Source organism: Marinovum sp. 2_MG-2023 (assembly GCF_030548265.1).
Taxonomy (GTDB): Bacteria; Pseudomonadota; Alphaproteobacteria; order Rhodobacterales; family Rhodobacteraceae; genus Marinovum.
The window spans coordinates 282,718-338,128 of the sequence record NZ_JAUOSD010000001.1 but is presented as its reverse complement, the minus strand read 5'-3'; the positions used below and the strand labels follow the sequence as shown (position 1 = coordinate 338,128).

Annotated in this window: 59 protein-coding genes (2 of these 59 running past the window's edge); 34 read left to right on the top strand and 25 right to left on the bottom strand. The window is 60.2% G+C overall.

The features are described 5' to 3' along the window. On the top strand, nt 1-359 hold the 3' portion of the coding sequence (locus Q4577_RS01715) for an NAD-dependent deacylase (protein ID WP_303466834.1). Its footprint begins 358 nt before the window's first position; only the last 359 of its 717 coding nucleotides appear in the window; its start codon lies beyond the left edge, outside the window; its stop codon occupies nt 357-359. Here the strand turns inward: Q4577_RS01715 and Q4577_RS01710 are convergent. Both Q4577_RS01710 and Q4577_RS01705 read right to left on the bottom strand, forming a co-directional pair. Beyond that, entirely contained in the window at nt 356-829 is a 474-nt protein-coding gene (locus tag Q4577_RS01710) for a copper chaperone PCu(A)C (protein ID WP_303466835.1), read from the bottom strand. The two genes, Q4577_RS01715 and Q4577_RS01710, sit on opposite strands and share 4 nt — an antisense overlap. Before the next feature lie 45 nt (nt 830-874). Next, a complete protein-coding gene (locus Q4577_RS01705; RefSeq protein ID WP_303466836.1) occupies nt 875-1,225 on the bottom strand; it encodes a hypothetical protein in 351 nt (116 codons plus the stop codon). A 139-nt stretch (nt 1,226-1,364) separates the two neighbouring features. Between Q4577_RS01705 and Q4577_RS01700 the strand changes: the two genes are divergently transcribed. Beyond that, nucleotides 1,365-1,814, top strand: coding sequence for a YHS domain-containing (seleno)protein (locus Q4577_RS01700; RefSeq protein WP_303466838.1), 450 nt, complete (start codon nt 1,365-1,367; stop codon nt 1,812-1,814). 21 nt (nt 1,815-1,835) lie between these two features. Here the strand turns inward: Q4577_RS01700 and Q4577_RS01695 are convergent, their stop codons facing one another. The 3 genes from Q4577_RS01695 to thyX form a co-directional block, all read right to left on the bottom strand. Further along, nucleotides 1,836-2,093 carry a hypothetical protein gene (locus tag Q4577_RS01695; protein ID WP_244686125.1) on the bottom strand — a complete coding sequence of 86 codons (258 nt, stop codon included), beginning with the start codon at nt 2,091-2,093 and terminating at the stop codon, nt 1,836-1,838. 320 nt (nt 2,094-2,413) lie between these two features. Further along, nucleotides 2,414-2,599: a hypothetical protein gene (locus Q4577_RS01690; protein ID WP_244686123.1), complete on the bottom strand. Its 186-nt coding sequence runs from the start codon at nt 2,597-2,599 to the stop codon at nt 2,414-2,416. A 458-nt stretch (nt 2,600-3,057) separates the two neighbouring features. Beyond that, nucleotides 3,058-3,963: an FAD-dependent thymidylate synthase gene (gene thyX / locus Q4577_RS01685; RefSeq protein ID WP_303466842.1), complete on the bottom strand. Its 906-nt coding sequence runs from the start codon at nt 3,961-3,963 to the stop codon at nt 3,058-3,060. A gap of 196 nt (nt 3,964-4,159) precedes the next feature. Here thyX and Q4577_RS01680 point away from each other — a divergent pair, with 196 nt between their 5' ends. From Q4577_RS01680 to Q4577_RS01665, 4 genes are all read left to right on the top strand, one after another. Further along, a complete protein-coding gene (locus Q4577_RS01680) occupies nt 4,160-5,104 on the top strand; it encodes a hypothetical protein (protein WP_303466843.1) in 945 nt (314 codons plus the stop codon). Nucleotides 5,105-5,109: 5 nt separating this feature from the next. Further along, nucleotides 5,110-6,558 (top strand): surface lipoprotein assembly modifier, encoded by a 1,449-nt coding sequence (locus Q4577_RS01675; RefSeq protein ID WP_303466844.1) that lies wholly within the window; start codon nt 5,110-5,112, stop codon nt 6,556-6,558. A 68-nt stretch (nt 6,559-6,626) separates the two neighbouring features. After that, nucleotides 6,627-7,055 carry a VOC family protein gene (locus tag Q4577_RS01670; protein ID WP_303466845.1) on the top strand — a complete coding sequence of 143 codons (429 nt, stop codon included), beginning with the start codon at nt 6,627-6,629 and terminating at the stop codon, nt 7,053-7,055. A 107-nt stretch (nt 7,056-7,162) separates the two neighbouring features. Next, complete coding sequence (locus tag Q4577_RS01665; RefSeq protein ID WP_244686110.1) at nt 7,163-7,864, top strand: DUF1194 domain-containing protein; 702 nt, start codon at nt 7,163-7,165, stop codon at nt 7,862-7,864. A 22-nt stretch (nt 7,865-7,886) separates the two neighbouring features. Here Q4577_RS01665 and Q4577_RS01660 read toward each other — a convergent pair whose 3' ends face one another. Next, nucleotides 7,887-8,534, bottom strand: coding sequence for a TIGR02453 family protein (locus Q4577_RS01660; protein ID WP_303466847.1), 648 nt, complete (start codon nt 8,532-8,534; stop codon nt 7,887-7,889). A 93-nt stretch (nt 8,535-8,627) separates the two neighbouring features. Between Q4577_RS01660 and Q4577_RS01655 the strand changes: the two genes are divergently transcribed. Then, entirely contained in the window at nt 8,628-10,007 is a 1,380-nt protein-coding gene (locus tag Q4577_RS01655) for an MATE family efflux transporter (protein WP_303466849.1), read from the top strand. A gap of 155 nt (nt 10,008-10,162) precedes the next feature. Here Q4577_RS01655 and Q4577_RS01650 read toward each other — a convergent pair whose 3' ends face one another. Beyond that, complete coding sequence (locus Q4577_RS01650; protein ID WP_303466850.1) at nt 10,163-10,564, bottom strand: hypothetical protein; 402 nt, start codon at nt 10,562-10,564, stop codon at nt 10,163-10,165. Between the two features lie 4 nt (nt 10,565-10,568). Next, complete coding sequence (locus Q4577_RS01645; RefSeq protein ID WP_303466851.1) at nt 10,569-11,771, bottom strand: pyridoxal phosphate-dependent aminotransferase; 1,203 nt, start codon at nt 11,769-11,771, stop codon at nt 10,569-10,571. Nucleotides 11,772-11,862: 91 nt separating this feature from the next. Here Q4577_RS01645 and Q4577_RS01640 point away from each other — a divergent pair, with 91 nt between their 5' ends. The 4 genes from Q4577_RS01640 to Q4577_RS01625 all read left to right on the top strand — a co-directional run bounded on the left by Q4577_RS01640 (nt 11,863) and on the right by Q4577_RS01625 (nt 14,428). Further along, nucleotides 11,863-12,261 (top strand): helix-turn-helix transcriptional regulator, encoded by a 399-nt coding sequence (locus tag Q4577_RS01640; protein WP_303466853.1) that lies wholly within the window; start codon nt 11,863-11,865, stop codon nt 12,259-12,261. Beyond that, a complete protein-coding gene (locus Q4577_RS01635; RefSeq protein ID WP_303466855.1) occupies nt 12,258-12,548 on the top strand; it encodes a succinate dehydrogenase assembly factor 2 in 291 nt (96 codons plus the stop codon). Before Q4577_RS01640 ends, Q4577_RS01635 begins: the two co-directional genes overlap by 4 nt. Nucleotides 12,549-12,632: 84 nt before the next feature. Beyond that, nucleotides 12,633-13,127 carry a MarR family winged helix-turn-helix transcriptional regulator gene (locus Q4577_RS01630; protein ID WP_303466857.1) on the top strand — a complete coding sequence of 165 codons (495 nt, stop codon included), beginning with the start codon at nt 12,633-12,635 and terminating at the stop codon, nt 13,125-13,127. Between the two features lie 275 nt (nt 13,128-13,402). Continuing rightward, a complete protein-coding gene (locus tag Q4577_RS01625) occupies nt 13,403-14,428 on the top strand; it encodes a hypothetical protein (RefSeq protein WP_303466859.1) in 1,026 nt (341 codons plus the stop codon). 1 nt (nt 14,429) lies between these two features. Here the strand turns inward: Q4577_RS01625 and Q4577_RS01620 are convergent, their stop codons facing one another. The 6 genes from Q4577_RS01620 to Q4577_RS01595 all read right to left on the bottom strand — a co-directional run bounded on the left by Q4577_RS01620 (nt 14,430) and on the right by Q4577_RS01595 (nt 20,324). Further along, nucleotides 14,430-15,722 (bottom strand): SPOR domain-containing protein, encoded by a 1,293-nt coding sequence (locus Q4577_RS01620; RefSeq protein ID WP_303466860.1) that lies wholly within the window; start codon nt 15,720-15,722, stop codon nt 14,430-14,432. Between the two features lie 64 nt (nt 15,723-15,786). Then, nucleotides 15,787-16,419, bottom strand: a complete 633-nt coding sequence (gene upp, locus Q4577_RS01615) for a uracil phosphoribosyltransferase (protein ID WP_244686089.1) — start codon at nt 16,417-16,419, stop codon at nt 15,787-15,789. Continuing rightward, nucleotides 16,416-17,402: an adenosine deaminase gene (locus Q4577_RS01610; RefSeq protein WP_303466863.1), complete on the bottom strand. Its 987-nt coding sequence runs from the start codon at nt 17,400-17,402 to the stop codon at nt 16,416-16,418. Before Q4577_RS01610 ends, upp begins: the two co-directional genes overlap by 4 nt. Continuing rightward, the gene (locus Q4577_RS01605; protein WP_303466865.1) at nt 17,399-18,619 is read right to left on the bottom strand and encodes a phosphopentomutase; all 1,221 of its coding nucleotides are present in this window, start codon (nt 18,617-18,619) and stop codon (nt 17,399-17,401) included. Before Q4577_RS01605 ends, Q4577_RS01610 begins: the two co-directional genes overlap by 4 nt. After that, nucleotides 18,616-19,926: a thymidine phosphorylase gene (locus Q4577_RS01600; protein WP_303466868.1), complete on the bottom strand. Its 1,311-nt coding sequence runs from the start codon at nt 19,924-19,926 to the stop codon at nt 18,616-18,618. Before Q4577_RS01600 ends, Q4577_RS01605 begins: the two co-directional genes overlap by 4 nt. After that, on the bottom strand, nt 19,923-20,324 hold the full coding sequence (locus Q4577_RS01595) for a cytidine deaminase (RefSeq protein ID WP_303466871.1): 402 nt from the start codon (nt 20,322-20,324) through the stop codon (nt 19,923-19,925). Before Q4577_RS01595 ends, Q4577_RS01600 begins: the two co-directional genes overlap by 4 nt. Nucleotides 20,325-20,576: 252 nt before the next feature. On the opposite strand from Q4577_RS01595, the gene Q4577_RS01590 reads away from it, so the two are divergent. The 4 genes from Q4577_RS01590 (at nt 20,577) to Q4577_RS01575 (ending at nt 27,860) form a co-directional block, all read left to right on the top strand. Beyond that, nucleotides 20,577-22,871 (top strand): NADP-dependent malic enzyme, encoded by a 2,295-nt coding sequence (locus tag Q4577_RS01590; RefSeq protein ID WP_303466873.1) that lies wholly within the window; start codon nt 20,577-20,579, stop codon nt 22,869-22,871. Nucleotides 22,872-22,945: 74 nt separating this feature from the next. Next, complete coding sequence (locus tag Q4577_RS01585; protein ID WP_303466876.1) at nt 22,946-24,475, top strand: methyl-accepting chemotaxis protein; 1,530 nt, start codon at nt 22,946-22,948, stop codon at nt 24,473-24,475. 237 nt (nt 24,476-24,712) lie between these two features. Continuing rightward, entirely contained in the window at nt 24,713-26,602 is a 1,890-nt protein-coding gene (prpE, locus tag Q4577_RS01580; RefSeq protein WP_303466877.1) for a propionate-CoA ligase PrpE, read from the top strand. 568 nt (nt 26,603-27,170) lie between these two features. Beyond that, on the top strand, nt 27,171-27,860 hold the full coding sequence (locus tag Q4577_RS01575) for a Crp/Fnr family transcriptional regulator (protein ID WP_244686082.1): 690 nt from the start codon (nt 27,171-27,173) through the stop codon (nt 27,858-27,860). Between the two features lie 34 nt (nt 27,861-27,894). Here Q4577_RS01575 and Q4577_RS01570 read toward each other — a convergent pair whose 3' ends face one another. Beyond that, on the bottom strand, nt 27,895-28,656 hold the full coding sequence (locus Q4577_RS01570) for an NAD kinase (RefSeq protein WP_303466880.1): 762 nt from the start codon (nt 28,654-28,656) through the stop codon (nt 27,895-27,897). A 166-nt stretch (nt 28,657-28,822) separates the two neighbouring features. Between Q4577_RS01570 and glyA the strand changes: the two genes are divergently transcribed. Then, nucleotides 28,823-30,118, top strand: coding sequence for a serine hydroxymethyltransferase (gene glyA / locus Q4577_RS01565; protein WP_303466883.1), 1,296 nt, complete (start codon nt 28,823-28,825; stop codon nt 30,116-30,118). 240 nt (nt 30,119-30,358) lie between these two features. Further along, entirely contained in the window at nt 30,359-30,499 is a 141-nt protein-coding gene (locus Q4577_RS01560) for a hypothetical protein (RefSeq protein WP_303466886.1), read from the top strand. A 7-nt stretch (nt 30,500-30,506) separates the two neighbouring features. On the opposite strand, the gene Q4577_RS01555 is transcribed toward Q4577_RS01560, so the two are convergent. Continuing rightward, nucleotides 30,507-30,881 carry a hypothetical protein gene (locus Q4577_RS01555; RefSeq protein WP_244686076.1) on the bottom strand — a complete coding sequence of 125 codons (375 nt, stop codon included), beginning with the start codon at nt 30,879-30,881 and terminating at the stop codon, nt 30,507-30,509. A gap of 123 nt (nt 30,882-31,004) precedes the next feature. Here Q4577_RS01555 and Q4577_RS01550 point away from each other — a divergent pair, with 123 nt between their 5' ends. Further along, entirely contained in the window at nt 31,005-31,772 is a 768-nt protein-coding gene (locus Q4577_RS01550) for an alpha/beta fold hydrolase (RefSeq protein ID WP_303466893.1), read from the top strand. Between the two features lie 229 nt (nt 31,773-32,001). Here Q4577_RS01550 and Q4577_RS01545 read toward each other — a convergent pair whose 3' ends face one another. Then, nucleotides 32,002-32,958, bottom strand: coding sequence for a LysR family transcriptional regulator (locus Q4577_RS01545; protein ID WP_244686072.1), 957 nt, complete (start codon nt 32,956-32,958; stop codon nt 32,002-32,004). A 75-nt stretch (nt 32,959-33,033) separates the two neighbouring features. Here Q4577_RS01545 and hisD point away from each other — a divergent pair, with 75 nt between their 5' ends. Continuing rightward, a complete protein-coding gene (gene hisD / locus Q4577_RS01540) occupies nt 33,034-34,329 on the top strand; it encodes a histidinol dehydrogenase (protein ID WP_303466894.1) in 1,296 nt (431 codons plus the stop codon). A gap of 60 nt (nt 34,330-34,389) precedes the next feature. Here hisD and Q4577_RS01535 read toward each other — a convergent pair whose 3' ends face one another. The 3 genes from Q4577_RS01535 to Q4577_RS01525 all read right to left on the bottom strand — a co-directional run bounded on the left by Q4577_RS01535 (nt 34,390) and on the right by Q4577_RS01525 (nt 36,129). Continuing rightward, a complete protein-coding gene (locus Q4577_RS01535; protein WP_244686362.1) occupies nt 34,390-34,710 on the bottom strand; it encodes a hypothetical protein in 321 nt (106 codons plus the stop codon). Between the two features lie 119 nt (nt 34,711-34,829). Then, a complete protein-coding gene (locus Q4577_RS01530) occupies nt 34,830-35,585 on the bottom strand; it encodes an EcsC family protein (protein WP_244686070.1) in 756 nt (251 codons plus the stop codon). 49 nt (nt 35,586-35,634) lie between these two features. Continuing rightward, entirely contained in the window at nt 35,635-36,129 is a 495-nt protein-coding gene (locus Q4577_RS01525; RefSeq protein WP_303466895.1) for a GNAT family N-acetyltransferase, read from the bottom strand. Nucleotides 36,130-36,208: 79 nt separating this feature from the next. On the opposite strand from Q4577_RS01525, the gene Q4577_RS01520 reads away from it, so the two are divergent. Then, on the top strand, nt 36,209-36,814 hold the full coding sequence (locus Q4577_RS01520; RefSeq protein WP_244686065.1) for a flavin reductase family protein: 606 nt from the start codon (nt 36,209-36,211) through the stop codon (nt 36,812-36,814). Nucleotides 36,815-36,951: 137 nt separating this feature from the next. On the opposite strand, the gene Q4577_RS01515 is transcribed toward Q4577_RS01520, so the two are convergent. Beyond that, a complete protein-coding gene (locus Q4577_RS01515; protein ID WP_303466897.1) occupies nt 36,952-38,046 on the bottom strand; it encodes an anhydro-N-acetylmuramic acid kinase in 1,095 nt (364 codons plus the stop codon). 61 nt (nt 38,047-38,107) lie between these two features. Between Q4577_RS01515 and tyrS the strand changes: the two genes are divergently transcribed. Beyond that, on the top strand, nt 38,108-39,394 hold the full coding sequence (gene tyrS / locus Q4577_RS01510; RefSeq protein ID WP_303466900.1) for a tyrosine--tRNA ligase: 1,287 nt from the start codon (nt 38,108-38,110) through the stop codon (nt 39,392-39,394). 79 nt (nt 39,395-39,473) lie between these two features. Here the strand turns inward: tyrS and Q4577_RS01505 are convergent, their stop codons facing one another. Next, nucleotides 39,474-39,608 (bottom strand): hypothetical protein, encoded by a 135-nt coding sequence (locus Q4577_RS01505; RefSeq protein ID WP_303466901.1) that lies wholly within the window; start codon nt 39,606-39,608, stop codon nt 39,474-39,476. A gap of 187 nt (nt 39,609-39,795) precedes the next feature. On the opposite strand from Q4577_RS01505, the gene Q4577_RS01500 reads away from it, so the two are divergent. After that, complete coding sequence (locus tag Q4577_RS01500) at nt 39,796-40,515, top strand: GNAT family N-acetyltransferase (RefSeq protein ID WP_303567584.1); 720 nt, start codon at nt 39,796-39,798, stop codon at nt 40,513-40,515. A 61-nt stretch (nt 40,516-40,576) separates the two neighbouring features. Here Q4577_RS01500 and Q4577_RS01495 read toward each other — a convergent pair whose 3' ends face one another. Then, nucleotides 40,577-42,211 carry a SulP family inorganic anion transporter gene (locus Q4577_RS01495; RefSeq protein WP_303466905.1) on the bottom strand — a complete coding sequence of 545 codons (1,635 nt, stop codon included), beginning with the start codon at nt 42,209-42,211 and terminating at the stop codon, nt 40,577-40,579. A 237-nt stretch (nt 42,212-42,448) separates the two neighbouring features. Here Q4577_RS01495 and Q4577_RS01490 point away from each other — a divergent pair, with 237 nt between their 5' ends. Genes Q4577_RS01490 through Q4577_RS01480 form a run of 3 tightly spaced genes read left to right on the top strand, consistent with a single transcriptional unit; the run spans nt 42,449 to nt 44,366 of the window. Further along, entirely contained in the window at nt 42,449-43,321 is an 873-nt protein-coding gene (locus Q4577_RS01490) for an S-methyl-5'-thioadenosine phosphorylase (protein WP_303466907.1), read from the top strand. After that, the gene (locus Q4577_RS01485) at nt 43,318-43,728 is read left to right on the top strand and encodes a hypothetical protein (RefSeq protein WP_303466910.1); all 411 of its coding nucleotides are present in this window, start codon (nt 43,318-43,320) and stop codon (nt 43,726-43,728) included. The genes Q4577_RS01490 and Q4577_RS01485 overlap by 4 nt, the downstream gene beginning before the upstream one ends. An 8-nt stretch (nt 43,729-43,736) precedes the next feature. After that, nucleotides 43,737-44,366 carry a LysE family translocator gene (locus Q4577_RS01480; RefSeq protein ID WP_303467466.1) on the top strand — a complete coding sequence of 210 codons (630 nt, stop codon included), beginning with the start codon at nt 43,737-43,739 and terminating at the stop codon, nt 44,364-44,366. 25 nt (nt 44,367-44,391) lie between these two features. On the opposite strand, the gene Q4577_RS01475 is transcribed toward Q4577_RS01480, so the two are convergent. Next, a complete protein-coding gene (locus Q4577_RS01475) occupies nt 44,392-44,571 on the bottom strand; it encodes a hypothetical protein (protein ID WP_303466913.1) in 180 nt (59 codons plus the stop codon). 103 nt (nt 44,572-44,674) lie between these two features. On the opposite strand from Q4577_RS01475, the gene Q4577_RS01470 reads away from it, so the two are divergent. Next, nucleotides 44,675-44,797 carry a hypothetical protein gene (locus tag Q4577_RS01470; RefSeq protein WP_280520455.1) on the top strand — a complete coding sequence of 41 codons (123 nt, stop codon included), beginning with the start codon at nt 44,675-44,677 and terminating at the stop codon, nt 44,795-44,797. A gap of 40 nt (nt 44,798-44,837) precedes the next feature. Here Q4577_RS01470 and Q4577_RS01465 read toward each other — a convergent pair whose 3' ends face one another. After that, nucleotides 44,838-45,482, bottom strand: coding sequence for a sulfotransferase family 2 domain-containing protein (locus Q4577_RS01465; RefSeq protein ID WP_303466917.1), 645 nt, complete (start codon nt 45,480-45,482; stop codon nt 44,838-44,840). Nucleotides 45,483-45,659: 177 nt separating this feature from the next. Between Q4577_RS01465 and Q4577_RS01460 the strand changes: the two genes are divergently transcribed. The 8 genes from Q4577_RS01460 to Q4577_RS01425 form a co-directional block, all read left to right on the top strand. Continuing rightward, entirely contained in the window at nt 45,660-47,291 is a 1,632-nt protein-coding gene (locus Q4577_RS01460) for an AMP-binding protein (RefSeq protein WP_303466919.1), read from the top strand. Nucleotides 47,292-47,303: 12 nt separating this feature from the next. Beyond that, on the top strand, nt 47,304-48,560 hold the full coding sequence (locus tag Q4577_RS01455) for a 3-deoxy-D-manno-octulosonic acid transferase (RefSeq protein WP_303467469.1): 1,257 nt from the start codon (nt 47,304-47,306) through the stop codon (nt 48,558-48,560). A gap of 109 nt (nt 48,561-48,669) precedes the next feature. Next, a complete protein-coding gene (locus Q4577_RS01450; RefSeq protein ID WP_303466921.1) occupies nt 48,670-49,146 on the top strand; it encodes an NUDIX hydrolase in 477 nt (158 codons plus the stop codon). 99 nt (nt 49,147-49,245) lie between these two features. Next, a complete protein-coding gene (locus tag Q4577_RS01445; protein ID WP_303466922.1) occupies nt 49,246-49,731 on the top strand; it encodes a DUF1178 family protein in 486 nt (161 codons plus the stop codon). 135 nt (nt 49,732-49,866) lie between these two features. Beyond that, entirely contained in the window at nt 49,867-51,105 is a 1,239-nt protein-coding gene (locus Q4577_RS01440; protein ID WP_303466923.1) for an aspartate kinase, read from the top strand. Nucleotides 51,106-51,256: 151 nt separating this feature from the next. Further along, nucleotides 51,257-53,503, top strand: coding sequence for a phosphoenolpyruvate--protein phosphotransferase (gene ptsP, locus Q4577_RS01435; protein WP_303466925.1), 2,247 nt, complete (start codon nt 51,257-51,259; stop codon nt 53,501-53,503). 50 nt (nt 53,504-53,553) lie between these two features. Further along, on the top strand, nt 53,554-54,726 hold the full coding sequence (locus Q4577_RS01430) for a MalY/PatB family protein (RefSeq protein ID WP_303466926.1): 1,173 nt from the start codon (nt 53,554-53,556) through the stop codon (nt 54,724-54,726). Between the two features lie 259 nt (nt 54,727-54,985). Next, nucleotides 54,986-55,411: the 5' end (the start) of a glutathione S-transferase family protein gene (locus Q4577_RS01425; protein ID WP_303466928.1), read on the top strand. 570 nt of this gene lie beyond the right edge of the window; 426 of the gene's 996 nt are visible here — the first part of the coding sequence; it begins with the start codon at nt 54,986-54,988; its stop codon lies beyond the right edge, outside the window.

The following is a 55,411-nucleotide window of genomic DNA, read 5'->3' as shown; positions in this document are numbered from 1 at the left end:
CATGTGGGCTCCGCTGGCCTGCCCCGATCGTGATGACGCCCGACACCCCCTGTCCTGATTGCAGCCAACCGGCGGCGCGCCCGGATGTGGTGTGGTTTGGCGAATTCCCGCATCATATGGCCGAAATCGGCGATCATCTGGCGGGGTGCGATCTCTTTGCCGCCATTGGCACATCCGGTCAGGTTTATCCGGCGGCATCCTTTGTCGAAGAGGCCCGCAATGTCGGCGCGGAAACCGTGGAACTCAGCCTTGAACCAACCGCCGTGTCGCATCTGTTCAATCACTGCCATTCCGGCCCCGCAACCGAGACCGTCCCGCGCTGGGTGGCCTCGGTTCTGGGATATGGCGCTCTGGCTTAATGGCCGGCGTGGGCGTCCTTGGCCGGTTGACGCTCCAGATCCACCGGAATGTCCACCACCACATCGCCGGCCTGTTCAAAGGTCAGCGTGACCGACACAACAGCGCCCTGTTCAAACGGCGCGGTCAGCCCCATGAACATCACATGGTCGCCGCCCCGCGCCAGCCCATGCATGCCCCCGGCCGGAATGGCAAAGCCGTCTTCGACTTCCATCATTTTGAACACGCCATCCCCGATTTCCTTGTGGGTGTGCAGTTCCACCCGTGCCGCCGCATCAGAGCTGACAGACACAAGCCGGTCATCAACCGTGCCCTGATTGTGGATCATCATAAAGGCCGCGCCGGCGCGGGTGTTTGACGCGCGGGCATAGGCGTCGTCGATCACGATGCCATCGGCCAGCGCCGCTGTGGTCAGGGTGACGGTACAGATTGCAGAAGCGGCAAGCGCCGCGAATTTACGGGTCAGGGTCATATCAGACTCCAGTCATCAGGTTTTCTTTTCAGACGGATCGAAGGGTCAAACCCGCGCCGGGGGGCCCCGCGCCTGCGGCTGGGGGGCTGAATGGCCCGCCCTGTCGACAGCACCTGATACAACCAGATTGATACGCACCCAATATCGCCGGGGCAGCGGCGCAGTGATGGCCGCACCGACCTGAAACACCGACAACGTGAACTCTGGACAGATATGCGCAGGCCCGGTCGGATTGCCGTTTTCGTCCACCGCCATCATCACCGGGCCATTGCCGGTGCAGAGAATTATTTCATCTACCGGCTGTGACATGCCCCGCGCCACTGCCATCGACTGGGCAGTGAACCCCAGGATCAGGGCAAGAAACAGGCCGGTAAAAGGGCGTAAAAACCGTTGCATAGGGGGCATTTACGCGATTCAGATTTCGGGGCCAAGGGTCCGTGTCAATGGGTCACGCGGCTTCACACCTTGGCGAGCGGGGTTTTGCCGAAACCGGATCGGGGGCATCTTGGGGGCAGATGATTTGGGGAGTACCGAAATGAGCATGAACAGACGCGCCGTATTGGCGTCCCTTGTGGCGCTGCCACTGGTGCCACGCCTTGCCCTCGCGGGGGAACCGATGGTGTTTCAGACCAACGGCGTTGCCATCAATGGCGCCGATCCCGTGGCCTATTTCAAGGCCGCCAAGGCCGACACCACCGGCAATAGCCATCGCGTCGTGTGGCATGGGGCGGAATGGCATTTTGACAGCAAGGCGACAATGACCGCCTTTGAGGGCGATCCAGAACGGTTTGCGCCAAAGTTTGGTGGCTATTGTGCCTATGCGGCGTCGCAGGGTTACCTTGCGCCAACAATCCCAGAGGCCTGGACCGTTTACGAAGGGCGGTTGTACCTCAACGCGTCATTGCGCGCCCAGGAGCTTTGGCGTCAGGATATTCCCGGTAACATTGCCAAAGCCAATGCCAATTGGCCGAAAATTCTGGGCTGATCGCGGCCCAGGATCAGGGCCCTAGCCCGGGCTGACCATGTCAAGATCTTCGCCCATGGCAACAATACAAGAGTTGCCGGTGGCATAGGTCAGCACCAGGGTCCAATCGCCGGTTTGCGGTGCCTCCCAGAGCTCCATGATCTGGTCAGGCCCGCGCATTCCGGTGCCGCGCCGCTGTGACATCAACCGCTGTTCCAACCGGCTGTGCATCTGTTTTGTGGGTTCGCAAATGACCTCGGCAATCGGGGACGACGCCACAAGCGGCAGGGGCGCAAACATGGGCGCGATCGCCAATGCCAGGCCCCATGCACAGGTCTGAGAATTCGGGCGCACAGCTGTCCTCCCTCTGTTTGATCAATGGGGCCGCGTTGCCCTCAATGTAACAGATTTACGACATCAGGCCAGATAAATGTATAGACAAGTGATGCACAATGTATCCCAAGCCGCCATGGGGCAAACCAAAGCGGAGGGCGACATTAACCTTAAAGCCCAGCTCTGCGATCAAAGGCCCGGCTGTCGTTCAGGGAAATCAGGACAACAAACGGCCACAGGTCGGCGTTGCGCAATGCGCCGCCGCAGGAAAAGCACGTTTACCTTGTTTAAAAGGCGCCAAGATGCAGGATATCCCGCGCCACGATCCGGGCCGATACCGGGATAACCACCATGCAAGCCAATGAAACGGCAACATAAATCCAGAATGCCAGGGCAAAGGACATCCCCAGCCCCAAGGATACAAAAGCCGCCCCGACCCCGGCCAAAGCCCCGAATATTACAAATGCCAACATCATAGATTCACCGTATCACGCTGAACACTACACTCTACTTATTGGCGAAGAATGCAAATGCAATTTTAAGCTGTGTGGATTGTCGCCGATCCCATACGGCGGAATGCGCGTAACCTTGCCGGCGGGAAATTGCCCCCGAACGCAGGCTTTGCGCTACGCACGCGCCAGCCGCCGGTGCACGCCCGAACTGGCCCGCCGATGCCCAAAATCCTGCCTTTTGCGGCGGAAAACCGAACAAAAACCGGCTTGGCATTAACGGGCGCGCATTTCGGGGCGTTTGGTCTGGCCGCAATTCCAAATGCCTTTTCGGTGCAAAACTGCTCTGGCATGTCCAACCAGAACCGCGGGAAGTCGTGCCAACTTAAACCTATTTTTACGGAAATTTGCTGGCGGCAGGGCGGCGGCATTTGTCCTGTGTCAGGTCATTGCCCCGCCCGGCCATCACATCGCGCAGCGTGTCAGCCCAACACGCCCTGAAACTCGCGCCATTCGCCTTTGGACATGCCGGATGTTTCCTGCGTGACCTCTTCGCCCTTGATCATCCGGCGCACACAGTCGAGCGCAGACGACGACAGGGTTGCGCCGCCCATGCGGTAATCTTCGAAGGCTTTGAACGCAAATGGCACCCAATCGGCCACCATTTTGCACACCGCATCGGCATAGACCCGGATTTCATATTGCGCATGGGCGTCGGCCCGCAGCCGCAGGAAATGCAGCAGGTTGTGCAGATCCACCTTCCAATACCATTGGGTATAGATATTCGCCGGCAGGTTCATCCGCGCCAATTCCCGCGCCAGACCCTGTTGGCCTTCGTTGGAAATCATTTCCTCGTAATGGTCATAGGCCCGCATCGCATCATCCCGCAGATAGCGCAGCACGCGGTCAGCTTCTTCCCCGGTCAGCGCCTCGCCCCGGCCCTGATTGTTGACCACGGATTGCGCATTCAGCGCATCACGTTCGGGGATATAGAATTCCCGGTCCAGGATCGAATAACGGGCAGAGTATTCGTTGACGTTGGCGGTCCGGTGACGAATCCACTGGCGGGCGACAAACACCGGCAGTTTCACATGCAGCTTGATTTCGCACATCTCAAACGGTGTCGAATGCCAGTGCCGCATGAGATAGCGGATCAGACCCTCGTCATTGGTCACCGATTTGGTGCCCTTGCCATAGCTCACACGCGCCGCCTGACAGATCGCGGCATCGTCGCCCATATAGTCAATGACGCGGACAAATCCGTGATCCAGCACCGGAATGGCCTTGTAGAGATGCGCCTCGATCCCCGGCGCGGTGGCGCGCAGGGTGCTATGGGTTTCAGCCCGAAGAGCGTTGATTTCGGCGGCCTGTTCGGGCGTGACGGACATGGGCGAATCCTTTCTACAAGATGAATCAGACCCTCACTATATCTGGTACGGCGGGCAAACTTAAAGCGTATATAAGGTATGCCTTTTGCGCCGCACTACATGAGGTTTCTCTTTCATGCCGCTTTTATCATTGACTTTTTCCAGTTCAAATCAGAGCTTGTGGACAAAATAATCGGGCAAGAACCGGGGCAGTTTCATGAAACGTTATTTTCTTCCGCTCATCGCAGCGGCATCCCTTGCGGCGTGCACAGGCACCACCGGCAAGGACAATCCCTATCAGGATGATCCAGAAGAGGGCGAGGCCGCAACACCGGCGACACGTGACAGCGAACTGGTGTCCGTAGTCGACGCCAGTTCCAACAACGTCACATCTGCAACCGCACCGGGCGGCGACACGATTTCGGTCCGGGTCTATGCGCTGGACGGGACGCCTCTTGCCAATGAATTCACCCGGAACGAGGATCTGGACGTGCCCGGGTTCATGGCCTATTCGGCACAGGAAGACGCGCTTGACCGGATGTTTGTCGCAATGTCAGCACAAAGTGCCGACCAATCGGCTTTTGCCACCGCGGTCAGCGACGGGGGCCAGTTCGGCCAATTTTCCACCGGCACATTTTATCAAGGCAACGGTGTCTTTTCCGCCCCTGCAATCGGGCCCGGTCCCGGCGAAGGTCAGGTGTCTTATGCCGGGGCTTATGGCGGCCTGTCCGGGCCTGGATTGTCCTCGACCGACGGCGCGGGCTTGATTGCACCGGATAACGGCACCGATCCGGCCCTGCTCCCCGGAGAGCCCTATCGCGTGTCCGGCACGGTGTTCATCAACGCCAACTTCTCTGACAACGCTGTGGGTGGGACGATTTATGATCGTGAACTGATCAATCCGGCCAATGGCAAAACCATCGACATGGAAGACATCGACCTGCACGTCAGCACCATCGGGGCGAATGGGGCCTTTGGCGGCGAAGCCGTTGAAGACACCAACACAGTTGGCAGCTATGAGGGCATTTTTGTCGGTGACGGCGCCCCCTATGTCGCTGGTGCCGTCACGCTTTATGATGGCCAGGAGGTGGGTGTTTTTGTCCTGACACAATGTGGGATGGATGGCGATTCCGGGGTCTGTGACCAGGTTGCACCAAACTGACCGCCATGAAACGGCTGTGCATCACGTTGGTCGGCTGTCTGTTTGCCAGTGTTCCGGCTTGGCCGGAAACTGGCAAGCTGGCGACTGGTACATTGGCGGCCGGTTCGCGCGCCGCTGACGCACCTGCGTCGGCGCCTTCTGCGCCAACGATGCAATTGACCCAAACACAGCTCCAGTTTCGCACGGTTCACGCCATTGAACGGAACCAGCTGGATCAGGCGCTTCACCTTGCGCTTGCGATACTTGAGGCCGACCCGGAAGACAGCTTTGGTCACATGGCCATGGCCACCGTCCTGTTGCGCGGCGGAAATCCCGATCAGGCCCGATTGGCGGCGCGCAAGGCGTATCAAACCGCCGGCAGCCCGCGACAGAAACACGAAGCGGCGCGCGTTGCGGCCCTTGCCAACGCCCGCCAGGACCGGTTTCTGCCCGCCCAGGTCTGGATGCGGCGCGCGCATCAAAGCGCCCCTGACGAAGTCACCCGCCAAAGATCGGCGCAGGAATTTCGCACGGTGCGCAACCGGGCGCAGCTGAACTTTCAACTGTCGGGGGCGCTTTCGCCCTCTTCCAATGTGAACAACGGCGCCGCCGATCGGTTCAACGTGGTGGACGGTCTGCCGGTGGTTGGCATCCTGCCGCCGTCATCGCTGGCCCTGTCTGGTTTGGTGGGCACGTTTGGCGGCCAGCTAAGCTATCGTTTGCACGAAACGACAACCACGCAAACCCGGCTGACGGCGGGGGGCCAGATCAAACGTGTCTGGCTCAGCCGCGAGGCGCGCGACGACGCCCCCGATGCCGAAAACAGCGACTTTGGCTCGACCTACGGCGAGGTTGGCCTGCTGCATTTTCACAATCTTCCGCAGAAATCCGGCACGATCAGCCTTGGCGCAACCCTTGGTCAGGCCTGGAACGGCGGGGAACGGTCCTATAACGTCGGCGGCGCCAGGATCGGCTATCATGTCGGGCTGTCCGCCACCACCAGCCTGTCCGTGAACGGCTATTACCAACGCCGCTTTGAGGATGCCCAGGATCTGCCCGATGTCGAAACCTTTGGCGGCAAGCTGACGCTGGGCCATGCGCTTGGCAATGGCGATCATCTGGCGTTGTCTCTGTCGCACACGGCCGCACAATCCAAGAACCCGCAATCGCGATCTCTGGCGCGTGGTGTCGAAGTCTCTTATCGGCGCGCCAAACCAATTGGCCCGGTCTCCTTGTCGGTATCCGCCGGGATCAGTGAAACCCATTACCCCGATTACAGCATCCTGTCCTTCCCGGTGGAAGGCGGGCGCAATGACACCCGACAAACCGCCCGGATCAACCTGAAGGTCGATCAAATGACCTATATGGGGTTCACCCCGGTGGTCACATTGGCGTCGGAAAAAACCCAGTCCAATGTCAGCCGGTTCGAGACAGACGAGCTGTCGTTGTCCATCGGCATTCGTTCCAGTTTCTAGGCGGATCACATCTGGACATCCCTGCCCCGCCCCCTAGTGTCCGCCTCATACACATAGAGGAGGCCAATATGGCACTGCGGTATTTGCACACAATGGTCCGGGTCAAGGATCTGGAAAAATCCATGGCGTTCTACGAATTGCTGGGCTTGCAGGAAACCCGTCGCATCGACAATGAAAACGCCCGGTTTTCGTTGATTTTCATGGCGGCACCGGGACAAGAGGAATGCCCTGTTGAACTGACATACAATTGGGATGGCGACGAAGGCCTGCCCAGCGATGGCCGCCACTTCGGGCATCTCGCCTATCGTTGCGACAACATCTATGAGCTGTGCCAGACGCTTATGGATGCAGGTGTGACCATCAATCGCCCGCCGCGCGATGGCCATATGGCCTTTGTCCGTTCGCCCGACAATGTGTCGATCGAATTGCTGCAAGAAGGTGACAGCCTGCCACCGCAGGAACCCTGGGCCAGCATGGAAAACACCGGTCATTGGTAAGGAACAGACCACAGGCAAGACACTGGCCACCGGCACGACACTGGCCATCGGCAATGTTGGTCCGGGCATTTCGGTGCCTGGCACCAAGGCGCGCCCCGGCACTGTGGTTGCCCTGGCGGCTGCCCCGGTGGCTGCCGCTATGGCTGGCCCTGGCCGGGACCGCCGCAGCATCGGAACAGGATTGTCGTCTTGCTCTGGTGCTTGCGGTGGATGTGTCTTCCTCGGTGGATGCAAGCGAACATAGCTTGCAACGCCGCGGGCTGGCCGCCGCCCTGACCGACCCGGATGTGGCCCATGCGATGCTGGACGGCGGGGGGCCGGTCGCCTTGACCATTTTCGAATGGAGCGGCCGCCACCAGCAAAACATCCTCCAGGACTGGACCCTGCTCACCAACCGGGCTGATCTGGCGGCGGTGGCCGACCGGATGCTGACCCTGCCCCGCTCTTTTACGGGTGAGCCTACGGCCATTGGCGATGCCTTGAACTTTACCGCCCGGCTTTTGCAACGCGCGCCGATCTGTGCGCGCCAGGTGGTCGATGTGTCGGGGGATGGCATCACCAATCAGGGTCCGCGCCCACAAATGGTCTATCGTCAACCTGCCTTTGCCGGGGTGACCGTTAATGGCTTGACCGTCACCGGCGACGACCCCCGTGTTGTCCCCTATTACCAACAAGAGGTCCTGCATGGACCGCTGGCCTTTCTCGAACGTGCCTCCGGTTACGAAGAGTTTCAGGCCGCGATGATCCGCAAGCTGTACCGCGAAACCCGTGCCCTGGTGATCGGATCACTGCCACAACGCCACCCTTGATTGGCCGCCCAGGGCCTGTCCGCTAGGTATTCTGGCGCAGCCACGCGGCGACGGGGTGCATCTCCCGGAACACCTGTTCCAGCGCGGTTGGCAGATCGCCGCAAAGCCGCCCCTCTATCCCGTCCCACCACACAGTGAGCGATTTACGCCGCAGCAAATCAGCCCGCGCATGATCCTTGGCAAAGCCCGACGGCAACCGTTTCAATTCCGGCGCATCCAATCGAAATCCGCCCTTGGCCAAAATCCTGGCCAGCTCTGCCCCGGCGCGCCCCGCCACCGCATCGCGATAGGCCGTGATCTGATCCCCGGAAAACGCCATGATACCGGCCCCGGCGGTGACGTAATCCGGCGATATGCCAAAGAACCACCCCACTGCCGGAACGTGACCGGCCGGCGGCATCCACGCCAGATGCAGGTGAGTGTGATAGGGGGTTTTGTCCTTGGAAAACCGCAGGTCACGTTGCGGCCGGAACAGCTTGCCCTTGACGGTACCGCCCGACAGCGCGGCCAAGCGCCCCTCCAGCGCCGTCAGCAAATGCCCCGCAGGCACCTTCAATTCGCGGTCGTAACGCGGCTTTTGCCCGACAAACCAATCGCGCGTGTTGTGGCCCGCCAATTCGGTCAAAAACTGTTGGCTGTCCTTCACAAAACTCTCAAACCCATCGGCCATAACGCACCTCCAGAACCCAGTATAATCGCGCCACGCGGCGATTCCAGCATGGTTCGGACTTGCCGCGCGGCGCAAAACTGCTAGAGCGGAACCATGTCCGAAACACTCTCTCATTCCCAGCACATGCGTGCCATCGCCCGCATTGGCCTGCCCCTGATCGGCGGGCATTTGGCGCAATTCCTGATCGGTCTGACCGATACGGTGATGATGGGCTGGTACGGGGTGGCCTCGCTGGCGGCTCTGGTGCTTGGCACAACGATGTTCTTTGTCATCTTCCTCATGGGGTCGGGATTTGCCTGGGCGGTGATGCCGCTTGTCGCCTCGGCTGTGGCCAGCGGGGATGACACCGGTTTGCGCCGCGTGACACGCATGGGGCTTTGGCTGTCGGTCATCTATGGCCTGGTCTCATTGCCGCTGTTCTGGTTTTCGGCCCCCCTGCTCGAGGCATTGGGACAGGCCCCGGATCTGGCGGCCGAGGCCCAGACATATCTGCGGATTACCGGTGTCGCGATCCTGCCCGCGCTGTTGGTCATGGTGATCAAAAGCTACCTCGCCGCGCTGGAACGCACCGGTGTGGTGTTTTGGATCACGATCCTTGCGGCCTGTGTCAATGTCGTGGCCAATTACATGCTGATCTTCGGCAATTGGGGCGCACCAGAGATGGGCGTCGCCGGGGCGGCATGGGCGTCCATGCTGGTACAGGTCATTTCGCTGATCGGGGTGATCCTCTATGCCCGCATCGCCCTGCCCGAGCATGAATTGTTTCACCGCATCTGGCGCCCCGATTTCGCGGCCATGGGCCGTGTGCTGCGCCTTGGGGTGCCGATCGGTCTGACCAACCTGGCAGAGGTCGGCCTGTTCGCGGCCTCGTCCATCATGATGGGATGGCTGGGCACGGTGCCGCTGGCGGCGCATGGTATTGCCCTGCAATTGGCGACGGCGGCCTTCATGATCCACCTCGGCCTGTCAAATGCCGCCACCGTGCGGGCCGGCGCCGCATTCGGTCGCCGCGACGCGCGCGGGCTGAAACGTGGCGCGATCAGCGTCATTGTGCTCTCTGCGATTACGGCGGCCATCTCGATCACGGTCTTCCTGACATTGCCAGAGCCGTTGATCAGCCTGTTTCTGTCCGCTGATGACCCCGACCGGGACGCCATCCTGCATATCGGCACCAACCTGTTGATCATGGCGGCGCTGTTCCAATTGACCGATGGCGCCCAGGTGCTGGCGCTGGGGCTGTTGCGCGGGATTCAGGACACAACCGTACCGATGATCATGGCCGCTATAAGCTATTGGGGCCTCGGGCTCAGCGCCGCCTATCTTCTTGGCTTCACCTTTGGCTTTGGCGGGCCTGGGGTCTGGGCCGGCCTTGTCGCCGGGCTTGCCGCCGCCGGCGTCATGATGATGACCCGGTTCTGGCGCCGCGCTGACCGCATTGCCGCACCAACCGATGGCGTTGCGCACAATAGCTAAAGGGCGAAACGCAGTCTTCGGGTCTTCTTCTGTTCAAAAATATCCCAGGGGGGCAAGGGGGACAGCGTCCCCCAATCGTCCCGATCACCGGGCGACACCCTGACGGGGGCCGCACAGGTGCCAGCAACAACAGACCCGAACAAGACGCGCGCGCCCTAGTCCTTCAACAAACGATCCGCCTTCTTGCGCACCAATACCGTGCGCAGATCATGCATCGCCAGAAGCAAGGCATCCGTCACTTCGTCCAACTCTTCGGCTGTCGCCTTGGAATGCGCCCATTGGGTGGTCAGGTTCATGTGATCCACCGTGCGCAGAATGTCGTCGATATCGCGTGCCGCAAGGGTGGCGCGGCGTGCCTTCATCCAGCGGTCAATCTCGGATTTATCCGCATCGCTCAGGTCGCGCCCGCCATGCGGCTTGACCTCGCCATTGCGGATATTGATGACCGCGATTTGTTCCATCTCGATCCGGCGCTGGCGGTTGCCGGACTCGAGCCGGAACACCAACGCCCCATTTTCGCGCACCCGGAAATAATAGTCCGGCAAATCATCACTCATAAAGTTACCTCAGGTCGCGACAGAAATCCTGAATGCGGCGACAGGCTTCGGTCAATTGTGCATCCGACGTCGCATAGCTGACGCGAAAATTCGGGCTCAACCCAAACGCCGCCCCAAAAACCACCGCAACCCCGGTATCCTCCAGCAGCGCCGTGGCAAAGGTTTCATCGTCGGTGATCTGCACGCCGGATTTCGTCGTCTTGCCAATAAGCCCGGCAATCGAAGGATAGACGTAAAACGCCCCTTCCGGCACCGGACAGGTAATGCCGTCGATCTCGCTCAGCATGCGCACCACCAAATCGCGGCGGCGGGTGAACAATTTGACATTGTCGGCCAGGAATTCCTGCGGTCCATTCAATGCCTCGACCGCCGCCCATTGCGAAATCGAACAGGGGTTCGAGGTCGATTGCGACTGAACCTTGCGCATGGCGGCAATCAACGGTTTTGGTCCCGCCGCATAGCCAATCCGCCAGCCGGTCATCGCATAGGCCTTGGACACGCCATTACAGGTCAATGTCCGCTCATAAAGCCCCGGCTCGACCTCTGCCGGGGTGCAGAATTCGAAATCATCATAGGCAAGATGTTCATACATGTCGTCGGTCATCACATAGACATGCGGATGGCGCATCAACACATCGGTCAGCGGCTTCAACTCTTCCCGCGAATAACCGGCCCCCGACGGGTTGGAGGGGGAATTGAAAATCAGCCATTTTGTCTTGGGCGTGATCGCAGCCTCAAGCTGATCAGCGGTCAGTTTGAAACCGTTTTCCAGCGTGGCCTCGACCGCAACCGGCGTGCCCCCCGCCAACAGCACCATATCCGGGTAGCTGACCCAGTAGGGCGCAGGGATCACCACCTCGTCACCGGGGTTCAGCGTCGCCATCAACGCATTGTACAGGATCTGCTTGCCACCAGAGGCCACACTGACCTGATCCGGCGCATAGCTCAGGCCGTTTTCCCGCTGAAACTTGGCGCAGATCGCCTGTTTCAACTCCGGAATTCCATCCGGTGCGGTATACTTTGTCTTGCCCGCAGTGATCGCCGCGATCCCGGCCTGTTTGATATTCTCAGGCGTGTCAAAATCCGGCTCACCCGCACCGAGACCAATCACATCCTGCCCCGCGGCCTTCAGCTCAGCAGCTTTGGTGGTGACGGCGATGGTGGGCGACGGTTTGACACGGTTCAATGTGTCGGAAAGCAAGGACATGGGGTCGGGCCTGTGGTTTAAACTCTGCATGGTTTGTCTTAGATTGCGCCCGAGGGCCAATCAAGCAGGATCGGCCCAAAGGAGTAGAACAATGCACGACAAAGCGGTGGATTGGTACGGCCCCGAGGCCGCGACATTTGGCGATCGCCTGGCAGCCGCACGCGAGCAGGCCGGAATGAGCCAGGCCGATTTGGCCAAACGGCTGGGAATCAAGCTCAGCACCTTGAAAAAGTGGGAAGATGACCTGCTGGAACCGCGCGCCAACCGGTTGTCGATGATCGCCGGCATTTTGAACGTGACGTTCATGTGGCTGTTGAACGGCGAAGGCGAAGGCGTGGCGCATCCTGATGATGACGACGGCATGACCCCGGACGTCAACGATGTGCTGATCGAAATCCGCGAAATGAAGGCCACCATGATGGCCAATGCGGAAAAACTGGGCCGGCTGGAAAAAAAGCTGCGCCAGAAACTGGCGGAGGCAGGCACATGACGAATGTTTCGGACAATGAAGCCCGGTTGAAACGGGCGCGCATGCGGTCGATGCGGCGCGGGATCAAGGAAATGGACCTGATCCTTGTGGCCTATTGCGAGGCACGTCTGACCACGATGGACCCGGCGACATTGACGCAATATGAATCTCTTTTGAACGAAAACGATCAAGACCTCTATCAATGGGTCTCGGGCCAGGCAGAAGCCCCTGAAACTCTTCAAACAATGGTGGCCGACATCCGATCTGTGGCGCTTTTGGCGACCGGTGGCGTGGGGCTACGGGGATAGGCCCGGAAAATCCAAACGGTTTTTAACGCTTTTTTCGGTTTTTTGCCGCAACTTCCGCCAATAGAGATAAAGGCGGAGTCCCGAATGAGCATCCATTCCCCCCCGCCCGCTGGCAATGCGGGCTTTATGGCCAACTATCTGGAGGCGCTTGCTCTGGTGGAACGCCTGCACAGATTGCTGTTGGACGTGATCAAAGATGAATTCGAACGTGTCGGCGTGTTGGAAATCAATGCGGTACAGGCGCTGTTGCTGTTCAACATCGGCGAGAACGAGGTCACAGCAGGCGAATTGAAAAGCCGCGGATACTACCAGGGCAGCAACGTCAGCTATAACCTGAAAAAGCTGGTCGAAGCCGGGTATATGCACCATCAGCGCTGTGAAATCGACCGTCGATCCGTGCGGGTCAAACTGACCCCCAAGGGACGTGAAATCCGCGATGTGGTGGCGCAATTGTTCTCTCGCCATGCCGAGGGGCTGGAATCCCGTGGTGTGTTGGGGCCTGAAGGAATCGACGACATTACCGTGTCCCTGCGGCGGGTCGAACGGTACTGGACCGACCAGATCCGATATATCTATTAACAGATATCGGCGCTTGCCTTTGCGCCCCGCCATGTCACGCGCCGGTCCATGTCGCGCAGCGCTATGTTACGCCGGGCGACGCTACGCCGGGCCATGTTAAGCGGGTCGATGTTACGGCTGGGAAAATCGGGGCAAGCGGGATTTTCCGGCATTGATTTGCCTGATATGCTTGGCCCCGGCAACAGGCGTGCAGCCGACGCGGGGTCAGGCCCGATGGACGCGACCGCCCCCGTCATGTAAGATTGCTGCAAACAGAGGCGGAGCAGGCCCAATAGATGACAGCGTTGACGCAATTTCAGCGGTTGGAGGCAGGCGGTCTCTGGCGCGCAGCGCCTGGAGTACAGCGGCGCGATGTCGTCGTATCCTTGGGCAAAGCGACGCTCATCCTGTCCGATACCAACGACCAGGCCCTGACCCATTGGTCGCTGACCGCGATTGAACGCGCCAACCCCGGCCAGATCCCGGCCCGTTACCACCCCGACGGCGACCCCGGCGAAGAGTTGGAGCTGGACGAAGACGCGCGCGAAATGATCGACGCCATCGAACGCCTGCGCCGTGAAATCGACCGCCGTCGTCCGCGCGAAGGTCGTCTGCGCTGGGTCTTGGGGGCGGCGGCGATCACCACCTTCCTTGCGGGCGCGCTGTTCTGGCTGCCCGAGGCGCTGCTGTCGCACACGATGCGGGTGGTCCCCGCGGTGAAACGCGATGCAATTGGTCTGACCTTGCTGGACACGCTCAGCCGGGTGACCGGCCCGCCCTGCCGGGCCGAGGCATCGGCGCCGTCGCTGCGCATGTTGGGCCGCCGGATTCTGGGGCCCGAGCGGGCCAGCGATTTGATTGTCCTGCGCACCGCCAACCGCGACACCGCCCATTTGCCGGGCGGCTTCATCCTGTTGAACAGATCGGTGCTGGAAGATCACGAAGACCCCGAGGCCGCCGCCGGCTACGTGCTGGCGGAAAATCTGCGCGCGGCACAGGCCGATCCGCTGGAGGCCCTTTTGCGCCAGGCTGGCATGTTCGCCACCGCGCAGCTTCTGACCACGGGCCAATTGCCAGAAGAGGCGTTGGATACCTATGCGGAATCCTTGATGATCACCCAGCCCGCACCAGTGGCAACAGATGACCTGCTGGCGGGTTTTGCCGCGGCGCAACTGGGCTCGACACCCTATGCCTATGCCCGCGATGCGACCGGCGAATCCACGTTGCGATTGATCGAAGCCGACCCAATGAACGGCAAACAGGCGGAGCCGGTCATGTCAGACAACGACTGGCTCCGCCTGCAAGTGATTTGCGAACAATAGGTTAGTTGCGCAGGGACGCGCTGCGATAGCCGATCCGGTTGCGCACCACATCCAAAGCCGCGCGCAAACGGTCCTGCCGTTGGAACGGCCCAACCAGAACCATCCGGTAGTGTGTGCCTGACCGGGTGAATTCATTGATCCGCACCGGCAGCCCGGAGGATTGCAAATTCCGGATCGCCGCCTGGGCCTTTTGCTGGCTGGAGAAGCTGCCAACCTCGATAAAACGATGGCTGGCCGCCTGATGTGGGACCGGTGCCCGCGCTGGTGCCGGTGCGGCCTTGCGGACCTTTTGCGGGGCCGCCTTGGGAATTTCGCCACGCGATGACACGATGCCCGCCGCCTGCTGCTGGCGCATCGAGGTATAAGGGTATTGCAGTTTCGGGAAATAGACGCTGACTTCGTCGCCGGTGTATTTGTCAATCAACCGGCGCGGCACCGTATTGGTCCAGATCAACAGCATCTTGCGACGCCCATCCAGGGTCTGATGCGCCCGCGTGGTGCTCAGACGCCCATCCTTGAAGGCCGGCTGATAGCCTTTTGGGATCGGCACCCGATGCGACGCGCCACGTTCAAAGGCCGCCTTCGGCGCGACCACCGATTTTCCGGTGACATATCCTGTGCCGCTGCTGCCGGCATAAACACGCACGCCGTCGTCGGTTGTTTGCACCACGCGGCGATCCTTGTTCACGACCACAACCGGACCGGACACCTTGCCACAATTGGTTGTCCGCGTTGTGGAACAGGACACATCATACCGACGCACGGTATTGGGCGGCAGGACCCCGGCGCGGCGCACAACAACCGGTGCGGCAGGTGCCGGCGCCGGTGGGCGCACAACAACGCGCGTGGCGGGTACAACGGTTGGCGGCGCACGACGCACGGTCACAGGACGCGGTTTGGCCACAGGTGCGGGCGCAACCGCCGCTTCGCGGACAACCCGGCGCGGCGCGGGCGCGGCCACCGGCGTAGCCGCCGGTGCCTCTGGCACGATACTGACCGGTTCCGGCTGTTTCTTTGGCGCTTCGGCAACCCGGCTGCCGCCACCCGCGGCCTGCTGACCACAGATCACCTTGCGGTTGCGATCGACACGCGGCACCCAAGTGACCGAACCGTCGATCCCGGCGCGGATATAGATACAGCCCCGGCTGTCGACATATTGTCGCCCGCTGTAAGAATCCGACGGCACCTCTGCCGGTGCCGCCAAATCATCCCGGATCTGTGCCGACACCGCCGACGTGACAAATGACATTCCCATTGCGGCCGCAAACGCCGCAAAACCATTCAGTTTTTTCATAACCAGTCCCCACAGGTTTAGGGCAGCATCGCAAATGGTTGTGCCTTAGTAAAGCCGTGTCAGGTTATTTGGTGCCGAACATGCGATCTCCGGCATCTCCGAGCCCTGGAACGATATATCCCTTTTCATTCAGGTGGCTATCCAGCGAGGCCGTGACAATCGGAACATCGGGGTGGGTCTCTTTCATCCGCGCGACACCTTCGGGCGACGCAAGCAGACACAGGAACCGGATATTGGTGGCCCCCGCCTCTTTCAAAAGATCAATGGCCGCCGCCGATGAATTGCCAGTGGCCAACATCGGATCAACCGCAATCACCAGCCGATCATCCAGGCCATCCGGAACCTTGAAGTAGTATTGCACCGGCTCCAGCGTTTCCTCGTCACGATACAGACCGACAAAGCCGACCCGCGCCGACGGAATCAGCTCCAGCACACCATCCAACAGCCCGTTGCCAGCCCGCAGAATAGAGATCAACGCCAGCTTCTTGCCATCCAGAACCGGCGCATCCATCGGTTCCATCGGGGTTTCGATACGCTGGGTCGTCATCGGCAGGCTGCGGGTGATTTCATAGGCCAGAAGCTGGCTGATTTCGCGCAACAGCCGCCGGAACCCCGCGGTCGAGGTCTCCTTGTCGCGCATCAGGCTCAGCTTGTGTTGCACCAGGGGGTGATCAACAACGGTCAAATGGTCTGTCATGTTCGGTCCAGCTTCTGTTTAATGGCGTCACGGGTGGTCTGATCGCAGAACGCGGCATCAATAGCCGTCTGGTTCAGGCTGTCAAAATCGTTTTCATCCCATTTGAATGTTTTGGCGAGCGCCTCGTATTCACGGGTCATTGTGGTGTGGAAAAACGGCGGGTCGTCGGTAGAGACCGTAACCTTTACCCCTCTTTCGCGAAGTTTTTCAATCGGGTGCGCGGCGATGTTCGGGTAAACTCCCAGCGCCACGTTCGATCCGGGACAGACCTCCAGCACCACCGATTTTTCGGCCAGTTCTTCGACCAGCGAAAGATCCTCGATCACACGCACGCCATGGCCGATCCTTTCGACCTTCAGGTCGCGCACCGCATTTCGCACCTCCTCTGGCCCGCGCCATTCGCCCGCATGGGTGGTCAGCCGCAGCCCCGCTTCGCGCGCCATGTCAAAAGCATAGGCATAATCCTTTTGCTGGCCGATATTTTCATCGCCGCCCATGCCAAACCCACAGAGCCATTCATCCGCAGTTTCCGCCGCACATCGCGCCGTGGCCTTGGCCTGTTCCGGGCCGAAATGCCGGACACAGGTGACAATCCCGCGAAGGGTGATGCCAAAATCGCGCTCGGCCTGATCCGCGGCATCGCGGATCGCATGCAAATATTCGCGCCACGCGCCCAGATCGCCACCACCGCAGAAGTCCGGTGAAAGGAAAGATTCGCTGTAGACAACACCGTTTGCGGCGCTTTCTTCCAGTACCGCAAGGGTCAGGCGGCGAAAGTCTTCCGGGCTTTGCAGCACCTGGGTTGCAGCCTCATAGACCGACAGGAAATGCACGAAATCGCGAAAGACATAATTGCCCCGTTCGTCAAAGACGCCGGATATATCCACAGATTTTTCCACAGCCAACCCGGCAATGAACTTTGGCGGCGCAGCGCCCTCCAGGTGCAAATGCAGTTCAACCTTTGGAAATGTTCGATATGTCAAAGAAAACTCCGCAATTCTTGTGGGTAAACCACATTGAGATGTTCGCATATTGCAGCCGATATTGAGGTGAATTCGACCAGACCCAGCGCCGATTGCCTCTGAAACTGCCTCGGGCCAGCCGCCAAAACCGGTACCCTTTCGCGCGTGTGATCGGTGCCGACCCAGGTCGGATCATTACCGTGATCCGCCGTCAGGATCATCAGATCCCCCGGTCGCAATTGATCCAGAACAACCCCGATTTCCCGGTCGAACCATTCAAGCGCGCGGGCATATCCCGACACATCCCGGCGATGGCCATAAAGACTGTCGAATTCGACGAAATTTGCAAAGACCAGCCCGCCGTCTGGCGCGGTCTCTACCTGATTTGCCAAATCGGTCATCAATTCGGCGTCGCTGCCCTTGGTCACCGTGTCGATGCCCTGCATCGAGAAAATATCGCCAATCTTGCCAATGCCATGCACCGGGCGCCCCGCGTCCTGCACCCAATTTGTCAGAATTTTGCCGGGTGGCGTGACCGCGTAATCCCGCCGGTTCCCGGTACGGTGAAAGTCCGCATTTTCCCCGACAAAGGGTCGGGCAATCACCCGCCCCACGCGCATGTCATGTAAATGTGGCGCCAAATCGGCGCAAAGCTTCAACAACCGCTCCAGGCCAAAATGCTGTTCATGCGCTGCGATTTGAAACACGCTGTCCGCCGACGTGTAACAAATTGGCTTTCCTGTTCGAATATGCTCCGCCCCAAGAGCCGCCAGAATGTCCGTGCCAGAGGCATGGCAATTGCCCAGAATACCATCTGTTCCGGCAAGTTTGGCCGCCAGATCAGTCAAATCCTTGGGAAAGGCCGGGTTGGTATCCGGGAAGACATGCCAATCCCACGGCACCGGCAGACCCGCCAGTTCCCAATGCCCCGATGGGGTGTCTTTGCCCCGCGATTGTTCCGTGGCCGCGCCCCACATGCCTGTCGGCGCCGCCCCCAAACCGGGCACATCCGCCCCCGACGCCAGCCGACACGCCGCGCCAAGCCCAAGACCATCAAGATTGGGCAGATGCAGCGCCCCGGTCCGGCCTTCCTCGGCAAGACCATTGGCACAGGCCTCGGCAATATGGGCCAGCGTATTGGCCCCGCTGTCCGGCACATCCCCGTTAAAGAATTGGTCGGCATCCGGCGCACCGCCAATGCCAACCGAATCCATGACCACCAAAAATGCCCGTGTCATCCGGTGATCCTTTCCAAAACAAGCGCGGGCAGATCTGGCATTTCCTCGCCAATTGATATGGCGGCACGCACAGCATCAACCGCCTGATCTGCCTGGCTTTCCCGCGCGGCATGGACCCGTGCAAGGGGCTGGCCGCGCACCACGCGATCCCCCAGCTGCACCACATCCGACAAGCCGACACTGGGATCAATCAAATCACTCTCGACCGAGCGCCCGCCCCCCAATTGCACCACCGCCAGGCCCAAAGCCTCGCCGTTAATCGCGGTGACAATCCCGGCCTCTTGCGCCGGGATCTCGCGAATCACGGGCGCTTCGGGCAAAAATCGTTGCCAATTTTCGACAAAATGCACAGGCCCGCCCATCGCCTGCACCATTTGGGCAAAACGCTCTGCTGCGCGTCCGGTGGTGATGGCCTCTGTGATTGCGACTTCTCCGCTTGCGACATCCTCGGCCAATCCGCCGGACGCAAGCAACGTCCCGCCAAGGGCGACGCTGGCGTCAAACAGGCGGCCGCGCAGGCCGCCGCTCAGCACCTGAAGGACGTGATCCACCTCCAACGCATTGCCCAACGCCGGGGCCAGCGGTTGCGACATATCGGTGATCAACGCCTGTGTGGCACAGCCCGCGGCATTCGCCGTCGTCACCAACGCCCGGGCCAGCGCGCCCGCGTCATCGCGCGACTTCATGAAGGCGCCAGAGCCGCATTTGACATCCAGAACCAGACCATCCAGCCCCGCCGCCAGTTTCTTGGACAGGATGGATGCGGTGATCAAATCGAGGCTCTCGACCGTCGCCGTCACGTCGCGGATCGCATAGAGCCGCTTGTCCGCCGGGGCGATATCGGCGCTGGCCGACACGATGGCACAACCCGCGCTGCGCACCACCGCCCGAAACGCAGCCTCGTCCAATGTGGTGGACAGGCCGGGAATGCTCTCCATCTTGTCCAGCGTGCCGCCGGTATGGCCCAATCCCCGCCCCGAAATCATCGGCACATAGGCCCCGCAAGCCGCCAGCGCAGGGGCAAGCACCAAGGACACGCAATCGCCCACACCACCGGTGGAATGTTTGTCCAGCACCGGCCCCGGCAGATCCCAGGACAACACAGCGCCGCTGTCGCGCATCGCGCGCGTCAGCGCCACCCGCCCAGGTTCATCCAACCCGCGCAGACAAATCCCCATGGCAAAGGCACCGGCCTGGGCATCACTGACCCGGCCATCGGCCAGGCCTTCGGCGAACCAGCTCAGATCCGCCGCCGTGGGCGGATCCCCCCGCCGCAGGCCGGCAATGATTGCACGGGCATTTGTCATGTCTCGGCGTTTGCCATTTGCGCGGCATCAAATGCACCGGGCAACAGATCGGCAATCGTCATTCTGGTTTCGCGCCCTCCGGTGGTTGCCATGGTCACAACCACGTCCGGCGACGCCGCAAATTCCGCGAGCTTTTGGCGGCATCCACCACATGGAGTCACCGGCACCGGGCTGTCAGCTATGACATAAGCGGCCTCAAACCGGGTTTGACCGGCCGCAACCATCGCGGCAATTGCCCCCGCTTCGGCACAGGTGCCTTCGGGATATGCAATGTTTTCAACGTTGCAGCCGCCAAAGATCCGGCCATCCACCGCAGAAAGCGCTGCGCCGACCTTGAATCCGGAATAAGGCGCATAGGCATTTTCCCGCACCGCGCGGGCCGTTTCAGACAAATCCATCACCGTCCCTCGTTTCGGTTAGTTTGGCCAATGATCGGGCCGCAGGCAAAAGGATGCAAGTGTGACGTGACACCGGACCTGCCGCGCGCCCATCACAATTCGATGCCGCGCAGGATAATTTTCTGCAATGCGCCCGTGTTACCGCTAAGCTGGATTTACATATCGCCGCTAAAACTGTTATCGGCGCGCGACCACTAATGCGCAGGCACAATTTAGTTTAGCATTAAACAAATCACCAGCCAGGGGGAAGAAATGACCGATAGAAATGCCAAGGACACGGCGCAAGAGTCTTTGCGCGAAGCAGCGCTGTCGTATCACGAATTCCCCAAACCCGGCAAACTGGAGGTGCGCGCAACCAAGCCGCTGGCCAATGGCCGCGATCTGGCGCGCGCCTATTCACCCGGTGTGGCCGAAGCCTGTATCGAGATCAAGAACACCCCGGCAGATGCCGCGCGCTATACCGCACGCGGCAATCTGGTCGCGGTTGTGTCCAACGGCACGGCGGTTCTGGGGCTTGGCAACATCGGCGCGCTGGCGTCGAAACCGGTGATGGAGGGCAAGGCCGTCCTGTTCAAGAAATTCGCCAATATTGATTGCTTTGATATCGAGGTGGATGAAACCGACCCCGAAAAACTGGCGGATATTGTCTGTGCGCTGGAACCGACGTTTGGCGCAATCAATCTGGAAGACATCAAAGCGCCGGATTGTTTCATTGTTGAGAAAATCTGCCGCGAGCGGATGAATATCCCGGTTTTTCATGACGACCAGCACGGCACCGCGATTGTGGTTGGTGCGGCGGCAACAAATGCGCTGCATGTGGCGGGCAAGACGTTCGAAGACATCAAGATTGTCAGCACCGGCGGCGGCGCGGCGGGGATTGCCTGTCTCAACATGTTGCTGAAGCTGGGGGTGAAACGCGAAAACGTCTGGCTCTGTGACATCAAGGGGGTGGTCTATGAGGGCCGCACCGAAGAGATGACCGAGCAAAAGGCAGCCTTTGCGCAAAAGACCGACAAGCGGACCCTGGATGAGGTGATCGAAGGCGCTGATATGTTCCTTGGGCTTTCCGGCCCCGGTGTGCTGAAGCCGGAGATGGTCGCCAAGATGTGCGATGCGCCGATCATCTTTGCGCTGGCCAACCCGACGCCGGAAATCATGCCCGACCTCGCCCGCGAGGTGAAACCGGATGCGATCATCGCAACGGGGCGCAGCGATTTTCCCAATCAGGTCAACAACGTGCTGTGTTTCCCGTTCATTTTCCGGGGGGCATTGGATGTCGGCGCGACCGAGATCAATGACGAGATGCAGATCGCCTGTATCGAAGGCATCGCAGCCCTTGCCCGCGCCACCACCAGCGCCGAGGCCGCAGCCGCCTATAAGGGCGAGCAGCTGACATTCGGGGCGGATTATCTGATCCCGAAACCGTTTGATCCGCGCCTGTCGGCCGTTGTGTCCTCTGCCGTGGCCAAGGCCGCGATGGAAACCGGCGTCGCCACCCGGCCGCTGGACGACATGGAGGCCTACAAGAACAAGTTGAACGCAAGCGTGTTCAAATCGGCCCTGCTGATGCGCCCGGTGTTCCATGCCGCCGCCACCGCCAGCCGCCGGATCGTCTTTGCCGAAGGCGAGGACGAGCGTGTTTTGCGCGCCTCGCAGGCCATTCTTGAGGAAACCACCGAAAAGCCGATCCTGATCGGGCGCCCCGAAGTGATCGAAACCCGCTGTGAACGCGCCGGGCTGAAAATCCGCCCGGGCACCGATTTCGACATCGTGAACCCGGAAAACGATCCGCGCTATCGTGATTATTGGGGCACCTACCATGAATTGATGGCGCGGCGCGGCGTGACGCCGGATGTGGCCCGCGCGGTGATGCGCACCAACAGCACCGCCATTGCCGCCGTCATGGTGCATCGCGGCGAAGCCGACAGCATGATCTGTGGCACAATTGGCGAATTCCGCTGGCATCTGAACTATGTGACCCAGGTTCTGGGCACCGAACAGCACCGCCCGCGCGGCGCCCTGTCGATGATGATTCTGGAAGATGGGCCGCTGTTCCTTGCGGATACCCACGTTTGGTCCCTGCCCTCGCCCGAGGAGTTGGCCAAAGTGGCCCTTGGCGCGGCGCGTCATGCCCGCCGTTTCGGGGTGGAACCGCGCATCGCCTTTTGTTCGCAATCGCAATTTGGCAACCAGATGGAGGGGTCGGGTAAACGTCTGCGCGAGGCGATCGCCCTGCTCGACAATATGGACACCGATTTCCAATACGAAGGCGAAATGAACGTCGACACCGCATTGGACCCTGAATTGCGCGAGCGGCTTCTGCCCGGCGGACGATTGGAGGGCGCGGCCAATGTGATGATCTTTGGCCATGCGGATGCCGCATCCGGTGTGCGCAATATCCTCAAGCTCAAGGCCGGCGGGCTGGAGGTTGGGCCGATCCTGATGGGCATGGGCAACCGTGCGCATGTGGTCACACCGGGGATCACCGCCCGCGGGTTGCTGAACATGGCGGCCATTGCCGGCACGCCGGTGGCACATTACGGCTGAGATCGGCGAAACTTACCCGATCTTCACCATTTGGCGGCACAACTTCGGTTTGAAACCCCGGAGATAACCGCCAAATGCTACAATTGGTCGCCAAGATTCTGCCTTGGCGCAAACATGACGAAGACGATCTGATCGACCTGGACATGGACCGCCGCGATGGCGAAGGGGCCGGCCCGGTCCCGGATGTGGCATCGGTGGACCCGGCGGCAGTATTTGATGCCGAGACCGCAGAAGTTGACGATCGCTTGACCGAGCTGGCCCGCGCCGCATCCCGGCTGGGGTTCGAGGTTGTTGATGTCGCGGCCTTCCTGACCTCGCTGCGAGACCGGTCGACCGCACAGCTTGAAATCCTGTCGCAGACACAACAGACCTCGCAGCAATTGATCACCGCCAACAGCGCGGTGCGCGCGGGTATTGATGCGGTGTCAGCAAGCGCCGAAAACGCCGGGGAAATTGTCACTGTTTCTTCCGAAGCGGTGCGCAGAGCCACCGGAAAATCCCGCGATCTGGCGCAATGGGTCGCCTCTGTCTCTGATCAGGTGACTTCGGTCATGACCTCTCTGGGGGAGGTGCGGCAGAAAACCGAAATGATCGAAGACATTGCTTTTCAAGTGAATATCCTGTCGTTGAACGCCGGTATCGAAGCGTCCCGCGCGGGCGAGGCCGGTCGCGGCTTCGCCGTCATTGCCCAGATGATCAACGATCTTTCCGACCGCACCACCCAAACCAACGAGGATATTCGCGGCGGGGTGCAATCGCTGGGCAAACTGGTCTCTGAATTGGCCGTCCAATCGCGGGCGGTTCAGGGGGACGCGGAACTGGTGATCGACGAAAGCCGCAAAACGGATGAAAATCTGACGGCGATTGCCACCCAGATCCAGGAGGTTCAGACCACCGCCAGACGGATTCAGGCGGATGCGGACGCGGTGCACCGCGCCAATGAACGTTTCATGCCCGCCTTTGCCCATGTCAGCGACAGCGTGCAAGAGACCGCCAAGCGGCTGAAGGGCGCAATGGTGCGGGTTGATACGCTTGTCGATCATACCGAAAACATCGTCCAGCGTGCGGCCTCGCTGGGGGGTGATGTCGAAGATTCCATATTTATTCAACAGGTTATGCGGGACGCCGCCCGCCTGTCTGACGCACTGGAAGAGGCCGTGACCACCGGCAGGATCTCTTTGGTGGGGCTGTTTTCACAGGACTACCGCCCCATCGCAGGCTCCAACCCGGCCCAGGTCATGGCCCCCTTTACCCGTTTGACCGACGCGCTGTTCCCAGAGGTGCAAGAAGCCGCATTGGCCCTGTCGGACAAAGTCATTTTCTGCGCCGCCGTCAATCGGGATGGCTATCTTCCGACCCACAACAGCATGTTTTCCAAACCACAAAGACAGGATGTGGCATGGAACACCGCCAATTGCCGCAATCGGCGGATCTTTGATGATCGGGTCGGGCTGAAGGCCGGGCGAAACACGGCCCCCTTCCTTTTGCAGGTCTATCGCCGCGACATGGGCGGCGGCATTTTCAAGTTGATGAAGGATGTCTCGGCACCGATCATGGTCCAAGGCCACCATTGGGGGGGGCTTCGTCTGGCCTATGATGTGTGACGGCGCGGTCGGAAACCCGCGATGATTCCCGCCCCGACCGTGACGCGCGAAAACTTTGCAAACTCTGCCTGAATTCCCGAAAATCTGTTTAGTCGGCGCGGGTTTGCAAAAATTTGCAAGGACGCGCGCCCAAATATGCAAATTTTTTGCGATAATGTGACGCGGAAAGTGCCATGCCGCTTGCCCGAATGGCCGCAGGTTGCGTATCGAGATGGTATCTCGGAGGAGGAGGATATCATGGCATACAAGGATGTTTACGAAAACTGGAAGGCCGATCCTGAAACATTCTGGATGGAGGCCGCCAAATCCATCGACTGGGACAGGCCACCGACCCAGGCGTTGAGTGATCTTGGCGATCATCAGTATGAATGGTTCGCTGATGGCATGGTCAACGCCTGCTGGAACGCCGTCGACCGCCATGTTGTTGCCGGAAATGGTGACCGGGTGGCGATCATCCATGACAGTCCGATCACGGGAACGATTCACAAAATCACCTTTGCCGAATTGCAGGACCGGGTGGCCCGTCTTGCCGGCGCGCTGCGCGCCAAAGGCGTGGAAAAGGGCGACCGGGTCATCATCTATATGCCAATGGTGCCCGAGGCGATGGAGGCAATGCTGGCCTGCGCCCGTCTTGGCGCGATCCATTCCGTGGTCTTTGGCGGCTTTGCGGCCAATGAACTGGCCGTGCGCATCGACGACGCCAAGCCGCGCGCCATCATCGCGGCCTCCTGTGGTTTGGAACCCGGCCGGGTGGTGCATTACAAACCGCTGGTCGACGGCGCGATTGAACTCGCCTCGCACAAACCGGATTTCTGCGTGATCTTTCAACGCGAACAAGAGGTTGCAACGCTGGTTGCCGACCGTGACGTCGATTGGCACGGGTTTCAGGCCGGCGTGGAACCGGCGGAATGTCTGCCGGTCGAAGGCAACCACCCGGCCTATGTGCTCTACACCTCTGGCACCACCGGCGCGCCAAAGGGCGTCGTGCGCCACACCGGCGGCCATCTGGTGGCGCTGAACTGGACGATGAAAAACGTCTATAACGTCGATCCCGGCGACGTATTCTGGGCCGCGTCGGATGTCGGCTGGGTCGTCGGACACAGCTATATTTGCTATGGCCCTTTGATCCACGGCAACACCACCATCGTGTTTGAGGGCAAACCGGTTGGCACGCCAGACGCCGGCACCTTCTGGCGTGTGATTTCCGAACACAACGTCAAAAGCTTCTTCACCGCCCCGACCGCCTTTCGCGCCGTCAAACGCGAAGACCCGCAGGGCACGTTGATCAAGAATTACGACCTGTCCTGTCTGAATGCGGTCTATCTGGCCGGGGAACGGGCCGACCCCGACACAATCGTCTGGGCGCAGGAACAACTGAACGTGCCGGTGATTGACCATTGGTGGCAAACCGAAACCGGGTTCCCGATTGCGGCCAACCCGCTTGGGATCGAAGAACTGCCGGTCAAGATCGGCTCGCCCTCGGTGGCGATGCCGGGGTTTGACGTTCAGATCCTGGACGAAGGTGGCAACCCGGTGCCCGCCGGGGACATGGGCGCAATTGCCGTGAAACTGCCCCTGCCCCCCGGCACCTTGCCGACGCTTTGGAATGCCGGGGATCGCTATCGCAAAAGCTATCTCACAACGTTTCCGGGGTATTATGAAACCGGTGATGCCGGCATGATTGACGAAGACGGTTATCTGTACATCATGGCGCGCACCGATGACGTGATCAATGTCGCGGGTCACCGGCTTTCGACTGGCGGCATGGAAGAGGTGCTTGCCAGCCACCCGGATGTGGCCGAATGCGCGGTGATCGGCGTGACCGATGCGTTGAAAGGGCAACTGCCGGTCGGCTTCCTGTGTTTGAATGCCGGCGTGGATCGCAACCATGACGAGGTGATCGCAGAGGTGGTCAAATTGGTGCGGGAAAAAATCGGTCCAGTCGCGGCATTCAAACTGGCGGTTGTCGTGGATCGCCTGCCGAAGACCCGATCCGGCAAGATCCTGCGCGCAACCATGGTGAAAATTGCCGACAGCCAGGACTTCAAAATGCCGGCAACGATCGACGATCCGGCCATTTTGGACGAAATCAGCGGCGCGCTGAAAACAATTGGCTACGCCCAATAAACATACCGGCGCTTTGCGGTGATCCCCATCCGGGGGCCGCAAAGCGCCATTTGCCGCCACCCACCGCGGGCCGAAACCGTGGAGAAGACAAAGTGGAGAGGACAAAAATAAACCGCCCAGAGCAAGACCCCGGGCGGTTGATCCTTCTTAAATCTTGTTGCGACCAGCAACAGGGAAACAGGAACAGCGAAAAACGCAATCCTCGTCACTGGCCAGGTCCGACAACAGTCAGGTGTCACTCACTCACCTAACCGTCGTCGGGTCCTGTCCGGTGCGGCCATAATAATCCGCCCCGGATCGGGGTGCGCACCCGCCATTCTCGGGAAGAGAAAGGGCTTGAAAGCAATCGTGAGACACCGATGCCGACGGGCGCCCCCTTTCCTATTCTGCAACTGCACCTGAAATCTGTGACGGACATCACAGAAGCACACAGTATCCTGAATTTGCCCGGTTACTGTCCTTCGACAATCGTGTAACTTAACCTCGGCCAGATCATATTTGTCGGCCAAGTCATTATTTTTAGTTCGATACAGCGCGTCTATGGCGTGCAAGTTCTGGCAGGAACACCATGGTTTTGAAATTCCGAGATACCGCCCGGCGCGAAAGCCTTATCCTTGGCGCGCTGGATCCCAGCGAACGCGCCCTGTTATTGGCACTTTCAAAGTCCTGTCACTATCATGGTGGAAAGACGATTTTTTCCAAGGGCAGCCCCGGCGAAACGTTGATGTTGATTGAAACCGGGCGGGTCGAGATCAGCCTGACATCGGCCACGGGCAACCGGTCGATTGTGGCCCATCTTGGGCCCGGGGACTCTGTCGGGGAAATGGCCGTGCTTCTGGGCAGCGACCGCACAGCGGATGCAATTGCCACCAATGACGTGACCGGGCGTCTGTTGCACCGCACGCATCTGCTGCAATTCCTGACCGACCATCCACAAACCACCCTGGGTTTGATTGCGGACCTATGTCGCAAACTGCAATCCACGACCGAAGCGCTGGCAGATCTGTCCACCGCCGACGGCGGCACGCGTCTGGCAAAAGTGTTGATTGGATTGTTCGAACGTTGGGGGGTGGAAGAAGACGGCGGATTTCGCCTCACGCCTTCGGTGTCTCAATCCGATCTGGGCGATATGGCGGGACTGACGCGCGAAACCGTCAATCGCCAGATCCGCGCCTGGGAGCTGGACAAGATGCTGCGCCGCGATGGGCGTGATCTGATCCTGGTCGATCCCGATTTGCTGGCCACGCGCGCCGGTTAAACGCGGCAAGCGGGGGGCGCGCGACATACAGTTGCTAGACAAATTGTTCCCGGATCAGCCGTTCCTCAAGCCCGTGGCCGGGATCAAACAGGATACGGTGTGCGATTGAGGGTTCCGAACGGATATCAACAATTTCCACGTCTTGCACCGCGCGGGCGTCGGCCTCGGCCATGACCGGGCGTTTGCCCGGGTCCAGCACCTCGAACCGCACTTCTGCGGTCTTGGGCAGCAGCGCACCCCGCCACCGGCGCGGCCGGAACGCCGCCATCGCCGTCAGGGCGAGCACATCCGAACCGATCGGCAGAATCGGCCCATGGGCGGAAAAGTTATAGGCCGTTGATCCGGCCGGCGTCGCCAGCAAGGCACCGTCACAGACAAGTTCCGGCATCCGCACCCGCCCGTCGACCGAAATGCGCAGCCGCGCGGCCTGCGGGCCGGCACGCAGCAACGACACCTCGTTTATGGCAAGGGCATCGTGTTTGGTGCCATCGGTACATATCGCATGCATCGACAGTGGATTGATGACCTCTTCCTGTGCCTCTTTCAGGCGGTCCGCCAAACCATGTTCGTTATATTCATTCATCAAGAAACCGACCGTGCCGCGATTCATGCCGTAAACCGGCGCGGGGTTGTCCTGGGTCCGGTGCAGGGTCGCCAACATGAAGCCATCGCCGCCCAGGGCAACAATCACATCTGCCCCCTGTTCGGCGTGATCACCAAATCGGGTCGACAATGTGGCCTTGGCAGCCTGGGCAAGTGGTGCGTTCGAGGCACAAAACGCAATTCGTAGGCTCATGTCGTGTTTCCTTGCCGCACCTTCTGATTTCCGAAACAACCACAAGTTCCCCGGTATGACCAGCGATGGCGACATCAAATCGCCCTGTGGTCTTTTCCCGGCTTTTCGTCACGCTGTTGATGCAGTAGGAACCGCGCCATGCATTTGCTTGCCCAAGGAGCTTGCCATGACCACGTCGATCAAAAACCCCGGATTCTTTTCCCAGCCCCTCGCCGAACGTGACAGCGAAGTCTTTGCCGCCATCACCGGCGAATTGGGCCGCCAGCGCAGCGAGATCGAATTGATCGCGTCGGAAAACATCGTGTCGCGCGCGGTGATGGAGGCCCAGGGGTCGGTTTTGACCAACAAATACGCCGAAGGGTATCCGGGACGGCGCTATTATGGCGGGTGCGACTGGGTGGATGTGGCCGAAAATCTGGCAATTGCCCGCGCCAAGGAACTGTTTGGCTGTGAATTCGCCAATGTTCAGCCCAACTCGGGATCGCAGGCCAACCAGGGCGTCTATCAGGCGTTGATCCAACCGGGTGACACCATCCTTGGCATGTCGCTCGACGCGGGTGGCCACCTGACCCATGGTGCGCGCCCCAACCAATCGGGCAAATGGTTCAATGCGGTGCAATATGGCGTGCGCCAGCAGGACAACATGCTGGATTATGACCAGGTCGAGGAATTGGCGAAAGAACATCAGCCCAAGCTGATCATCGCAGGTGGTTCGGCCATTCCGCGCCAGATTGATTTCAAGCGGATGCGCGAAATTGCCGATATGGTTGGCGCCTATCTGCATGTGGACATGGCGCATTTCGCCGGTCTGGTGGCGGCGGGCGAGCACCCCTCGCCCTTCCCGCATGCGCATGTGGCCACCACCACCACGCACAAGACCCTGCGCGGCCCCCGTGGCGGCATGATCCTGACCAATGACGAGGCGATTGCCAAAAAGGTCAACTCGGCGATCTTCCCCGGCATTCAGGGCGGCCCGTTGATGCATGTGATTGCGGCCAAGGCCGTGGCCTTTGGCGAGGCGCTGCAACCGGAATTCAAAACCTATGCACAACAGGTGATCAAAAACGCCCAGGCGCTTTCGGATCAACTGATCAAGGGCGGGCTCGACACCGTCACCCATGGCACCGACACCCATGTTGTGCTGGTCGACCTGCGCCCCAAAGGGGTGAAGGGCAACGCCACCGAGACCGCATTGGGCCGTGCGCATATCACCTGTAACAAGAATGGTGTGCCGTTTGACCCGGAAAAACCAACCGTGACCTCGGGCATTCGCCTTGGCTCTCCTGCTGGGACGACCCGCGGTTTTGGCGAAACTGAGTTCCGCCAGATCGCGGATTGGATCATCGAGGTGGTCGACGGGCTGGCCGAAAACGGTGAAGAGGGCAACAAAGAGGTCGAAGCCAAGGTCAAAGCGGAAGTTGATGCGCTCTGCCAGAAGTTCCCGATCTACGCCGATCTGTGAACCTTGTGCGCTGACGCGCACCGGTAAGACTGCGTTCAGGCCACGCAGGCCTTGAAGGGGCTTTCTGCCCCTTCAAACTTCCCCGAGGATATTTTTGAACAGAAGAAGACCCGGAGCGTGCAATGCTCTGGGTCTTTTCATGTTTGGTCGGGCACAGAAAACCCTGTGGTTTTGCGATTTCACGCGACGGAAAAGGCGACCGTCTGCGTATCACCCTTGAAACCAACAAGAGGTGACCCCATGAAACGCCCCTATTACATTCCGCCAATTGTGACCGCTGGTTTTATTGCCCTTGGGTTTCTGGCCATGGCGGCAGGCAGCTCCGAGGCAGAATTTGCCGGCAAGCCGCCATGCATCGTCACCACGGATATCGCAGGCTAGGCACAGGTCAAATGATGTTCTGCCAGCGCAGGACCATCAGGAACAATGCGGCGACGGCCAGCAGTTTCAGCACGATCCCGCCCGCGAGATGCAGTCTTGCTGTGGTGCGGCGCTCTTTGGGGTCCAGCGATTTGAGGTAACGGGTCAGGCGTGCTTCGGCCCGTGACAGCGCGTGCAGGTCGAGCTGCCGCGCCAGTTTCGGATGCGCCGCCAGCCGCGACGCTTCGACAATCTGCGCCGCATCGCGCCGCGCCCATGCCGGAAGCCGCCGACCGGCACGGGTCAGCATGTGTTCAAACGTTGCGCCGCCAACGCCCAATTGATCCGCCATCAATTTGGCCAGGGCCGTTTTGCGCGCTTCGATAGTATGTGCCTCGATCACCGGTCTCACCTCTGATGGCGGTCATAAGCGGACATCCGGGCAAGGACAAGATCAGCTGTCTTCTGTTTGGCCCAGGCGCATTTTCCGGTTTCCCAATCCATGGCGTCGCGATAGATCTGGGGCATGCTGAACCAGATCCACCACCATCCGGCAGGTGACTGCCAGAGCGGCACGCCGCTTGTCATCGTTCACGGGCTTTATGGCTCTGCCCGCAATTGGGGGGTGATTGCCAAACGGCTGTCGGACAGCCGCCCGGTGATCGCCGTCGATCAACGCAATCACGGCGACAGTGCCTGGGCTGACAGCCACAACTATCCCGACATGGCGCAGGATCTGGCAGAGGTGATTGCGGACTTGGGCGGGCGCGCCGATGTGGTGGGCCATTCGATGGGGGGCAAGGCCGCGATGGTCCTGGCCCTGCGGCATCCCGACATGGTGAACCGATTGGTGGTCGGGGATATTGCCCCTGTGACCTATAGCCATGATCAGACACAATTTATCGACGCGATGAAGGCGGTGGATCTGCAACAGGTCAACAAGCGATCCGACGCCTTGGCGCAATTGGCGCGACATGTCGACGACCCGACGCTTCAGAGTTTTTTCACCCAATCGCTTGATGTGGCGGGCAAGCGATGGAAGCTCAATCTCGATGTTCTGGCGCGGGATATGGACAAGATTATCGGGTTTCCCGAAGTCTCTGGCGTATTTGACGGCCCGGCGCTGTTTTTGTCCGGTGCGGAGTCAGACTATGTCCTGCCTGAGCACAGGCCAGCGATCCGCGCGTTGTTTCCCAAGGCACGGTTCGCGAAACTGGTTGGGGCTGGTCACTGGCTGCATGCGGAGAAGCCGCGAGAGTTCGAGGCCTCTGTGCGGGCGTTCCTTGACGCCTGAGCCATGGTGACTGCGCCACTGGCGAACTGAAGCGTTTCACGAATGGCTTGCGCCATTCAGCCCGCCCGGCACGGGGCCCGAGTTTCAGCTTTTGTGAATTTGCAGATCTCTCTTTTCAAAGAGAACGGCGGCGACATTGTCGGAGCGTGTGATGACGCTCAGGTTGTTGGGCATGATCCGCAGTGATTCCGACATCCACCGGTCCAGACGACCACAGCCGCCATCGCCCCTAGGTGTCGATGACGCGCAGTTGGTCTTGCAACCAGGGCAGCTGGATATGGGCCGGGGTGATCATCAGATCCTGCACCAATCGGCGCACGGTGCGGGCGACTTCGCGAGGGACATCATCGGACCAATCGGCGCTGGCGAACAGCGAAATATTGCGCGAAAACGGCGCGAAGGGCAGCGGATGCGCCGCAAGGGAATCATGGATTCGCGCCGAGCGCATATAGCCCAGCGGGGTGGTCACCGCCCATCCCATGCCACGGGCAACCAATGCCATCAGCGACGGATGCGAGCCGATTTCGAACCGGCTGGGATAGGTCAGCTTGAGCCGCGCCATCTGGGCCTCGATTTGGCGACCAATCAATTGGTCCCGATCGTACCGCAAGAACGGCAGTTGGGCCATGACATCGGCGACATTGTCACCGGCCTCGCGCGGGGCGACAAAGATGAATGGATCGCGCACAAGCGGGTATTCTGTCACATTTTCAATGACTTCTCCGGTGGCGGCGGCCACGGCGATATGCAACCGGCTGTCGCGCATTGCGCTGCTGATTTCATGGCTGGGGGCCGAAATCAGCTTGAACCGGCAGCGCGTCAAACTCTCGGCCAGGAGGGTCGCCAAACGCGGCGTCAGGTCGTTGTCGAAATCGTCAATCATCCCAAGGTTCAGCGTCGACAGATGCGCCAGATCCATCACCGTCAACTCACTCTGCGCCAGACGCAATTGCCCCAGCACCACCTCGGTCCGGGTCAGGAAGGAACGCCCCGCCGGTGTCAGCTGCATCGGGCGTTTCGAGTGATCCACCAATGCGGTGCCAAGCGCGGTTTCCAGATTGCGCATTTGCTGGCTGACCGCCGGCTGGCTCAGCCCGGTTGCCCGCGCCGCGCCGGCCACAGATCCACTTTCGGCGAGCGCTTCGAACACCTCCAGCCCTCGCAATGTCACGCCTTTGGCCAGCATCACCCATCCTTTTGCCAGTTTTATCATTTGTGAATGTATCACCCGGCCAATTCAAGCCACAGCATGAGGTCCACCATGACCATTAAGCCGCTCAAGACCGCAATGACCCATCAAAACGGCACACCGCCCGAGGTCACCGCGACCGTCGCTGCGATGTTGGCGCGGATAAAAACCGGGGGCGAGGATGCTGTGCGCCACTATGCAGCAACGCTGGATCGCTGGCAGGGGGACATTGTGGTGCCGGATGAGATGCTGCGCACGGCGGGCACGCGCGTCGCCCCGGAACTGCGGGCGGCGATTCATTTTGCGCATGAAAACATTCACCACTTTGCCACGGCGCAGCGCGGATCAATTCAGGAATTTGAAACAGAGATCCGGCCGGGGCTGTTTGCCGGGCAAAAGCTCATCCCGGTGTCGACCGCCGGATGTTACGTGCCGGGCGGACGATATGCCCATATTGCCTCTGCCCTGATGACAATCACCACCGCCCGTGTCGCAGGGGTGCGCCATATCACTGTGGCCTCGCCCCCCAGAGGCGATGCAATACCCGATGCGATCCTGTTTGCCATGCATCTGGCCGGGGCCACCCGTGTTCTGAACCTGGGCGGGGTGCAGGCGATTGCGGCCATGGCGCAGGGGCTGTTTGAGACCCCCGGTGCCGATATTCTGGTGGGTCCCGGCAATGCCTTTGTCGCCGAGGCCAAGCGGCAAATGTTCGGCCCTGTCGGGATCGACATGTTTGCCGGTCCCACAGACAGTCTGGTGATTGCCGACGGCGACGCCGATCCGGAAACCGTGGCCTGGGATCTGGTGGGTCAGGCGGAACATGGCGCCAATTCGCCGATCTGGCTGGCGTCCCTATCGTCGGCGATCGCCGAACAGGTGATCGCCATCGTGCCCCGGCTGATTGCCACCCTGCCAGAGCCGAATCGCGCGGCGGCGGATCGGGCCTGGCGTGACCTTGGCGAGGTGGTGGTCTGCGACAGCCGGGAAGAGGCCGCGGATTATGCCGATGCCCGCGCGCCGGAACATCTGCATGTTCAGGCGGGTGACCTGGATTATTGGCGCAATCGGCTGCGCAGCTATGGCGCGCTGTTTCTTGGGGCGCAGACCACCGTTGCCTTTGGCGACAAGGCCACAGGACCAAACCACGTGCTGCCCACATCAGGCGCGGCGCGCTACACCGGCGGGTTGTCGGTGCACAAATTCCTGAAATGCGTCACCTGGCAGGAAATGCGCGGTGGCGCCTGCCCCGATCTGGCCGATGCCTGTGCCACGATCAGCCGCGCAGAAGGCATGGAGGGCCATGCACGCACCGCCGACATTCGCCAAGACAGTTGGAAACAAACAGGGAATCGCGCAGCAGGCTAAGACCGCAGCATGGCTTAATTGCTGCGGTGCCAGTCATGAATCCAGCCGTAAATTCAGCGATTAATAGCGCGCACAGAGCTGTTCTGCCTTCGTGCCGAACAGCTTGTAGCGTTTCCAAAAGGATTCATGATGGGCGCGATCCGATTGGCGGATTTCCTGCGCCATATGGGGGTCGCGAAAGAATCTGGCTGCCAAACGCTGGTCGGAGGAGGACAAAGCCGCGTCCGCCACGCTTTGAATACAGCCACAAAGCCGCGAATTGGCCGCCTGTCGACCGGATGTCACGCAGGCCCGGCTGATCGGACCCGCCGATACCGCGCTTGCAAGGATTGGCGCCAGCATCGCTGCGACGATGGCGGAAAATAGCACCTGTTTCATGATCTGCCCTCATGTTCTGCGGTGCCGGTTTCGAAACGACCGGCGTTGCCGCGATTGCGCCAGTTTGCACCAATTTCGGGCATATTTCAATTCACGCCGCTGTCAGACCAGAAAATTGGCGATCACCGCGTCGTGATCGCCAACCGCAATCGCAGATCATTCACCAAAGCCTCACGCGGGATGCCCTCGGCCCGGGCGAGGCGCAAAAGGGCAAAATGCACATGGGCGATTTCCTGATAATAGCTGGTATAGGCGAAATTGGTCGCCGCCCCGGCCACCGCACCCACCACCGGCACCGCCTGCGCCGCAAGCTTTTGGCCAAGCACAGTGGCAAGCCGGGGCGCGATACGGGCGATCATGGCATTGACCGTCGCCCCGGTCAGGGTCACACGGGCCGACAGAAAGGCCATATTGGCGCCGTCATCATGCTCTAGCGGACCGGCCGCGGCAAATACCGCCAGACATTCGGCCCGAATTTCGGCATCCTCCGGGTCAAAACCATGTTCCGCAGCGATACCTTGGATTGCGCGCAAAAGCACGGTGGTGGTCACCGGCAATTCCGCCAGCGCCGATGGCAGCCCGCCAAATCCTCCCGCCGCGCCCATCGCCGTGGTCACCGCCCGGTTCAACCACCCCGGCGCATCACCGACGCGGCCCCGGCTTTGGCTGGCGGCATCCATCGCGATGGCAAGGGCACGTTCGGTCGCGGTCTCCAGCCGATTCTTGACCCCGTCCGGTAGATGTTCCAGCAAATTTTCTGCCTGTGTGCCCATCAGATTGAGCACTTGAATGCCAACACCGCCAGCCCGTCGGTAACGCTGGACCAGAACATCCAGTTCCAAGGCCGTATTTGGTGAAATCAGCTCAGTTCCCGTCATCATGCCACCCCATGTTACTGGTATTTACATTGGGTGTCCGGCGAAAATTTCAAGCTTGCTGGGCCCAGGGCGTCACTTCGCCGGTGATCCCGTCCCAGGCCCCCGCGACCAAAGCATAGCCAAGAACCCGGTCCGGGTTGGTGGGCGGCGGCATTTCGACCCCGTCCAGTTTTTCAAAGCCAAAGCGTGAATAATAGGGCGCATCCCCCACCAGCATCACCCGTGTCCAGCCGAATTCCGTCGCGCGAATCATCGAATCACGGATCAGGGCAGCGGCCACGCCTTCGCCCTGGCGGGTCGGGTGAACCGCAACCGGACCCAACAAAAGCGCCGCCTGCCCGCCGACCCGGACCGGCCAATAGCGAATGGCACCGCCAATAATTCCCAGATCATCCACCGCCAATGTCGACAATTCCGCCACTGGCGGCACATCATCCCGCAGACGATAAGAGCTGAGCGCTGTCCGGCCGGGCGCAAAACTCAGATCGAAAAGCGCCTCGACGGCCCACCAATCCTCGGCTGTTTCTCTGCGCAGATGGATCACTGGGTCGGTCCTTTGACGGTATGGGTGGAAACGCGGGTAACATGCAGTTAGGTCTTGGGTAAAGCCAAAGGATTTCCGAATGTTCTATCGCCCCGCAGACGGCCACGGTCTGCCGCATAATCCGTTCAACGCCATTGTCACGCCACGGCCGATCGGCTGGATCGCCACCCGTGGCCAGGACGGTCAGGATAATCTGGCCCCCTATTCGTTCTTCAATGCGGTCGCCTATACCCCGCCGCAGGTGATGTTTTCGTCGACATCGGCCAAGGACGATCGCGGGGACACCAAGGACAGCGTGGCCAATATTCGCGAAACCGGTGTGTTTTGCGTCAACATCGTTGCATTTGAACAACGCGATGTGATGAACCAAAGCTCCGGGCCCTGGCCGCGTGAAGTGGATGAATTTGACCACGCCGGGATTGCCCGCGCGGATTGCCAGGAGATCGCCTGTTCACGTGTGATCGACAGCCCGGCGTCGCTGGAATGCCGATTGACCCAGATCGTCACCTTGCAAGGTGCGGCAAATTTTCTGGTGCTTGGCGAAGTGGTGGGCGTGCATATCGGCGATGACTATCTGGTGGATGGCATGCTGGACGTCACGCGGTACGCGCCGCTGACGCGGCTGGGATATCGCGACTATTCCGCTGTGCGCGAGGTGTTTTCGCTGAAGCGTCCCGGCGAATAGGCCCGGGCGGGGTTTCCGGGGCTCTGCCCCGCCTTCGATTGGGGGCTCTGCCCCGCTTTTGATTGTGGGGGCTCTGCCCCCGGCCTTTGGCCTCCCCCGGGATATTTTTGAACAGAAGAAGCCCTGGTGTCAGGACCTTAGGCGTTTGGCGTCGAGATTTCGCCACCGCCCACAAGAGCGCGCACGCCGGTTGTTGTCGGCGATGAGGTCGCAAGCCCCCGCGCCACGCGCACCGCGAGATAGGCAAAGGCCTGAGCCTCGAGCATGTCGCCGTCCAGGCCCACCGCTTCGACCGGCAGGACCGGGCAGTCCAGTGAAACCCCGAGCATCTGCATCATCACCGGGTTTTGCCGCCCGCCGCCAGTGACGTAAAGCGCGCTTGGCGGGCTGGGGCAATGTTCCATGCCCCGCATGACCGCACTGGCAGCCATGGCACACATTGTGGCGGCGGCATCGGCGTCTGCCAATTCACGGACCAGATCCAGCATGACAGAGAAGTCATTTCGGTCCAGCGACTTGGGCGGGATTTTCAGGAAATAGCCCTCTTCCAGAAACAATTCCAGCGCCCCGTCGACCACGTTGCCCTGACGCGAGAGCGCGCCATCCTTGTCATAAGCCAGACCGCGTCGTTCCATCATCAGATCATTCAACGGTGCATTGGCCGGGCCGGTGTCAAAGGCCAGCAAGGCGCCCGGGGTTTCAGGCGTCGGTTTGGTTGGATCGACCCAGGTGATATTGCCGACCCCGCCAAGGTTCAGAAACGCCACCGGCGCGGTCGCCCCGATCCATTTGGCGCAGGCGAAATGATAAAACGGCGCCAGCGGCGCGCCCTGCCCCCCCAACCGCACATCCGCCGAGCGGAAATCCCAGACCACCGGCAGGCCAAGCGCCTGGGACAGCGCGCCCCCATCGCCAAGTTGATGGGTGCCGCGCCCGGCGGGGTCATGCGCCAGCGTCTGGCCGTGAAACCCGACGATTTCGGCATCAAAGCCAGACAATGCTTCGATATGGCTGTTCTGGACCACCGCAAGCGCGGCGGTCACATCCTCATCCGGCCAGCGCCCAAGGGCCGCGCGCAGCACATCGCGTTCGTCGTCGCTATAGGCGCGATACCGGCTTTGGCCGAAGCTTTCGATGGTTTGGCCATCGGTGCGGATCACCGCCGCATCCACCCCGTCCAGTGATGTGCCAGACATTGCGCCCAACGCCGTTACCATGCCTGTCTTCAACATGCCCTTTTCCTCGCGCCTTGTGGGCTTTATAGCCTTGTCGCGACCATACCGGAGAGACGACATGACCTACCATCCCAAATCGGATTTCATGGCCACCATGATCGAGCGTGGCTTTTTGGCCGACTGCACCGATTATCAGGGATTGGACGAGGCCGCCGCCAAGGGCGGGATGCCGGCCTATATCGGATTTGACGCCACGGCAAAATCGCTGCATGTCGGGTCGCTGATCCAGATCATGATGCTGCGCTGGTTGCAGAAGACGGGCAACAAACCGATCACCCTGATGGGCGGCGGCACCACCAAGGTGGGGGACCCATCGTTTCGCGCCGATGAGCGCCCGCTGCTGACGCCGGATCAGATCGACGCCAATATTGCGGGCATCAAACAGGTTTTTGCCAAATACCTGAGCTATGACGAAGGGACATCCGTGCCCTCCGGCAGCGAAGCGGTCGGGCCGGACAATGCGGCCTTGATGCTGAACAACGCCGAATGGCTGGACGGGTTGAATTACCTCGATTTCCTGCGCGACATCGGGCGGCATTTTTCGGTCAACCGGATGCTGGCGTTTGAAAGCGTGAAATCGCGGCTGGACCGGGAACAATCGCTTTCGTTCCTGGAATTCAACTACATGATCCTGCAAGCCTATGATTTTCTTGAGCTGAACCGGCGGTACGGCTGTTTGGTCCAGATGGGCGGTTCCGACCAATGGGGCAATATCGTCAATGGGATCGACCTGACGCGCCGGGTGCTGGATCACGAGATTTACGGGCTGACCTCGCCGCTGTTGACCACCAGCGACGGCAAGAAAATGGGCAAGACCGCCGATGGGGCGATCTGGCTGAACGGCGACATGCGCAGCCCCTATGAGTTCTGGCAGTTCTGGCGCAATACCACGGATGCGGATGTCGGCCGGTTCCTGAAACTTTATACCGAGATTCCGGTCGATGAATGCGACCGCATGGGCGCGCTGGCCGGGTCCGAAATCAACGAAGCCAAGATTGTTCTGGCCAATGCGGTCACCGCGCTGTGCCACGGGGCCGAGGCGGCCACGACAGCCGAAGCCACGGCGCGCGACGTGTTTGAAAAAGGCGGTGTCGGGGATGATTTGCCGACGCTGACCTTGTCGGCAGAGGAGTTGGGCGACGGGATGTCGATCGTTCAGGTCATTGTCCGCTCTGGTCTGGCGAAATCCGGCAAAGAGGCCAAGCGGCTGATTTCCGAAAATGGCGCGCGACTGGATGATCAGCCGTTGACCGATGCCGGGTTGATGATTGACAGCGGTGCGCTGTCGTCGCCGATCAAATTGTCGGCCGGCAAGAAGCGTCACGCGTTGGTGCAACTGGGCTGAAGACGGGAGCGAGGGGCCAGCCCCTCGCGCACCCCGGGATATTTTTGAACAGAAGAAGATCGGTTTGCTTTTGGACCGGTCACCACCAGAGCCATTCTGCCAGCCACAGGACGCCGCCTACCGGCAGCGCCAGGGCAAATGCCACTATGGTCAGCCCGATCAGGGTCAGGCGCGGTGTTGGCGCATGCACGCCCATCACATGGTGTTTTTTCATACTGTCCTTAATCCGCATTTAATCTGAATCAGCGGTTAATGACGGCATGTCCTGTCAGCCCTCTCATCTGACCGCTTTGCAATTGGCACCCCTGCAGCAGCACCCGGCGTTCGGAGCGGCGCTGACCCATTTGGGGCGCCCGCCGCTGCGGCTATCATCTTCTGGCACGGGACGGGAATTTCAGCTGATGCGGCGGCGGTTTGGCCCGGTCGAGGTCGGATTGATTTCACGGGCGGATGTCACCCGGCGGGATCTGGCACATATCCGGGACAACTCTGGCTGTCGTCTGTTTCTGGTGAATGCCGAAACGGAGGCAAAGGGCCGTGCAGATGCCCGGTCGCGGGGGCATCCGGGCGTCATGCTGCGCCACCCGGCCTTTATCGCGGAACTCGCGCTCGGCACGAGCGCCGCCGAGATGAAGGGCCAAATGGCCCAAAAATGGCGCAACCGGTTGAATCGGGCCACCGCAAGCGGGATCGAAATCCGTCATTCCGCCATGTCGACTGACCCCGATCATTGGCTTCTGCGTGCGGATGCCGCGCAGCAGGTGAAAAACCGATATCGCGGATATCCGGCGGCGTTTTCCACCGCCTTTGCCCGCGCCAATGGCGGGTCGGCGCGGTTGTTCGAGGCGCATCTGGACGGAGAGACATTGGCCGCCATGCTGTTTTTCATCCACGGGCAAGTGGCGACATATCACATTGGATGGAACGGCAAATCCGGGAGGCAGCTGTCAGCGCATCATCTGGTGATGTGGCGGGCAATGATCGCCTTGGCGCGTCTGGGCATGACGCGGCTGGATTTGGGGGCGGTAGATACGGAAACCGCGCCGGGATTGGCGCGGTTCAAACTGGGCAGCGGCGCGCGCTGCCGATCATTGGGGGGGACCTGGGCGGTCCGGGTCTAGAGCCGTTGACCACCGTTCGGGAGGAGTTTTCCCCCCGAACCTGTCCGGCCTTTGGACCGGGTTAGTGCCCGCCCAAAATGCCGGTGCGCACGTTGTAGTCCACCGCCAATTCATAATCGGGGTCATCGTCGCTATCGACCATCAAATGCCCCGCCTTGGTCAGCAATTGGTGACAGTCACGGCTGAGGTGGCGCAGTTTGATCTGCTTGCCAGCCTCTTCATATTTGCCGGCCACGGCCTCGATCGCCTGAAGCGCGGATTGGTCGACCACACGACTGGCGGCGAAATCCACGATCACCACATCCGGGTCACCGGTGAAATCGAACAATTCGACAAACCCATCGGACGAACCAAAGAACAGCGGACCTTGGATTTCATAGACCTTGGCGCCAAGATCGGTCACCGATTCACGTGTCTTTGCGTGAATGCGCCGCGCATTGTTCCAGGAATAGGCCAGCGCCGAAACGATCACCCCGACAACCACAGCCACGGCCAGATCTTCGTAGACGGTAACCGCCGTGACCAGCAGAATGACAAAGGCATCCATCCGCGGCACCTTGCGCAGGATGGTGATCGAGTTCCAGGCAAAGGTACCGATCACCACCATGAACATCACGCCGACAAGCGCAGCCAACGGGATCAGTTCGATGATCGGCGAGGCAAAGAGAATGAAGATCAGCAGGAATACTGCCGCTGCAATCCCGGCCACGCGGGTGCGACCACCGGATTTCACGTTGATCATCGACTGGCCGATCATCGCACAACCGCCCATGCCGCCAAAGAAGCCGGTTACGGTGTTGGAGATGCCCTGGGCAATACATTCCTGGCTGGCACCGCCGCGTTTGTTGGTCATTTCGCCAACAAGGTTCAGCGTCAGCAGCGATTCAATCAGGCCGATCGCCGCCAGAATCACCGCGTAAGGCAGGATGATCTGCAAGGTTTCCAGGTTCAGCGGCACCGATGGAATATGGAAGGTGGGCAGCCCGCCCTGGATCGACGCCATATCCCCCACACGTGGGACATCCAGACCAAATGCGATGACCAGCGCGGCCACGATCCCGATCCCCGCCAGCGGGGCCGGAATGATCTTGGTCACCTTGGGCGTGGCCCAGATGATCAGCATGGTCAGCCCGACAAGCCCGAGCATGACATAAAGCGGCAGACCGCTAAGCCATTCACCGCCGGACGCGCCGTGGCCCGAAAGCTCGACACTGCCGGGCACCTTGAACTGGGTCAGCTGGGCCAGGAAAATCACGATCGCCAGACCGTTGACAAACCCCAGCATCACCGGATGCGGCACCAATCGGATGAATTTCCCCCATTGCATCGCCCCGGCAAATATTTGCAGCAGGCCCATCAGAACCACGGTCGCAAAAAGGTATTCCACGCCATGTTGCGCCACCAGGGCCACCATGACCACCGCCAGGGCGCCGGTCGCGCCGGAAATCATCCCCGGCCGGCCGCCGATCAGCGCCGTGATCAACCCGACCAGGAACGCGGCATAAAGCCCGACCAACGGGTGAACCCCGGCAACAAAGGCAAAGGCCACCGCTTCGGGCACCAGCGCCAGCGCCACGGTCAGGCCGGACAGCAGCTCGATGCGAAGCCGACCAGCGGTCAACCCCTCATCTGGCATCCAACGGAGGTCGGGCATGGCAAAGCCCTTGGCAAACGATGCCAGCAAAGCGCGTTTCATCGGCGGTTATCCTGAATTTTCATGTGTTCGCGCTAGCGCTATAGATCGACCCAAGGAAAATGGCCAGCCCGTGCACCCGCGGACAGATCGGATGCGGGGCAATTTCGCAACCGCGCCACAGAGACTGGCCAGATCCCGAACAGGTGCCGGCCAGCGGTAGCGCCCGGACAAGTCTGGTTGCGCTTGTTTCTGCGTTGACTAAGGATGTCACCGAAAAGCGCAAAACCGGAGGTTCGAATGGCAGAGACAATGATCGGGGTGATCGGCGGGTCGGGGATCTATGACATTGATGGCCTGGATCAGGCGCAATGGATCACGGTCGAAAGCCCCTTTGGCGCGCCGTCGGACCAGATCCTGACCGGGGTTCTGGGCGGGGTGAAAATGGCATTTCTGCCGCGCCACGGCCGGGGCCATGTGCATTCACCGACCACCGTGCCCTATCGCGCCAATATTGATGCGCTGAAACGGATTGGCGTGACCGATGTGATCAGCGTGTCGGCCTGTGGTTCCTTCCGCGAGGAAATGGCGCCGGGTGATTTCGTCATTGTCGACCAATTCATCGACCGGACCTTTGCCCGCGAGAAAAGCTTTTTCGGCACCGGCTGTGTGGCGCATGTCAGCGTGGCACATCCGACGTGCCCGCGCCTGTCGGCGGCCTGTTTGGCTGCGGCGCGTGACGCCGGGATCAAGGTGCATGATTGCGGCACCTATCTGGCGATGGAAGGGCCGCAGTTTTCGACACTCGCGGAATCAAAGATGTACCGCGAAAGCTGGGGCGCGGATGTGATCGGCATGACCAATATGCCCGAAGCGAAACTCGCCCGCGAGGCCGAGCTCTGTTATGCCAGCGTCGCGATGATCACCGATTATGACAGCTGGCATCCCGATCATGGCGAGGTCGACGTGACCCAGATCATTGCCACCCTGACCGGCAATGCCAGCAAAGGCCGCGATCTGGTCGGACGTTTGCCTGCGCTTCTGGGGCCAGACCGCGCGCCCTGCCCGCATGGCTGTGACCGGGCGCTGGAATTTGCCATCATGACAGCGCCGGACAAACGCGACCCGGAGCTGGTCGCGCGGCTGGATGCGGTGGCGGGGCGGGTGCTTTGACAGACATTGCTTTCTTTGCCAAATGTTGGCGCGCTGACCTGCCGAATGATTTCATGCACGGTGGCCGATTGCGGTTGCCACAAACGCTCAAGAAACTGGGCCGCCCACAACCGTCACCCGGTGTTGCGGTGCTATTTTGGTTTCATGGCGAGGGGCTGATCGGAGAAACCAGATTGCTGGATGTGCATTCGTCCGCTGACGACCCTGAACTAGATGTCACGGTCAGCCCGTTCACGATGTATGCCGAACCTATTTTGGGGGATGCTTGGCTGCGACGGGGCGATCACCCGGAGGAGACCGGCGATTTTTGCGCCAAGATTCGCGCAAACACGACCAGCATTGGCTGGTGTCTCGACCAAGCTGACCTTCTTGAGCTTGATACCGCCCGGCGTGACGTTGAAATATAGTAAACATGATGCAGTTTGAACTCTGGCTAACCTTCGTCGCGGCCTCGACGGCCCTGTTGCTGATCCCCGGCCCCACGGTGCTTTTGGTGCTGAGCCATGCGCTGTCCAAGGGGCGCAGCGTGGCTGTGGCCTCGGCGGCTGGGGTGGCGACCGGGGATTTCATTGCAATGTCGGCGTCTCTCGCCGGGTTGGGCGCGTTGGTGCTGGCCTCGGCGACGCTGTTCACGGTGCTGAAATGGATTGGCGCGATCTATTTGATCTGGCTGGGGGTCAAATTGATCCGCTCGGCCCCGAGTAAGGGTCTCACATCTGACCAAATGCACGCCGATGTGACCGCGCGCAGTGTGTTCAGCCACAATGCTGCGGTGACCGCGCTCAACCCGAAATCAATCGCGTTTTTCATCGCCTTTGTACCGCAATTCGTCGACAGCGCGGCGCCGCTGCTGCCGCAATTCGCGCTGTTGACCGCCACTTTCGTGACTTTGGCCACGGTAAACGCGCTGGCCTATGCGCTGCTGGCCGACCGGTTGCGTCGGATGATTTCCCGCCCGCAGGTGATCACGACAATCACCCGCTTTGGCGGTGCCGCATTGATTGCAATGGGTGTGCTGACGGCCACGATGCGGCGCGCGACCTGAGCGGCGCACGACCCAAGCCCCGGGATCAAACCGAGTCGCGGTTCTTTTTCATGAACTTGCGAATGAAGTGACGGATCTCACGGGCGGCGGTGGTGTCCATGTCTTTGCAAAGGGCCACAAATGCGTCGCGCTCGGTCTTGTCCAGACGCAAGATAAGTTGCGCATCTTTGTTGCCTACGCGCTTTTCATCCGTTTTTTTATTCACCGGCCGGGCCTTTGTCTTGATTTTTGTGATCTGATAGTGTATATACATCGCATAGACAATGCATGCACATGCTAAGTCACCACAAAGAAAAAGAAAAGGGCAAATGATGAACATCGCTTATGCACGATCAATGCTGCTGCGCGACCGGCTCGACTGGAACCGGCCACATGTAAACTGGCTCTCTGATGCGTATTATGCGCTGCGGTTTCCGCGCAAACACGACTGATCCCCGACTGCGCCGCGGATGCTGGTCCGGTGATCAGACGTCAGAAACGGTAGCCAAATCTTTCGATGTCCCGGGCACATATCCGGGACACGATGGCGGCCTCTTCGTCGCTGTAATACCCCCGGTAATCCGCCGCGCGATCCGATTGATTGGCATGCGGCATGTCCAGCGCAAACCCCAGATGCGCCTGCAGCGGCACCAGATCCTCTGCCAGATGTTCCAGCCGCAAAAACAGCGTTTTGCGTTCCTGCCCCTGAGCATCGGTGACATAGCGCGCCGCCGGAGCGGCGGACATGCTGGTCTGGACCGAGCCATCGCGCAAGAAGGCAGGAAAATCCAGACTCTGCGCCAGGCCCACCGCCGGATGGTCAAAGGATTGGGTCCGCAGCCAATGGTAATAACTCACCATGCGATCCCACGGGTTGCGCACCAGCGTGAAAATCAGAAAATCGTCAAATTCCGCCGGGCTGACAATGCCGTCGATATCCGCAAGCGTGGCATGTTTCCACAACCGCCCCCGCGCCGTCAGCGATTTCACCCGCCCCCGCCGCTTGCGGGCTTTTGGCGTGTCGCCAATCAGGATGTCATCGGCCATGGCCCGCGCCTCAAGCGCCAAGGCCATCGCGGTGCCGCCGGTTTTGGGAATATGAACAAAGATATAGCGCCGACCGCGGGAAATAATCATACCGCAAGGCTAGCCGGGCCAGCGGCCATGCGCAATTTCTAACCGTCAATGCCGCGCCCTGCCCCCATCTGATGCGCCTGACACCCCTGACGGGCCGAACGGGCCGCGCCGATGCTGACTTGCGGGCGGTTTGTCTTGGCTTATAAAAATAACAACCTGCACAAATAGGAGGACGCGATGGGCTGGCTGAAGGATGAAACCGGGCTGGAGCGGAACGCCGCGAATTATGTGCCGCTGACGCCCTTGTCGATGCTGATCCGGGCCAATCGGATCTTTCCCGACCGATTGGCGGTGGTCTATGGCCCCCACCGCAAGACCTATGGCGAATACTATGCGCGCTGCACGCGGCTGGCGTCGGCCCTGACCAAATCGGGCATTGAACCGGGCGACGTGGTGGCCACGGTGATCCCCAACCTTCCGGCCCAGGCCGAGGCGCATTTTGGCGTGCCGGCCTGTGGTGCGATCCTCAACACCATCAACACCCGGCTGGATGCCGACACAATCGCCTATATTCTGGACCATGGCGAGGCACGGATCGTTCTGGTCGATCCCCAGTTCCTGCCGGTGCTGGAGGATGCAATCGACCGGATGCAGGGCCCGCCCCCCGGCATCATCGAAGTGGCCGACCCCCACGCCGGTGTCCCGGCCAGTGGCCAGCATGTCGAATACGAAACCTTTCTGCAAACTGGCGATGCAGACTTTGACTGGGTGATGCCCAGCGACGAATGGGAAAGTATCGCGCTCAACTACACCTCCGGGACAACCGGGCGGCCCAAGGGCGTGGTATCCCATCACCGGGGTGCCTACCTCAGCGCGATGGCCCAGCCGATTTCCTGGCGCATGGCGCTTTATCCGACCTATCTGACCATCGTGCCGCTGTTTCATTGCAACGGCTGGAGCCACACCTGGATGATGCCCCTTCTCGGGGGCACATTGGTCTGTTGTCGCGACATCACCGCCGCCGCAATTTTCGACGCCATAGCCGACGAAGGCGTGACCCATTTTGGCGGTGCACCGATTGTGCTGAACCTGCTGATCAACGCAGTCGAATCAGACCGGCGCGAATTTGATCACACTGTAGAAGTTTTCACCGCAGGCGCCCCGCCAGCCCCGGCAATTCTGGCCAAGATCGAACCAATGGGTTTCAATATCACCCAAGTTTATGGCCTGACCGAAACCTATGGCCCCGCAACGGAATGCACCTGGCGGGACGAGGATTGGCAGGATCTGGCAGGGGACAACCGCGCCGCGATCAAGGCGCGTCAGGGTGTCGCCATGCCCATGATGGAGCAAATAACCGTGCTGGACCCCGATACGATGCAACAGGTGGACATGAACGCCCGCCACCAGGGCGAAATCATGTTTCGCGGCAATGCGGTGATGAAAGGCTACTATAAAAACCCGGCCGCCTCACAAGAAGCCTTTCGCGGTGGTTATTTCCACTCTGGCGATCTGGCAATCCAGCATTCAGATGGCTATATCCAAATCGCGGACAGGGCAAAAGACATCATCATTTCAGGTGGCGAAAACATCTCTTCGGTCGAAGTCGAAGCGACGTTGATGGCGCATGAGGCGGTCAGTCTTGCTGCTGTGGTGGCGAAACCGGACGACACATGGGGCGAAGTGCCCTGTGCGTTTGTGGAATTGAAGGACGGGCATGTGGCAACTGAAAGTGATCTGATCGCATTTGCCCGCAGTCGGCTGGCCGGCTTCAAAACCCCCAAAAAGGTGGTTTTCCAAGAGCTTCCCAAAACCTCGACCGGCAAGATCCAGAAATTCCAACTTCGCAATCTAGCCAGGGATCTCTGACCTTTGATACGTGTGTCGGCCATGCCGTTTTACCGGTTGTTCATTTGCCTGGCCTGGGGGCCAGTGGCGTTGCTGTTGCTGTTGCGGGTTCTACGGGGGCAAGAGCGGCTGGGCGATTGGGCACAGCGGATCGGCATTGCGCCGGGCGGTGCGGCGGGCCGTCATGTTTGGCTGCATGCGGCCTCGAACGGTGAACTTCTGTCGGCCCTGCCGGTGCTGAAGGCTTATCGGGCGGAACGCCCCGATCTGAAACTTCTGGTGACCACCAATTCGCTGACCGGGCGTGATCTGGCCCGGAAATGGGATCTTCCGGGGCTGACCGTGCGTCTGGCACCGCTGGACACCCGCTGGGCCGCGGTTTTGATGCGGCAGCTCTACCATGTGCAGGCACATGTGTTGTTGGAAAGCGAATTCTGGCCCAACCGTATTCTGGCGATGTCGGCCAAGGGTCTGCCCGTCTTTGCCGTTGGCGCACGTCTGTCGCGTGACACCGCCCAGACCTGGCGGCGGGTGTCGACACTGGCGGCACGGGTATTGGAGCGGCTGACCTATGTTTCGCCCCAGGACGAAGGCACGCGGCGGCGATTGATGCATCTCGGCCTGACATCGCGTCAGCTTGGCCCGGTCTTGGATCTCAAGGCCTTTTACCGCCCCCCGCCGGAACTGATGCCCGACGAAACCCTGAAAAAGGCTTTTGCCCGCGACCGCACATGGTTGGCGGCGTCGACCCACCCGGGCGAAGAAGAAATCGTGTTCCAGGCCCATTTGAACCTGCTGAAAATCGACCCGGAGGCGCGCTTGATCGTGGCGCCGCGCCATCCCAAACGCGGACCCCAGGTGTCGACACTGGCGCGGAAATCGGGGCTGGAATCTGCCCTGCGCTCTGCGGGCGATCCACCGCGCGCCAAGGCGGTCTATATTGCCGATACGCTGGGCGAAATGCCGCTGTGGTATCAATTGGCCGGCACAACCTTTATCGCGGGCACATTGGTCGACAAGGGCGGGCATACGCCGTTTGAGCCGGCGGTGTTTGACAGCACCTTGTTGCATGGCCCGGATATTGCCAATTTCACCACCATCTTCCGGCGGCTGGATGTGTCGGGCGCAGCAATTCAGGTGCATTCCGCCGAGGATCTGACCCGTGTGCTGATCCAGACCCGCGACCCCGACCGCCGGGATGCGATGCGCCGCATGGCCCATGACCAGTTGGATCACCCCTCTGGTCTGGACACCGTGATGGCAAAGTTGCTGGCAAATATGGCGGCTTGAACCGGGGGCACAGCGGCCTGAGCGGTTTTACGATCTTGTTACAATTTCACCAGTAGCCTGCGCCTCGGAAACTGCCTAATCTCGTCGCAACAGGGGGGGACGGCGGGCAATGTCCTATCATGAAAAATCTCAGTTGCCGCTGGCGATCCGGCCGCACCAAAAGGAAGAGATGCGGGCGCAATTCGCCGCTCTTTGCTTTCGCATTGTCAACAACCGCACCCAGGTTCTGCTGATCACGTCACGCGGGCGCAAACGCTGGATCATTCCCAAAGGCTGGCCCAGTCACGGCGTCACACCGGCCCAGGGCGCGGCCATCGAAGCCTGGGAAGAGGCCGGTGTGATGGGCCGGGCCTATAACCAATGTGTTGGTGTGTATTCCTACATGAAACTCAGCGCCCGATCCGGCGATCTGCCCTGTGTTGCGATGGTCTATCCGATCCGGGTCAAACGCATGCACGACAATTTCCCCGAGGCCGGCCAACGCCGGATGAAATGGATGCCCCCCGCCAGCGCCGCCGCATTGGTCAGTGAACCGGAATTGAAACATATCCTGCTGCATTTCGATCCCAGACGGCTCCGCTTGTAAGCCACCGCAACACCAGAGTTTGTCGCGAAATCGGATCGGTTCAGTTGATCTTCACGTCACAATGTTTAAGTCTAGGTGACCGACCTTTGGACATCTGACATGATTCATTATGCCCTGAAATGCGCAGACAATCACCGGTTCGAAAGCTGGTTTCAGTCTGGTGCCGCCTTTGACAAACTGAAAGCCGCCGGCATGGTGGCCTGTTCTGTCTGTGGCAGCAGCGATGTCGACAGGGACATAATGGCGCCACGGGTGTCACATGGCAGCGCCGCGCCAGATGCCGAACACCAGACAAAGCAAGAGGCGGAACCATCGTCCGGCGCGCGGCCCGCGCCGTCGGCTGGCCCCTTGTCGACGCCGTCATCACCGGCCGAACAGGCGCTGGCGCGGTTGAAGGACCATGTCGAGAAGAATTCGGATTATGTCGGCGGCGATTTCGCCCGCGAAGCCCGCGCCATGCATGTCGGCGAGGCCCCAGAGCGGTCCATCTATGGCGAGGCAAAACCGGAAGAAGCCCGCAAATTGATCGAAGATGGGGTGAATATCGCCCCCCTGCCCTTTCGGCTGGGGCGCAAATCGAACTGAGGGGCGCTGGTGCCGGGTTCGTTCTGCGCCCCGGTGCCTGTGCAGGAAACGAACAGCCACGAACCACCCGCCCACTTGCTCTTTTCCTGCCTTGTCAGTAAACCGCGCCAGATGTTTTGAAGGCGGGAAAGACCCATGCCCCTATTGGTGATGAAATTCGGCGGCACTTCGGTCGCCACGCTTGATCGTATTCGCCGCGCGGCCAAACGCGTTGGTGTAGAGGTGGCCAAGGGATATGACGTGATTGTCATTGTCTCGGCCATGGCCGGTGAAACCAACAAACTGGTCGGGCTGGTCAATGAGACCTCGCCGCTGTTCGATGCCCGTGAATACGATTCCATCGTATCCTCGGGCGAGAATGTGACCGCTGGTTTGATGGCGCTGACGCTGCAGGAAATGGATGTCCCCGCCCGGTCGTGGCAGGGCTGGCAGGTTCCGCTGCGGACCACCGACACCCATGCGGCGGCGCGGATTACCGAAATCCCCACCGACAATATCAATGCAAAATTCGCCGAAGGCATGCAGGTCGCCGTTGTCGCCGGGTTCCAGGGGATCGGCCCCGATGGCCGGGTCACAACGCTGGGCCGGGGTGGATCGGACACCACCGCTGTGGCCTTTGCCGCCGCCTTTGGCGCGGAGCGCTGCGATATTTATACCGATGTGGACGGGGTTTACACCACCGACCCCCGGATTTGCGACAAGGCGCGCAAGCTGGACAAAATCGCATTTGAAGAAATGCTCGAACTGGCCTCGCTGGGTGCCAAGGTGCTGCAAACCCGTTCTGTCGAACTGGCGATGCGGTACAATGTCAAACTGCGCGTGCTCAGCTCTTTCGAAGAACAATCCGACGAGGCCGGAACGCTCGTCTGCGATGAGGAGGAAATCATGGAACTGAATGTTGTGTCCGGCGTGGCCTATAGCCGCGATGAAGCAAAGATGACCCTGATTTCGGTCGCCGACCGTCCGGGCATTGCCGCCGCAATCTTCGGCCCCCTGGCCGATGCCGGGGTGAATGTGGACATGATTGTCCAGAACATCGCCGAAGAGGGCCGCACCGATATGACCTTCTCTTGCCCCACCGATCAGGTGAAGCGGGCGGAAAAGGCGATGATGGATGCCAAAACCACCGGCGCGATCAACTTCAACGACATTGTGGCGGATGAAGGTGTGGCCAAGATTTCGGTGGTCGGCATCGGCATGCGCAGCCACGCCGGTGTGGCGGCCAAGATGTTCAAGGTCCTGTCGGACGAAGGTGTCAACATAAAGGTCATTACAACCTCAGAGATAAAGATTTCTGTGCTGATCGACCGAAAGTATATGGAACTTGCAGTTCAGGCGCTTCATGATGCCTTTGAGCTGGAAAAGTCGGCCTGACACTTTTGCACCCTGACGACCGGTAACCGGCGCGCGGTCACGCCGCCCGGAGCCGCGACAATACGACAAGAGGCGGATAGCGCATTCGCCTCTTTCCGAGCACGCAGCCAAGCGTGTAGGATCACCCGGCGACCAAGGGGACATCACATCCATGCCGGACGGTACAGAAAGCGAAAGCCGCAAATTGCTTCGGCGCTTGCGTGATCTCATGGCCGAAGAGGCTGCGGGTCAGGAACGGCTCGACAAGATTGTGCATCTGACGGCGGATTCCATGGGAACCGAAGTCTGTTCAATCTATCTGTTCCGGGATGTGGAAACGCTTGAGCTTTGCGCCACCGAGGGGCTGAAAGCCGAAGCGGTACACCAGACCCGGATGCGCATTGGCGAGGGGTTGGTCGGGCGTGTCGCCCGCGCCGGCGTGATTATCAACACCGCTGACGCCCCCCAGGCGCCCGGATTTCGGTACATGCCGGAAACCGGCGAAGAAATTTATTCCAGTTTCCTTGGTGTCCCGATCCAGCGGCTTGGCGAAATGCTGGGCGTGCTTGTGGTGCAATCAAAGGAAGCGCGCGAATTCACCGCCGACGAGGTTTATGCGCTGGAAGTTGTGGCCATGGTTTTGGCCGAGATGACCGAGCTGGGGGTTTTTGTCGGCGAAGGCGCCGCCATGTCGGCGCGCCACACCCAACCCTTCATGTTGCGCGGCATCACCGGCCAGGAAGGCGCGGCCGAGGGCCATGTCTGGCTGCACGAACCGCGTGTGGTGGTGACAAATCCGATTTCCGACGATCCGCACCGCGAACTCGAACGCCTGAAAGAGGCGGTCGATGAATTGCGGGTTGGGGTTGATCAATTGCTGGCCGGGGCCGCCGGGGGCGATGCGGAACAGCTTGAAGTGCTGCAAGCCTATCGCATGTTTGCCAATTCGCGCAGCTGGATGCGCCGGATGGAAGAGGACATTTCCCGTGGTCTGTCCGCCGAGGCCGCGGTCGAAAAAGAACAAAGCACCGCCCGCTCTCGTCTGGCGCAGGTTCCGGATGCCTATTTGCGCGAACGGCTGCATGATCTCGACGATTTGTCGAACCGGTTGCTGCGCATTCTGACCGGTCAGGGCAGCGTCACCGGCGCGGAAATGCCGGATGATCCGATCCTCGTCGCCCGCAATATCGGCCCCGGCGAATTGCTGGAATATGGCCGCAAACTCAAAGGCATAGTGCTGGAACAAGGCTCGGTTGGCAGCCATGCGGCAATTGTTGCCCGTGCGCTGGCGATCCCGTTGGTGTTGCAGGCAAGCCGGATCACAACCGAGGCCCTGAACGGCAACCACATCATGGTGGACGGCGATCAGGGCGTGGCGCACCTGCGCCCCGATGACACCGTGGTGGCCGCATTTCGTGACAAGATTGCGATGCTGCACAAGGCCCAGGAGCGGTATTCCTCGATCCGGGACAAACCGGCGGAAACGCTCTGTGGCAAGGTGATCTCGCTGCAAATGAATGCCGGTCTGATGGCCGATCTGCCGTCGCTGAGCGGCTCTGGCGCCGAAGGCGTCGGCCTGTTCCGCACCGAATTACAGTTCCTCATTCGCAACCAGATGCCGCGACGCACCGAATTGGCACGGCTTTATTCGGGGGTGCTGGACGCCGCCCAGGGCAAACGTGTGGTGTTCCGCACGCTGGACATCGGTTCGGACAAGGTCCTGCCCTATATGAAGCCCACCGACGAGCCGAACCCGGCCCTTGGCTGGCGCGCCATTCGGGTGGCCTTGGACCGCCCCGGCGTGATGCGGATGCAATTGCAGGCGCTGTTGCGCGCCGCGAATGGGCGGCCGCTGTCGATCATGTTCCCGTTTATCGCGCAATACAGTGAATACCTCCAGGCGCGCGCCGAAATGGAAAAGACGTTGGAGCGGGAACGCATCCTGGGCCACACCCTGCCCTCCAAGTTGGAAATCGGGGCGATGCTGGAAACACCATCGCTGGCTTTTGCGCCGAATGCGTTTTTCGAAGAGGTGGAATTCCTGTCGATCGGCGGCAATGATCTGAAGCAATTCTTCTTTGCCGCTGACCGGGAAAACGAACGGGTGCGGCGGCGCTATGACACGCTGAACACCTCGTTCCTCAGCTTGATCGAGCTGATCATCGCCCGCTGTGACAGTTCCGGCACCCATGTCAGTTTCTGTGGCGAAGATGCCGGGCGTCCGATTGAAGCGGTGGTTCTGGCGGCGATGGGGCTGCGGTCGCTGTCGATGCGCCCGGCCTCGATTGGGCCAATCAAGCATATTCTGCGCCGCACGAATCTGGATGAACTGCGCAAGGTCATTGATACCGAACGTCAGGCTGGTGCCGAAACCGTGCGTCCCGCCGTGATGGAATTTCTGCGTCGCAACGCGTCTTGAATCCCGGGTAATTTCCGCTAGCGTGGCGCCAAGCGGAAAGGAACAACCCCATGAATTTCGACGAAATTATCGACCGGCGGAACACCCATTCCTCAAAATGGGACATGATGGAAAAAACCTTTGGCGTGTCGCCGACCGATGGGCTGGCCATGTGGGTTGCGGATATGGATTTCCGCCCGCCGCAGGCGGTTCTGGACGCGGTTCAGACGATGACCGACCATGGGATCTTTGGCTATTTTGGCGATGAAGACGCCTATCGTGCGGCAATCTGCTGGTGGATGAAGGAACAGCACGGCTGGGATGTCCCCGCCGAGGCAATATTTACCACACATGGTTTGGTGAACGGCACATCCATGTGCATCGAAAGCTTTACCAAGCCGGGCGACGGCATTGTGCTTATGACCCCGGTCTATCACGCCTTTGCCCGCGTGATCCGTGCATCTGACCGCAAGGTCGTGGAATGCCCGTTGGCCCAGATCGAGGGCCGCTATGAAATGGATTTCGACGCATGGGACGCCCGGATGACCGGGCAGGAAAAGATGATGATCCTGTGTTCACCGCATAATCCCGGTGGCCGTGTCTGGACGCGCAGCGAATTGCAGAATGTCGCCGATTTCTGCAAACGCCATGATCTTGTGTTGGTCTCGGATGAGATCCACCATGATCTGGTGTACCCCGGTCACAAACATCTTGCGATGCCGGTGATCGACCCCAGCATCGCTGACCGGCTGATTGTGATGACTGCAACCTCGAAAACCTTCAACCTTGCGGGCGGCCATACCGGCAACGTGATCATTCAGGATCCCGGTCTGCGCGCGAAATTTAACAGCCGGATGAAGGCAATGGGCATGTCGCCCAATTCTTTTGGTTTGGTCATGGCCACCGCGGCCTATAGCCCGGAGGGTGCGGCCTGGGTTGATGAGCTGGTGACCTATCTTGATGGCAATCGCAAAGTGCTCGACGAGGGATTGAATGCCCTGCCCGGTGTACGCTCCATGCCGCTAGAGGCGACCTATCTGTCCTGGGTCGATTTTTCCGGCACCGGAATGGATCAATCCGAACTGCTGCGCCGCGTCGAAAAGGACGCGCGCATCGCTGTCAGCCACGGCCCGACCTTTGGCAAGGGCGGCGAGACCTTTCTGCGGTTCAACTTTGGCACCCAACGGTCGCGTGTCGTCGAAGCGGTCGAACGGCTTCAGAGCGCGTTTTCCGACCTGCAATAACAGCTTTCGCCGCGTCGACGGCACCACATACGCCGATTTGATCAAAGCTCCCGGCGCGGCGAAGGCACATTCTGTGCGGCGGGAGCGTTATCATTAATATAATAAATTCAGAAGATTAGCGCCAAAACACGCCAGTTCCCCCGTCCTTTTCAGGCCTATTGTTCGAAAATGCGCAAGTCTTGCGCCCTGACACAAGTTTCTTCGATTTGTGAAGTCTCTAGGTCTTGGAACAACAGAAAACAGGTCAAGGAGGCATGACATGGGACTTTTGATTGACGGCGAATGGCATGACACGTGGTATGATACCAAGTCGACCGGCGGCAGCTTTGAACGTGCCGAGGCAAAATTTCGCAACTGGATTACCGCCGATGGCGCCCCCGGCCCCAGTGGCAAGGGCGGATTCCCGGCAGAATGTGGCCGCTACCATCTTTATGTGGGCTATGCATGCCCCTGGGCGCATCGGACGCTGATTTTTCGCGCGCTCAAGGGGCTGACGGAATATATTTCGGTATCGGTGGTGCATCCCGAAATGTTGGCGGATGGCTGGACCTTTGGCGATGACTTCGAAGGTGCCACCGGCGATCGGCTGTATGACAATGACTTTTTGCGGGATGTCTATCTACGTGCTGATCCCGGCATGACGGGCCGGGTGACGGTGCCGGTATTGTGGGACAAGGTGCAAAAA

What these genes read in the sequence shown, in the direction of transcription:
- Q4577_RS01645 (WP_303466851.1), bottom strand. Translation starts at nt 11,771, where the DNA reads ATGTCCTTGCTTTCCGACACATTGAACCGTGTCAAACCGTCGCCCACC.
- Q4577_RS01695 (WP_244686125.1), bottom strand. Translation starts at nt 2,093, where the DNA reads ATGTTTGCGCCCCTGCCGCTTGTGGCGTCGTCCCCGATTGCCGAGGTC.
- Q4577_RS01625 (WP_303466859.1), top strand. Translation starts at nt 13,403, where the DNA reads ATGACAGCGTTGACGCAATTTCAGCGGTTGGAGGCAGGCGGTCTCTGG.
- Q4577_RS01490 (WP_303466907.1), top strand. Translation starts at nt 42,449, where the DNA reads ATGGCAGAGACAATGATCGGGGTGATCGGCGGGTCGGGGATCTATGAC.
- prpE (WP_303466877.1), top strand. Translation starts at nt 24,713, where the DNA reads ATGGCATACAAGGATGTTTACGAAAACTGGAAGGCCGATCCTGAAACA.
- Q4577_RS01520 (WP_244686065.1), top strand. Translation starts at nt 36,209, where the DNA reads ATGTTCTATCGCCCCGCAGACGGCCACGGTCTGCCGCATAATCCGTTC.
- Q4577_RS01530 (WP_244686070.1), bottom strand. Translation starts at nt 35,585, where the DNA reads ATGACGGGAACTGAGCTGATTTCACCAAATACGGCCTTGGAACTGGAT.
- Q4577_RS01550 (WP_303466893.1), top strand. Translation starts at nt 31,005, where the DNA reads ATGCTGAACCAGATCCACCACCATCCGGCAGGTGACTGCCAGAGCGGC.
- Q4577_RS01655 (WP_303466849.1), top strand. Translation starts at nt 8,628, where the DNA reads ATGTCCGAAACACTCTCTCATTCCCAGCACATGCGTGCCATCGCCCGC.
- Q4577_RS01650 (WP_303466850.1), bottom strand. Translation starts at nt 10,564, where the DNA reads ATGAGTGATGATTTGCCGGACTATTATTTCCGGGTGCGCGAAAATGGG.
- Q4577_RS01595 (WP_303466871.1), bottom strand. Translation starts at nt 20,324, where the DNA reads ATGGATTTGTCTGAAACGGCCCGCGCGGTGCGGGAAAATGCCTATGCG.
- Q4577_RS01710 (WP_303466835.1), bottom strand. Translation starts at nt 829, where the DNA reads ATGACCCTGACCCGTAAATTCGCGGCGCTTGCCGCTTCTGCAATCTGT.
- Q4577_RS01590 (WP_303466873.1), top strand. Translation starts at nt 20,577, where the DNA reads ATGACCGATAGAAATGCCAAGGACACGGCGCAAGAGTCTTTGCGCGAA.
- hisD (WP_303466894.1), top strand. Translation starts at nt 33,034, where the DNA reads ATGACCATTAAGCCGCTCAAGACCGCAATGACCCATCAAAACGGCACA.
- Q4577_RS01515 (WP_303466897.1), bottom strand. Translation starts at nt 38,046, where the DNA reads ATGTTGAAGACAGGCATGGTAACGGCGTTGGGCGCAATGTCTGGCACA.
- Q4577_RS01575 (WP_244686082.1), top strand. Translation starts at nt 27,171, where the DNA reads ATGGTTTTGAAATTCCGAGATACCGCCCGGCGCGAAAGCCTTATCCTT.
- tyrS (WP_303466900.1), top strand. Translation starts at nt 38,108, where the DNA reads ATGACCTACCATCCCAAATCGGATTTCATGGCCACCATGATCGAGCGT.
- Q4577_RS01605 (WP_303466865.1), bottom strand. Translation starts at nt 18,619, where the DNA reads ATGACACGGGCATTTTTGGTGGTCATGGATTCGGTTGGCATTGGCGGT.
- Q4577_RS01460 (WP_303466919.1), top strand. Translation starts at nt 45,660, where the DNA reads ATGGGCTGGCTGAAGGATGAAACCGGGCTGGAGCGGAACGCCGCGAAT.
- Q4577_RS01660 (WP_303466847.1), bottom strand. Translation starts at nt 8,534, where the DNA reads ATGGCCGATGGGTTTGAGAGTTTTGTGAAGGACAGCCAACAGTTTTTG.
- Q4577_RS01440 (WP_303466923.1), top strand. Translation starts at nt 49,867, where the DNA reads ATGCCCCTATTGGTGATGAAATTCGGCGGCACTTCGGTCGCCACGCTT.
- Q4577_RS01585 (WP_303466876.1), top strand. Translation starts at nt 22,946, where the DNA reads ATGCTACAATTGGTCGCCAAGATTCTGCCTTGGCGCAAACATGACGAA.
- Q4577_RS01430 (WP_303466926.1), top strand. Translation starts at nt 53,554, where the DNA reads ATGAATTTCGACGAAATTATCGACCGGCGGAACACCCATTCCTCAAAA.
- Q4577_RS01690 (WP_244686123.1), bottom strand. Translation starts at nt 2,599, where the DNA reads ATGTTGGCATTTGTAATATTCGGGGCTTTGGCCGGGGTCGGGGCGGCT.
- Q4577_RS01450 (WP_303466921.1), top strand. Translation starts at nt 48,670, where the DNA reads ATGTCCTATCATGAAAAATCTCAGTTGCCGCTGGCGATCCGGCCGCAC.
- Q4577_RS01560 (WP_303466886.1), top strand. Translation starts at nt 30,359, where the DNA reads ATGAAACGCCCCTATTACATTCCGCCAATTGTGACCGCTGGTTTTATT.
- Q4577_RS01670 (WP_303466845.1), top strand. Translation starts at nt 6,627, where the DNA reads ATGGCACTGCGGTATTTGCACACAATGGTCCGGGTCAAGGATCTGGAA.
- ptsP (WP_303466925.1), top strand. Translation starts at nt 51,257, where the DNA reads ATGCCGGACGGTACAGAAAGCGAAAGCCGCAAATTGCTTCGGCGCTTG.
- Q4577_RS01680 (WP_303466843.1), top strand. Translation starts at nt 4,160, where the DNA reads ATGAAACGTTATTTTCTTCCGCTCATCGCAGCGGCATCCCTTGCGGCG.
- Q4577_RS01675 (WP_303466844.1), top strand. Translation starts at nt 5,110, where the DNA reads ATGAAACGGCTGTGCATCACGTTGGTCGGCTGTCTGTTTGCCAGTGTT.
- Q4577_RS01545 (WP_244686072.1), bottom strand. Translation starts at nt 32,958, where the DNA reads ATGCTGGCCAAAGGCGTGACATTGCGAGGGCTGGAGGTGTTCGAAGCG.
- Q4577_RS01500 (WP_303567584.1), top strand. Translation starts at nt 39,796, where the DNA reads ATGCGGCGGCGGTTTGGCCCGGTCGAGGTCGGATTGATTTCACGGGCG.
- Q4577_RS01620 (WP_303466860.1), bottom strand. Translation starts at nt 15,722, where the DNA reads ATGAAAAAACTGAATGGTTTTGCGGCGTTTGCGGCCGCAATGGGAATG.
- Q4577_RS01445 (WP_303466922.1), top strand. Translation starts at nt 49,246, where the DNA reads ATGATTCATTATGCCCTGAAATGCGCAGACAATCACCGGTTCGAAAGC.
- Q4577_RS01480 (WP_303467466.1), top strand. Translation starts at nt 43,737, where the DNA reads ATGCAGTTTGAACTCTGGCTAACCTTCGTCGCGGCCTCGACGGCCCTG.
- Q4577_RS01505 (WP_303466901.1), bottom strand. Translation starts at nt 39,608, where the DNA reads ATGAAAAAACACCATGTGATGGGCGTGCATGCGCCAACACCGCGCCTG.
- glyA (WP_303466883.1), top strand. Translation starts at nt 28,823, where the DNA reads ATGACCACGTCGATCAAAAACCCCGGATTCTTTTCCCAGCCCCTCGCC.
- Q4577_RS01495 (WP_303466905.1), bottom strand. Translation starts at nt 42,211, where the DNA reads ATGAAACGCGCTTTGCTGGCATCGTTTGCCAAGGGCTTTGCCATGCCC.
- Q4577_RS01630 (WP_303466857.1), top strand. Translation starts at nt 12,633, where the DNA reads ATGAGCATCCATTCCCCCCCGCCCGCTGGCAATGCGGGCTTTATGGCC.
- thyX (WP_303466842.1), bottom strand. Translation starts at nt 3,963, where the DNA reads ATGTCCGTCACGCCCGAACAGGCCGCCGAAATCAACGCTCTTCGGGCT.
- Q4577_RS01600 (WP_303466868.1), bottom strand. Translation starts at nt 19,926, where the DNA reads ATGACAAATGCCCGTGCAATCATTGCCGGCCTGCGGCGGGGGGATCCG.
- Q4577_RS01635 (WP_303466855.1), top strand. Translation starts at nt 12,258, where the DNA reads ATGACGAATGTTTCGGACAATGAAGCCCGGTTGAAACGGGCGCGCATG.
- Q4577_RS01700 (WP_303466838.1), top strand. Translation starts at nt 1,365, where the DNA reads ATGAGCATGAACAGACGCGCCGTATTGGCGTCCCTTGTGGCGCTGCCA.
- upp (WP_244686089.1), bottom strand. Translation starts at nt 16,419, where the DNA reads ATGACAGACCATTTGACCGTTGTTGATCACCCCCTGGTGCAACACAAG.
- Q4577_RS01705 (WP_303466836.1), bottom strand. Translation starts at nt 1,225, where the DNA reads ATGCAACGGTTTTTACGCCCTTTTACCGGCCTGTTTCTTGCCCTGATC.
- Q4577_RS01570 (WP_303466880.1), bottom strand. Translation starts at nt 28,656, where the DNA reads ATGAGCCTACGAATTGCGTTTTGTGCCTCGAACGCACCACTTGCCCAG.
- Q4577_RS01470 (WP_280520455.1), top strand. Translation starts at nt 44,675, where the DNA reads ATGATGAACATCGCTTATGCACGATCAATGCTGCTGCGCGACCGGCTC.
- Q4577_RS01640 (WP_303466853.1), top strand. Translation starts at nt 11,863, where the DNA reads ATGCACGACAAAGCGGTGGATTGGTACGGCCCCGAGGCCGCGACATTT.
- Q4577_RS01465 (WP_303466917.1), bottom strand. Translation starts at nt 45,482, where the DNA reads ATGATTATTTCCCGCGGTCGGCGCTATATCTTTGTTCATATTCCCAAA.